We start from the raw sequence: 57671 nt of genomic DNA on the forward strand, positions 1-57671 counted from the left end.
CAACCAGCGTTGGTCGACAAGTCAATGGTATTGACCTGCTGAATCGTGAACTCAATGCCACCCAACGGCGTCAACCCGGAGGTGTCTACCGCAGTGCCGTTGTTCGGAAGGCCTGTGGGAGTGGCAGGGCGTTCGAATTTGTGGACTGTGATGGAACCGGTCTGGTCGCCATCCACCAAGGGTGCTGCCGAGGCCGGTGCGACGGAGAAGGACATGGCCAGCACCGCCCCGGCTATGACGGCGGCGGTCTTCCAAACATGCCGGGAGCTGCTGTGCCTCACTATTTTCCTCTTTCTGATGGTGTTGAGATGCTCGGGAGAACGTTGCGGGGATATGGATCCAGCCGGGGTGGGTGGGACCGGTTCGTGAGTTCGGAAAGACGCCTGCGCTGTTTCCTTGGCGGAGTGTCACGGCACTATCGGGGCGACCTCTTTCCGGGTCCTGGGCTATGTGCCGCCATTGCCGCGACCGGCAAGGATCGCCCGGGAGATGTGTTCGCCGGGAGGGGCTGGATATGTCTCGCGGGGGCACGCTGGGTCAGGTGTTTGGGGCTGATTCCCGACGTCGGATACGGTTCGGGTGCAGGAGCAGGTTCCGCTGCTGGGTTGAGGACTCCGGCGTCAACGCCCTGCAGGCGGGTCGCTTGACGTTTCCTCAATATCAGTTGCACCAGAGGCGCAAGGAGCACCAGCACTAGAAGCCCCAGAGCCATCATCACAATGGTTGTGAGCACGAGTGCGCCCATAAGGGCGATATGAATTCCGACCAGCTCTGAATTGACCAGTTCTGCCGGTTCTATGACACTGCGGAAGTGCGCAATCATCTTCGATCTCCAGGGGGGAGTGCTTGGTTTTTGAGTCATATCTATGTATGGGCAGGCCGCCTATCGTGTCGTGGTTATCCATAATTGACGTCCAGGTTCCGATGACTTTTTCGCGGCTCATGTCGGCCATCCGGGTGCAAATCAGCTCCGCACCGGCTTCGCGGAATTTTCCAGCAATGGTGTAGGTTGCAGGTCGAAGATCCAAAGAGCAGAGGAGAAAACAAACAAAGTGGCAGCTGATTACGACGAGGTACGCTCCGACGTCAAGGAATCCCAGGAGAGCTCGCTTGATGACCTGAAGTCAGCCAATGCGCCCGATGCCCGCAGTGTTGTCCTGGAACTCGACCAAGCTGATGGGCTCGACCAAGACGGCCCCGGCGGGGAGATCATCGCCGAAGAACTCGTGGTTCAGGTGATTCCGCCGGCGGCCGATGAGTTCACGTGCTTCTCGTGTTTCCTGGTCCGGCACCGGTCCCAAATCGCACGCGAGAAGGACGGCCACGCCTACTGCGTGGAGTGCGAGGGCTGAGTACGCGCTATACACCAGCAGATTTAGACGTCAAGTCGACACTCATTGCGGCGTGGCCAGCGCCGTGATCTTCTTAGGGAACGCCAGTGCTGCCAATGGCGCCGTCAGCAGGAAGACGCAGACGACGAGGCCGCCAGGATAATCAAGCCCAACAGGGCAAGGTGGATTCGGTTCGAAACCAGTATCGCCCACCACCGGGAACCCCGTTTGGGCTGATGGAGTCAGTCCAGGCGGGGTTTTCCCATTGCAGCACTCTTGTGTGGCGCATTGCGGCTTTTTGCGTCACGAACTTCTTGGACGCGACACACATCAGCATGCGCGAAAAAGAAGAGTCGGAATTGCCTCCGGCAAAGGCCACGGCCTCCACGGAACCTGCCGCACCCTTCGCGGACCTCGCGCTGACCGCCCCGATCCTCGCCGGCAAGCTCTCCAGGCTGCCCCCTGAGCAGCTGGCGTTGATCTTCCCGCGGATGAATTCTGTCGGCCCTCTATGACACAGTCTTTGTATGACTGCTCCACTGCTTGCCCACGCTACTGACTACGGCCGGATGTACGCCCGCTCCACTACTGAGCAATTTTCCGTCCCGTCCATTACTACGGTGATCGGACAACAGGCGCACGCCTTGGACGGATGGTTCAGTTACATGGGGGCGAGCAGCCTGGCGGCGGATCCGGAACTTCCTTCGATTCTCGGGAGCCCAGCCAAAATCCGTCAGGCAATCAACAAAGCTTCCAAAGCCGCGGAGGTTTACCGTGACGCGGCGGCCGCACGCGGAGACCGCGTCCATACTTACTGCGAACAAGTAGCGTTGCGGGCGATGGGTCGTCCGCACCGCGTGCAGGAATGCAGGGACGACCTCGCGGCCCATGGTGAACAGGCCTTTGCCGCCCGCTTTGACGAATGGTGGGAGCTCTACCGGGTGGAGCCATTGGCACCGGAGATCACTGTGTGGAACAAGACCGTGGGTTATGCCGGGACGCTGGACCTCGTTGCCCGGATCAACGGCCGCATCTGCCTGATTGACTACAAAACCAAGGGCACCACCCGGGACGGGACAGTCAAGGCCCTGGATGACAAAGTGGTCATGCAACTCGCGGCCGGGATGAAGGCCGAGGAAAGCCTGGTGGATCCTGTTGCAGGTGAATGGGAGCCGTGGAAATACGGAGAGAGCCCCATGCTGCTGGCGGTGGCCATCGGAGAGACCGAAGTCCGGCCGCAGCGGGCCAACCCGGACATCCTCAAGCACCATTGGTGGAAGTTCTGTGCCTTGCGGCGCGTTTGGGAGATGTCAGCGGACGTTGTCGCTGCAGGGCAGCCTTTGCTGCCTGTTGCTCCGCCGGTCTTTGCGTCGGCCGGAGCGGCACCGACACCGGCGTTGTCCTCAACTAAACTGGCTTAGGCTCCGCAACAACCGGAACCTGGTTTGACGATCGTGAGGACTGACAGCAGATGGCAATTTTGAGTATCCGAATCATCGGGGACCCGGTGCTGCGCACCGTAGCTGACCCCGTCACCGAATTCGGTCCGGAGCTCGCCAAGCTGGTAGCTGACATGACGGAAACCATGGAAGACGTTGAGGGTGCAGGCCTCGCCGCGCCGCAGGTGGGCGTCAGCCAGCGTGTGTTTACCTATCGCATCGGGGGAGTGGAAGGCCACATCATCAACCCGGTCTTGGAAAACAGTGAAGACTTCCAGCCGGACGAGGTAGAAGGTTGCCTTTCCATTCCCGGCCTGGGCTTCCCAGTGCGTCGGTATCGGGCCACCCGGGCAACCGGTGTGGACCTGAACGGCAATCCGGTCTCGGTAGAGGCTGAGGGCATGCTGGCACGCTGTTTCCAACATGAGACAGATCACCTTGATGGGGTCCTCTACACAGACAGGCTGGAAGGCGATGACCGCAAGGCCGCCCTCCGGGCCATCCGGAACGCCAACTACCACGCGATTACCGAGCAAACCACGTCCAAGCGCGCCAACTCCGTAGGGTCCAGTTTTGGCGGCGGCAGCTTCGGGGCGCCCGAGTGAGGGTACTTTTCGCCGGAACGCCGGCTGTGGCTGTGCCGTCGTTGGACGCGCTGATGAAGGCCGGCTTCAATATCGTGGCGGTTCTTACCCGGCCGGATGCGCCCGTGGGCCGCAAACGTGTCCTGACTCCTTCGCCTGTGGCTGCACGTGCGATGGAACTCGGTATCGAGGTCCTTCGCGCGGCAAAGGTTGACGACGATACGACGGCCAGAATCGCGGAGTTCGCTCCCGATGTCGCCGCCATCGTTGCTTACGGCGGCATCGTTCCCAAAGCTGCCTTGGGAGTGCCCACACACGGCTGGGTCAATCTGCACTTCTCCCTACTTCCGGCATGGCGCGGCGCTGCCCCCGTGCAGCGTTCCATCATCGCGGGCGACGACGTCACAGGGGCGGCTACCTTCCAACTTGAGGAAGGCCTCGATACCGGGCCTGTGTTCGGGACACTGACTGAAACAGTTCGTCCTGAAGATACCGCGGGTGATCTGCTCGAGCGACTGTCCATCAGCGGCGCGGTTCTGCTGAGCCAAACCCTTTCCGCTATTGATGCCGGTCAGGCTGCTCCGCAGCCTCAAAACGGGGAAGTTTCCCTTGCCCCCAAACTGACTCTCGACGACGGACGCCTGGACTGGCAGCAGCCGGCCCTTGCTTTGAACCGTCGTGCGCGCGGGGTCACCCCTGAACCCGGAGCATGGACAACCTTGGAAGGCCAGAGGGTCAAACTTGAACCAGTAGCTCTCCGTCCCGAGATCAAGGACCTTCCTCCGGGAAGCATCCGGGTGGAGGGCAAGTCGGTTCTGGTGGGTACAGGTTCCCATGCAGTGGAGCTGGGCCGGATCCAACCGGCTGGTAAGAAAATGATGTCGTCGGCCGATTGGGCCCGCGGCTTGGCGACACCCGAAAGAGTGGTATTCGAATGAGCGAGTCCGGCCGCCGAGGCCCCAACAACAGCGGGAGCCGGGACGGCGGTGGGGCGGGAAACCGCGACTCGCAGGGCAACCGTGGAGCCCGTGGCGAGAGCAAGCGCAACGCCCAGGGCCGGGAGCGAAACAGGGGACCGCAAAGGGGCTTCACAAATAACGCTCCGTCGCAGCGTACGCGCCGCGCAGATCCAGCCCGACTGGTGGCTTTTGAGGTGCTCCGCGCAGTTGCTTCCGAAGACGCCTACGCAAACCTTGTGCTTCCGGCGCGCATCCGGGAACACCGCCTGGACCGTCGGGATGCCGGCTTTGCCACTGAATTGAGCTATGGGGCTTTGCGCGGCCAGGGAACCTACGATGCCATTCTTGCCCGTTGTGTGGACCGCCCCTTGGAGCAACTGGATCCTGCAATACTGGATGCCCTGCGGATTGGTGCGCACCAGCTGCTCTCCATGCGCGTTCCCGCCCATGCCGCGCTGGACCAGACCGTCGGCTTGGCACGGGCGGTTATCGGCGCCGGCCCGTCGGCCCTTATCAACGCGGTACTTCGCAAGGTCACTGCCCACAGCATGGACGAGTGGCTGGACATCCTGCTGGATGACGAATCCGACGAAACCAAAATCGCTGCCCTGCGCCATGCGCACCCTGAATGGATTGTCCGGGCACTCCGCCAATCGCTGGTGAACCATGGTCGCCCCAAAAGCGAAATCGACGCCCTCTTGGAGGCAGACAACGCCGCGCCGGTGGTCAACTTGGTGGCCTTGCCAGGACTGGGGAACCTCGACGAGGCGTTCGACAATGGAGCCACCGCCGGTCAGCTGGTGGAAGATTCAGCTCTTTCCGCTGGGGGTGACCTCGGCCGTTTCGAATCGGTCCGGCGCGGAACAACGCGTGTTCAAGACGTCGGATCACAGCTTGTGGCGCGTGCGTTGGCCGGAGTCGAGCTGGGGAAGCCGCCTGCACGGGGTGAGCGATGGTTGGACTTGTGCGCCGGCCCCGGGGGTAAGGCGGCTCTTCTGGCTGCCTTGGCCTACCGCGACGGCGCAACTCTCCTGGCCAATGAGCCCGCACCGCACCGGGCCAAACTTGTACAGCAAGCGCTCTCGGCCGTTCCCAACGACGCTTGGACAGTGCGGACCGGTGATGGCCGCGAAGTGGGTGCGGAGCAGCCCGGGACTTTTGACCGTGTCCTCGTCGATGTACCTTGCAGTGGTCTTGGGGCACTGCGACGGCGGCCCGAATCGCGGTGGCGCCGCTCGCCCAAAGACATCGGAGACTTGGGTCCGTTGCAGCGTGACTTGCTGAAGTCCGCGCTTGACGCCGTCAGGCCTGGTGGCGTCGTAGCCTACGTGACATGTTCGCCACATCCGGCCGAAACCACAGCTGTTGTCACTGACGTGCTGGCCAAGCGTGGGGACCTTGAACTCCTCGACGCAGGACAAGCGTTGGACGATGTCAGCCTCACCGGTAGCCTCGGCGCTGGTCACGAGCTGACGGCCCAGTTGTGGCCGCACGTGCACCAGACGGATGCCATGTTCATGGCGATCATCCGCAAGAAACCGTAGCTACCAACCCATAAACCATCACCGAGCTTTCGACTATCACCCATTAGAGGGGGCTGCCTTGTCTCAGTGCTGTATCAACCCGAGCATCCTTTCAGCGGATTTCGTCAACCTTGAGGCGGAACTCCAACGGATCAGCAATGCGGATGCCGTCCACGTGGATGTCATGGACAATCACTTCGTGCCCAACCTGACGCTCGGACTGCCAGTGGTGCAGAGAATTCAAGCGGTCAGTCCGGTTCCGCTGGATGCACATTTGATGATGACCGACGCCGACCGCTGGGCACCTGCCTACGCGGATGCAGGTGTTGCTTCAGTGACGTTCCATGCCGAAGCTGCCATGGCGCCGGTCAAGCTCGCCCGCGAATTACGAGCCCGCGGATCCAAAGCAGGTATGGCCCTGCGCCCGGCCACGCCCGTGGAGCCGTACTTGGACATGCTTAGCGAGCTGGACATGCTGCTGATCATGACGGTGGAGCCCGGATTCGGGGGACAGTCATTCCTGGACATCACCTTGCCCAAGATCCGGCGTGCCCGGGCGGCAATCGAGGGTTCGGGCATCGGCGTTGCCATCCAGGTGGATGGCGGCATCACTGAGGAGACCATTGTCCGGGCTGCCGAGGCAGGGGCCAACGTGTTCGTTGCGGGCTCGGCTGTCTATGGGCATCAGGACCCTGCAGAAGCGATCGACCGGCTCCGCGCTGCGGGCCAGGCTGCTTCCGCGACGAAAGCCTGACGACCGTCACCGCATGTTACGAAGATGGCCCGGGAATAGCCCGGACATCTTGGTAGTTGTGGCAGAATAACAACACACATACGTGCTCCGGGGTCGGTGTAAGTCCGAACCGGCGGTTATAGTCCGCGACCCGCGAGCCATTGGCTTCCAAGAAATTGGGCATCCAGTGGCGGACGGTTGAACTGGTGAAATTCCAGTACCGACAGTTAAAGTCTGGATGGGAGAAGCACGTACAGTCATGCCTTGGGCGTTCCTTTTGCGAACGCCCGGCATTGCGCTGTCGTACACCCCCGGAGTCATCGCGGCTAACTGGGAAGGAACGGCATGGACTTTCTGCGATGGCTCTTCGAAGCACAGATCCCCGTTGGAGGATCTGCTCTTGTCTTACGCGAAGTGCTTGGAAACATCTTTGGGCTCCTCAGCGCCCTCGGCGGTATGCGCCGGAAAGTCTGGGCTTGGCCAATCGGCATTGTCGGTAACATCCTCCTGCTCACGGTCTTCCTGGGCAACGTCTTCGGCGCAGCAGCGCCGGCCACATTGTGGGGACAGGCTGCACGCCAAATCATGTTCATCGCCGTCGCCGTCTACGGCTGGTACCGGTGGCAGCAGGGCCGGCAATCAAGCACCCAAGGCCGAGCCATAGTCCCCGGCTGGGCCAGCAAAAGGGTCCGCATCGCCCTGATTGGTGCAATGGTGGCGGGCACGGCAGCCTTGACGCCCTTGTTCGATGCCCTTGGCTCCTACCCGCCCGTTTGGGCCGATGCGTGGACCTTCATGGGATCCTTGCTGGCAACCTACGGCATGGCACGCGGATGGACGGAATTTTGGCTGATCTGGGTGGCGGTCGACATCGTGGGCGTGCCGCTGCTGTTCAGCGCCGGCTATTACGCAAGCGCCGTCATGTACCTGTTCTACGGCTTCTTCACCCTCACCGGGTTCTTTGTATGGTGGCGGGCAGAAAAGCGTGAACGTGCCGTCGGCGCTGCCAGCCAGGCAGCTGCCGTTTCTGCGGGAGCGATCCTGTGAGCTTCGCCAACACGCCCTACACAGCTGCAGAAAGTGCCGCCATGGAGGTCGCTTTGACCGTGGCCTTGGCAGGTCCCCGCGGAGCCAACCCGTTGGTCGGGGCGGTAATCCTCAGTCCTGACGGTGAACAACTGGCAACTGGTTATCACCGAGGAGCCGGGACGGCCCATGCCGAAGCCGACGCGATTTCCGAAGCCCGCAGAAAGGGTATGGACACTGTCGGAACCACCATGGTTGTCACTCTGGAACCCTGCAACCATGTGGGTCGCACCGGACCCTGCGCCCAAGCGATCATTGCCGCGGGAATCGCTAAGGTGATTTACGCCGTCGACGATCCCCATGACCCCGCCGCAGGCGGTGCGCGTACGCTCACGGCCGCAGGTGTTGAGGTCAGTTCAGGGCTTGAAGGCCTGAAAGCGCTGGACCTGAACCGTGACTGGTTCGACGCCGTCGCGGCCAAGCGTCCGTTCGTCACCTTGCACATCGCCCAGACCCTGGACAGCCGCATTGCCGCGGTGGACGGCACCAGCCAGTGGATCTCCTGTCCGGAGTCCTTGGCCGACAACCACGGACTTCGCGGACTTATCGACGCGATCCTGGTGGGCACCGGAACCGTGCTGGTCGACAACCCGCGGCTCACGGCCCGAACCCCGGACGGCGAACTTTCACCTCATCAGCCGATACGAGCCGTCATGGGCCTGCGGGACGTCCCCGAAGATGCTGCAGTCCGGGGAACTGACGGTCGTTTCGTCCACTTGGCCACGCGGGATCCGGCAGAAGCCCTGGGCATGCTGTTCGAACAAGGGGTCCGCCACCTCATGGTGGAAGGCGGCTCATCGATTTTGAGTACGTTCCTCGCAGCAGACCTGGTGGACGAACTCATCGTCTACTTGGCCCCAACGCTGCTGGGATCCGGAACTCCGGCCCTGAACGACCTCGGCATCACCACGCTGGCCGACGCCCAGCGCTGGTCTTGGGACGAGGCCGGCGGGGGCGCGGTCCGCATCCTCGGCAATGACCTTCGGCTCCATCTGCGGTCCCCACGAGGGGCCGCCAGCACCATCAAGAATTCGGTTCCGCAGAAGAGTTTGGCTTCACACAGTGAAGCTGCGGAATATGTCACAGGAGGACACTGATGTTTACGGGAATCGTTGCTGAGCAAGGCACTGTGCTGGGCATTGAGCATGATGGCGATGCCAGCGCAACATTGCGGCTGAAAGCACCCACCACCGCCGAGGGATTGCCCTTGGGCGGTTCCATTGCCGTCAACGGGGTATGCCTGACGGCAACTCAAATCGACGGGCAGGCCTTCACTGTGGATGTCATGGGGGAGACCCTCGTCCGGACGACCATCGGCGAGCTGGCAGAAGGAGATGCCGTGAACCTTGAGCGTTGCGTTCCGGCTGGCGGTCGCCTGGATGGCCATGTTGTCCAGGGCCATGTGGACGGCGTGGGTGAACTGCTTGAACGCGAGCCGCTGGGCAATTGGGATCGGCTGCGGTTTGGAGTGCCGGCCCCGCTGGCACGCTACATCGCAGAAAAAGGTTCGATCGCCGTCGACGGTGTCTCGCTGACCGTGACAGCGGTCAGTCCTGCTGCCGAAGCGGCACCGTGGTTTGAAGTGGGACTGATCCCCACCACGTTGGAAGAAACAGGACTGGGGGCCAAAAGGGTGGGCGGCCGCGTGAACCTTGAGGTTGACGTGCTGGCCAAGTACACCGAACGCCTGCTGTCCTTCGCGCCCGTCCAGGGAGGCGCACGATGAGCGCCCCTGCCAAGACAACTCCCGCCGGGATGCGTCGTACCGGGCTTGATCCTGTTGAGTCCGCCATTGCTGCGATGGCGGCGGGCCAAGCCGTGATCGTGGTGGACAACGAAGACCGGGAGAACGAAGGCGACATCATCTTCGCTGCCGAGCACGCCACTCCCGCCCTCATGGGCTGGACCATCCGGTATTCCTCCGGCGTCATCTGTGTTCCGTTGGACGGAGAACGTGCGGACGCCCTGATCCTGCCGCCGATGGTGGAGATCAACGAGGACGCCAAAGGAACCGCGTATACCGTTTCCTGCGACGCCGCGATCGGAGTCAGCACCGGAATTTCAGCCACGGACCGCGCATTGACGGCCCGGATTCTGGCAGATCCGAGCAGCACTCCGGCATCGATCACACGACCCGGGCATATTTTCCCGTTGCGGGCAGTTAACGGGGGAGTGCGTGAACGTCCAGGTCACACGGAAGCTGCCGTGGACCTGTGTCGCCTTGCCGGGCTGGCTCCGGTGGGTGTGATCGCAGAGTTGGTACATGACGACGGTGAAATGATGCGGCTGGACAGCCTGCGCGACTTTGCCGCTGAACATGGGTGCCCCCTCATCTCCATCGAGGACCTGGTGTCATATGTTGAGGCGGTAGAGTCCCAGACGGCACATGTTTCACAGGAGGACGAGGAGAAGCGATGACCGCATCGACCACACGCAGCAGTGACCACACCGGCCCCGGGCCGCACCCCGTCAGCGGTGGGCCGATTGTGCAGTTACCTACGGCTTTTGGTGACTTTGTTGCACAGGCGTGGACGGATCTTGAGACCGGTCACGAGCACCTTGCCGTGAGTTCCCCCAACCCGCCCTCGGGTGGCAGGGCCCCCCTGGTACGCCTGCATTCCGAGTGCCTGACGGGCGACGTGTTTGGTTCCTACCGCTGCGACTGCGGAGAGCAACTGGCTTTTGCCCTCGAGCTCATCCACGCAGAGGGCGGTACCTTGCTCTACCTGCGCGGCCAGGAGGGGCGCGGCATCGGGCTGGCCAACAAAATCAAGGCTTACGCACTGCAGGAAGCCGGTTTCGACACGGTAGAAGCCAACGAACAGTTGGGCCTGCCGGTGGATGCGCGTTCCTACACCGCCGCAGGACAGATCCTGGCGGAGATGGGCCTCCACGAGGTCAGGTTGCTGAGCAACAACCCCGACAAGCAAAACCGCCTTGCCCAAGCTGGTGTAACAGTTGTGGAGATGGTTCCTACCGAGGTGCCTTCCCGCGAGCAAAACCTTCGTTACCTGCAGACCAAGAAGGACCGGATGGACCACCGGCTGGCGCTCGAAGTAGAGCCCGTCAGCAATGGCAAGACACCGGCAGCACACCCTTTCGACAACCAACACTGAACGGATTCATCACGAATATGAGCGGCCACGGCGCACCCACTATTGACCTCACCACCCTCAACCCCGAGGAAACCTCCCAGTTGAAGCTCGCCATTGTGGCGGCAAGCTGGCACACCCAGATCATGGATGGACTGGTTGACGGCGCCCTGCGGGCAGCCAAGGAAGCCGGGATCGCCGAACCCACGTTGCTGCGGGTTCCGGGTAGCTTCGAGCTTCCGGTTGCCGCGGCCAGGCTCGCGCCGCACTTCGACGCCGTCGTAGCACTTGGCGTTGTTATCCGCGGCGGAACGCCGCACTTCGATTACGTCTGCCAGGCCGCGACGTCGGGACTCACCGACGTCAGCGTCCGCACCGGCGTGCCGGTCGGCTTCGGCGTCCTCACCTGTGACACCGAGCAGCAGGGTATTGACCGTGCAGGCCTTCCCGGTTCCAAGGAGGACAAGGGCCATGAAGCTGTGACTGCTGCCTTGGCTACGGCTGTGACCCTTAAGCAGTTCAGCTAGAAGCACTGGTTGCCGAGGGGGTGTGGGTGTGTCCTCACTCACATCCCCTTCGTCATGCAACGCCCCAACAAGCGGTGGCCGCCCCCGAGCAAGTAGTCTGGAGGGCGTGAAGAATTTCGAGACGCTGTTCGCAGAACTGAGTGAGAAAGCAGCGACCCGCCCGGCAGGTTCGCGCACGGTTGCCGAACTGGACTCCGGAATCCATGGCATCGGGAAAAAGGTGGTCGAAGAGGCCGCTGAAGTCTGGATGGCCGCGGAGTACGAATCGGACGAAGCCGCTGCTGAGGAAATCTCCCAGTTGCTGTACCACCTGCAGGTCCTCATGCTCGCCAAGGGCCTCAGCCTGGAGGACGTTTACAAGCATCTCTAGCCACGCCACTCCGCCTGCCTGTTGCGGAGCCCCCTGCGTGGCCAAGGTGCCTGAAAACCTCCATTCCGAAAAGAAAGTCTCCCAATGCTCCGTGTAGCAGTCCCCAACAAGGGATCCCTGTCCGAAGCCGCCTCGGCAATGTTGTCCGAGGCTGGTTACCGCCAGCGCCGCGACACCCGCGAACTGGTCATGGTTGATCCCGACAATGACATTGAATTCTTCTTCCTGCGTCCCCGCGACATCGCGGTCTACGTAGGCCAGGGAACCCTGGACGTCGGCATCACCGGCCGCGACCTCTTGCTTGACGCAAAGGTGGAAGCCGAAGAACTGCTTCCCTTGGGCTTCGCCCCGTCCACGTTCCGGTTTGCCGGTCCCGTAGGTGACTTCACCGGCGTCGAGCAGCTTGAAGGCAAGCGCCTCGCCACCAGCTACGACGGATTGCTGCGCGACTACCTCGCCGAGCGCGGCGTCAACGCCAAGGTGGTCCGCTTGGACGGAGCTGTGGAATCTTCGGTGCGCCTCGGCGTAGCGGATGCGATCGCGGACGTCGTTGAAACAGGCAATACCCTCAAGGCTGCCGGCATGGAGATCTTTGGCGATCCCATCCTGAAATCCGAAGCCGTGCTGATTCGACGGTCCGGTTCGGGCGGCGCTGCCAATGGAACAGCCAAGGAAATCGAAATCCTCATCCGTCGCCTGCAGGGCGTCCTTGTGGCGCGCCAGTACGTGCTGATGGATTACGACATCCGCAAAGACCTGGTGGAAGACGCAGCAGCACTGACGCCGGGACTTGAGTCGCCCACCGTTTCGCCGCTTCGCGATTCCGAGTGGGTTGCCGTGCGGTCCATGGTTCCCAAGAAGGAAACCAACCGCATCATGGACGAACTGTATGACCTCGGCGCACGCGCCATCCTGGTCAGCAGCATCCACGCCTGCCGTATCTGATCCCGCGTATCGCTGAGCCGGGCATCAAACAGCCCGGCCGCGTAACAACAGCAGAGCACACAGAACTGAGGAGCAGCACATGGCTGTAGCCGTACGCGTCATACCCTGCCTGGATGTCGACGCCGGCCGCGTCGTCAAGGGCGTCAACTTCGAAGGACTTCGCGACGCCGGCGACCCGGTGGAACTTGCACACCGATACGACAATGGCGGGGCCGACGAACTCACGTTCCTTGACGTCACTGCGTCGTCCGGCAATCGCGAAACCACGTTCGACGTCGTCCGCCGCACCGCGGAGGAAGTGTTCATTCCCTTGACCGTGGGCGGGGGCGTCCGTGGTGTTGCCGAGGTGGACAAGCTCCTGCGCTTTGGTGCGGACAAGGCGTCCATCAACACCGCTGCCGTTGCCAGGCCCGACGTCATTGACGAAATCACCCGCCACTTCGGTTCGCAGGTACTGGTGCTCTCCGTGGATGCGCGCCGTACCCGCGAAGGCGACGAACCGACGTCGTCCGGTTTCGAAGTGACCACCCACGGTGGCCGCACCGGTACCGGAATCGACGCCGTTGCCTGGGCCAAGGAAGCAGCCGACCGGGGCGTGGGGGAAATCCTGCTGAACTCGATCGACGCGGACGGCACCAAAGACGGCTTCGATCTTGAATTGATTCGCTTGGTCAGGGCCGCAGTGAACATTCCGATCATCGCTTCGGGTGGGGCAGGAGTGCCTGCCCATTTCCCGCCTGCGGTGGAGGCAGGCGCTGACGCCGTCCTTGCAGCATCGGTGTTCCACTTTGGCCCGGACGACATGATTGCCCAGGTTAAGGCCGCTATTCGCGACGCCGGGTTCGAAGTCCGCTAGCTTTCAGGCGTAAACAGCACTGGAGAGTCACCTTGAAGGTGACTCTCCAGTGCTGGTTTAAGCCTGTTGGTGGTCACAGACCGATATCGGCGGACTGCAGGAGCGCGACGGCGTCCGGCTGGCCCTCGAAGGTGACGAGGGCCTGGCTGGTGCGGCCATGCGCGTGCATGAGCAGTTCGCCCGGCTCCCCAACTATCGCCACGGACACGGGGGCGCGTTTGGCCACGTGGCGGGGGCCGGTGGGGCGTACGAGCACGATGCCCAGGTCAACGCCGCGGTACAGGAACGCGGCACGCTTGATCAGCTCGTCCCACAGGGCGTCCGAATAGGCTTCATCCAAGGCCCGGGGCGCCCAGCGGTCACCGGCGCGACGAATGTCCTCCGTGTGCACGAAGTACTCAATGAGGTTTGATGTCTCATCCAGCGCCTTGATCTTCAAGGGGGAAAGCGCCGGCGGACCTGCACGGAACGTCTTGACGAGGTCCGCGTAGGCGTCGGAACTCTTCAGCTTGGCAGCGAGTTTGGAGGTGGCTTTTTCGGATGCCTTGCCCAGGCTGGGGATCAGTAGCCCCAGACCCACGGCGATCTTCCGTTCGCGCAGGTATAAGTGCGCGGCAAGATCCCGGGTCAACCACCCTTCGCAGAGCGTGGGGGAGTCAGGCCCGGCCGCCAGCAGGGTTTCGGCCAGTACTTCTCGGGAAGGATCGACGAAATGCATCACTTGTGAAACTAGCACGATCGGAGCACTCTTGCGCAGAGGAACCGCCGCAGAATCAGGCTCCCGCCGAAGGCACTAGACTTGATCTGATGTCAGAGCAGTCCGCCCCCAGCCCAACTCCTGCCGCGGAGCTTTCCAGCGACCCCGCGAGCCCTTTGCCGCAGGAGATCGCCAGCGCCCTCAAAAGGGATTCTTCCGGCCTCGTCGCGGCCATCGTGCAGCAGCACGATACCAACGAGGTCCTCATGCTCGGCTGGATGGATGACGAGGCACTCAACCGCACCATGACGTCCGGCAGGGTGACGTTCTACTCCCGCTCCCGCCAGGAATACTGGCGCAAGGGCGACACCTCCGGACACGTACAGTTCGTGAAGTCTGTTGCCCTTGATTGCGACGGCGATGCCCTCCTGATCCGCGTGGACCAGATAGGCGCCGCCTGCCACACCGGAACCCGGACCTGTTTTGATGGTCGCGACTTCACTGTCGTTACGGGCCACCGCGAATAAGGCACCCACCACTTTCCACTGACGCACCACCTCAGACAATAAGGCGGAGAACATAGCCATGCAGGACCTTGGAATCATCAGCCCGGGCCTGGAAGAGTTCCGCGAACTCGCCGTCCACAGCCGTGTCATCCCTGTCCGGCTCAAGGTTTTGGCTGACGCCGAGACTCCCATCGGCTTGTACCGGAAACTTGCCAAGGGACAGCCGGGTACCTTCCTTCTGGAATCCGCGGCGGTTGGCGGCGCCTGGTCACGTTATTCCTTCATTGGCTCCAAGTCGCGTGCGACGCTGACCACCAAGGACGGGGAGGCCCACTGGATCGGTGAGCCGCCCGTCGGCGTGCCGGTCTCAGGCAATCCGGTGGAAGCTGTTCGCGACACCATTGCTGCGCTGCAGACTGACCGCTTCGACGGCCTGCCGCCGTTCACCTCCGGCTTGGTTGGCTTCCTTGGTTGGGAAGCCGTGCGTCACTGGGAACGGCTGACGTCCCCACCGGAGGATGACCTTCAGCTGCCGGAGATGGCTCTGAACCTGGTCACCGACATGGCAGTCCACGACAATGTGGACGGAACGGTCCTCCTGATCGCCAATGCCATCAACTTTGATGACAGTGCCGAGCGTGTGGATGACGCCTGGCACGACGCCGTAGCCCGGGTGAAGGGGCTGCTGGACCAGATCAGCACGCCAGTTGCCCAGCCGGTCTCCGTGCTGGAAACCGCAGCCTTGGACTTTGCCTCCAGCGTGCAGGAACGCTGGGATGAAGCCAAGTACTTGGATGCGATTGACCGCGGCAAGGAAGCCATTGTTGATGGGGAGGTTTTCCAGGTAGTGATCTCCCGGCGCTTCGAAATGGAGTGCGCCGCCGACCCCCTGGATGTCTACCGTGTCCTGCGCAATACCAACCCCAGCCCGTACATGTATCTCTTCAGCCTGGAGGACGCTGACGGCCGCGAGTACTCGATCGTTGGTTCGTCACCTGAAGCCCTGGTGACAGTGACCGGCGAGGAAGTCATTACGCACCCCATCGCCGGTTCCCGCCCCCGTGGCAAGACGGTTGAGGCCGATAAGGCCCTGGCGACAGAACTGCTGGCCGATCAGAAGGAGCGCGCCGAGCACCTGATGCTGGTTGATCTTTCGCGCAACGACCTCTCCAAGGTGTGCGTGGCCGGAACGGTTGACGTCACTCAGTTCATGGAAGTGGAGCGGTTCAGCCACATCATGCACCTCGTGTCCACGGTGGTTGGCGAGCTCGCCCCCCACGCCAAGGCCTACGACGTCCTCAAGGCGACCTTCCCGGCCGGTACGTTGTCCGGGGCTCCCAAACCACGGGCTTTGAGGCTGCTCGACGAACTCGAACCACACCGCCGCGGCATCTACGGTGGCGTGGTTGGCTACCTGGACTTCGCCGGCGACATGGATATGGCCATTGCGATCCGCTCCGCACTTCTCCGTGAAGGCCGCGCCTACGTGCAGGCCGGCGGTGGCATCGTGGCGGACTCCCACAAGCCTTCCGAAGCGTTGGAGACGGTGAACAAGGCTGCGGCACCGCTACGGGCAGTGCACACAGCCGGGTCGCTGCAAAACATCGCCGCGGACACCGTGCGGAACGCGAACGCATCCGACGACGGGACGCCCGCCTCATGAGTACCGCAGCATCAGCGGCTTCCGTGAGGCAGTCGCCGCGCTGGGCGCGGAAATCCACGGTGGTCCTTGCCACCACCATCCTTGCGTTGGCCGTTTTCGGAGCCACGACGCAGACCTGGATCGAGGTGCGCCTGGACCCCACCGGTGCTTCCAACAGCGACCTCCATGTCCAAGGAAGCAAGGCGGCCACAGCGGTCACGGCGCTGGCCGTCGTAGCCCTGGCCGGCGGTTTGGCGGCATCCATTGCCGGAAAAATTGCCCGATGGATCATCGCTGTCCTCATCGCCTTGTCTGCTGCGGGGATCATCCTCGCGGCAGTGACCGTGATACTGGATCCTCTCGGTGCCGCACAAGGATCAATTGCTGCAGCCACGGGAGTGTCGGGCGGGCAGGCCGACGCGGTGATCACGGCCTTCCCGGCCCTTGCCATCGTTGCCGGCTCCCTCTTGGCGGTGTGCGCTATCGCCCTGCCGCTGGCGGGTCGCTACTGGACCTCGCGGACCAAATATGACGCCGGGGCGAGGGGCAAGAAGAGCGCCAACGAACCGGTGGACGAGATTGACAGTTGGGACAGCCTCTCGCGCGGTGAAGACCCGACGTAGGTACTCATATAGGACTTTGGGCCGGTCCGGCGCAACAAAGCCGACACCCGCCTGGGCTGACGTCCGGCGATGTCCCGGCCGTCGTCAATAAATGGCAGAATGTAAGCAGTATTCATCCTGAGGAGATTTCACATGAGCAAAACCACAGTGTCCAACAACCAAGCGGAATCCACCATGGCCAGCCACGCTGACGCCATCGGTCACGGAAACAGCCCGGCTGCCTGGACGTGCGTACTTGTGATGCTGGTCGGTGCCCTGATTTCCTCCATCGCTTTCGTCATCGCCAGCACCCCGATCTTCGTCGGCGGACTGGTTGTCATGGTTATCGGACTGATCGTGGGCTTCGTGATGCGTAAGGCAGGCTACGGAGTTGGCGGCAGCAAGCTGCAGAACAACGGCCACTAATCGTGACCGTACTCGATGACATCATTGGTGGAGTCAAGGAGGACATGGAGGCCCGACGCGGCCTCGTGTCCCTCGCGGAGCTGAAGGAGCGCGCCGCAAATGCTGCCCCCGCTCGTGACGCGTGGGCGGCCCTCGGTGGTCCGTCGTCCATCCGCGACGACCTCAAAGTCATCGCTGAAATCAAGCGCCGCAGTCCCTCCAAGGGTGACCTCGCCTCCATCGCCGATCCCGCGTCGCTCGCAGTGCAGTATTCCGATGGCGGAGCTTCCGTCATCAGCGTGCTCACGGAACAGCGCCGGTTCGGCGGCTCGCTGGCGGACCTCGACGCGGTGCGAGCCGCCGTCGAAACTCCGTTGTTGCGCAAGGACTTCACCGTTGACGAGTACCAGATTTGGGAAGCCCGTGCCCACGGAGCCGACCTCATCCTGCTCATCGTCGCGGCGTTGTCCGACTCGGAGCTTGCCGACTTCAGTGCGCTAAGCCACGAGCTCGGGATGAACGTGCTGGTGGAAACGCACACCGAGGAAGAGATCGAGCGCGCAGTTGCGGCGCAGGCCAAAATTATTGGCGTCAATGTCCGCAACCTCAAAACGCTCGACGTCGACCGCTCAGTTTTCGGATCCTTGGCCGGCTTGATTCCGGCCGAGTCCGTCATCGTGGCGGAATCCGGCGTCAGGGGCCCCGAGGACGTCTCTCATTATGCCGCGGCGGGCGCCAACGCCATTTTGGTGGGGGAAGCGCTGGTGAGCGACTCCACGCCGCGCGAACGCATCACTGAATTCAAGGCAGCTGGAGCTGCCGCCATCGCCGTCAGGAACTGAGGCAGTAACTGAATCACGGCGAATAGTTGCAAGGCAGCCCGGGCAGGAGCCTGCGGCTGCCTTGTGGCACGTGGAACTACCCAATGAACTAACTGGAACAGGACGGTGAGACTGATGGTCGACGCGCCAACAGCCGGCTCAGAAGAGAATGCGGCGGACGCATTCCTCCAAGGTGGCCCTTCGCTGCGGCACGCATCGGGGCCCTACTTTGGCAGCTATGGCGGACGCTGGATGCCCGAGTCGCTCATCGCCGCCCTTGACGAAGTCCAGGACACTTTTGAAAAGGCCAAAGCTGATCCCGAGTTCATCGCGCAGCTGAAGGACCTCAACAAGAACTACTCCGGCAGGCCTTCCCTCCTGACCGAAGCCAAGCGCTTCTCGGAGCACGCCGGGGGAGCACGAATTTTCCTCAAGCGCGAGGACCTCAACCACACTGGCTCCCACAAGATCAACAACGTCCTGGGCCAGGCACTCCTGGCGAAGCGCATGGGCAAGACCCGCGTTATTGCCGAGACCGGTGCCGGTCAGCACGGCGTTGCAAGTGCCACGGCCGCAGCCCTGCTGGGCCTCGAGTGCGTGGTGTATATGGGGGCGGAGGATTGCCGTCGGCAGGCCTTGAACGTGGCCCGCATGCAGCTGCTGGGCGCCACGGTGGTTCCGGTGACCAATGGTTCCCAGACGCTCAAGGACGCCATCAACGATGCCCTCCGGGATTGGGTTTCCAACGTGGATCACACCCACTACCTTCTGGGCACTGCAGCTGGTGCGCACCCGTTCCCTGCCATGGTCCGCTACTTCCACGAAGTCATCGGTGAAGAAGCACGCAGCCAGATCCTGGAGCAAACGGGCAAGCTTCCCGACGCCATCGCTGCGTGCATCGGTGGTGGCTCGAACGCGATCGGTTTGTTCCACGCCTTCCTCGACGACGCCTCCGTGAAGATCTACGGCTTTGAAGCCGGCGGCGAAGGTGTAGAGACCGGCCGCCACGCTGCAGCCATTTCCCTGGGCCGTCCAGGCGTACTTCACGGGGCCCGTTCGTACCTCATGCAGGACGAAGACGGCCAGACCATCGAATCCCACTCCATTTCGGCCGGCTTGGATTACCCGAGCGTCGGACCGGAGCACTCCTACTTGGCCGACATCGGGCGTGTGACCTATGAGGCCGTGACTGACACCGAAGCCATGGATGCGTTCAGCCTGCTGTGCCGGACTGAAGGCATCATCCCCGCCATTGAGTCCTCCCACGCCCTGGCCGGCGCCATCAAGATCGGCAAGCGGCTCACCGAAGGCAAGGACACGCCGTCGGACGTGACGGTGATCGTCAACCTGTCCGGACGTGGCGACAAGGACGTGGAAACTGCAGCTGCCTGGTTCAACATGTTGGATGAGGAAGGGCACGTCAAGGGCACTACGCTGTCCACGCGCAAGCCCAAGGGACCCACCGAGCGCACGTCCGAAGCAGCCGTGGATGTCAACGAGGACCAGAACTGATGACTGAAGAATTCGCCAGCAAATCCGCTGTCGCCATTGACCGCGCCAAAGCAGAAGGACGCGCCGCCTTGGTGGGCTACCTTCCCGCGGGTTACCCCACGGTTCAGGAAAGCATTGAGGCCGGCATAGCCCTGGCCCGCAACGGTGCCGACCTGATCGAAATCGGGATCCCGTACTCCGATCCCGTGATGGACGGACCAGTCATCCAGGCCGCTACCACGGAAGCGATCTCCAACGGATTCCGGGTTGCGAATGTCTTTGACGTGGTTGCCGGAATTACGGCCGCTACTGATGCGGCAGTTCTGGTGATGACCTACTGGAACCCCGTGATGCGCATGGGTGTGGACGAGTTCGCCCGAAGGTTGGCCGAAGCCGGGGGAGCAGGGCTCATCACGCCGGACCTGGTACCCGACGAGGCTCATGAATGGTTCGAAGCCTCGGACAAGTACGGTTTGGACCGGGTGTTCCTTGTGGCACCCTCGTCCACCCCGGAGCGGCTGGACATGACCGTCAAGGCAAGCCGTGGTTTCGTCTACGCCGTCTCCATCATGGGTGTCACTGGAACACGCACCTCTGTCAGCAGCAGTGCTCAAGACGTGGTGGCCCGTGCCCATGCGGCCGGTGCCGAGCGCGTCTGCGTAGGCTTGGGCGTCTCCAACCCGGATCACGTCCGCGAGATCGCCGCCTACGCGGACGGCGTGATCGTGGGCACCGCTTTGGTGGCGGCCCTCCGCGATGGCGGCGTGGACGCCGTCGGACAACTCACCAAGAACCTCAGCGCCGGCTTGGGCCGCGCAGCTGCAGAAGCCTAGGAAAAGGAAACAGCGAAGCGAATGCAGACCGTCCTCCACGCTGCGGCAATGGTCCCCTTGAGTATCCCGAGCCCGTCGTGGTCCGGTTTCGACATTCCGCTACCGTGGGGGACATTGCGCATCCACGCTTACGCCCTCTGCATCCTGGCGGGCATCATCGTTGGCTTGTGGCTGACATCCACCCGTTGGAAGCGCCGTGGGACCCCGGAGGGCAGCCTGTGGGACATTGCCATCTGGGCTATTCCGTTCGGCATCATCGGCGGCCGCCTCTACCACGTGTTCTCTTCACCGGATGCGTACTTCGGCCCGGGTTTTGACGGCACGGGAGACCTTTCCCTGATCCCGCAAATCCAACGTGGTGGTTTGGGCATTTGGGGCGCCGTGATCCTTGGTGCGGTAGGTGCCTGGATCGGCTGCCGGCGGGCCGGCGTCAAGTTGACCGCTTTCCTCGACGCCGCTGCTCCTGGATTGTTGCTGGCACAGGCCATTGGCCGCTTGGGGAACTGGTTCAACCAGGAACTCTTCGGTGCGCCCACCACCTTGCCCTGGGGACTCGAAATCGATCCCGCCAATGCCAACTTCCCGCCGGATATGGCTGCGGGCACGCTCTTCCACCCAACGTTCCTTTACGAGATGGTGTGGAACCTCGTTGGCGTGGCCATCCTGCTGCTCCTGGACAAGAAGTTCAACTTCCGTAGGGGCCGGTTGTTCTGGCTGTACGCGGTGTACTACACGCTTGGCCGTGTGTGGATTGAAGCGCTGCGCATTGATGATGCCGAACAGATCGGTCTTTTTGGCATCACCACCAGGCTCAATGTGTGGACCAGCATCTTCGTCTTTATTGCCGCGCTGGCGATCTTCTTCATCCTCGGGAGGCGGGGCCGTCCGGTGCCGGACACTCCTTATTTGCCGGGCCGGGAGCCGGAAAAGAAAGCGGAAAAAGACCCCGCAGCGGTGACCAGCGTCACCAGTCATGATGTGGACGCATCTGTCTCAGATGCTGGTTCGCGTGGTAATCTCCCAGATAACCAAAGCGATCCGGGCCACGTTGACGAGCCGCAGGAATCAGCAGAGAACAGGGATAAGGACAGCACGTCCGGCACCGGTTCCACATCTGCTGCTACTGCCGCGAGGAAGGCCCCCGGATCCACGCCGAAGGCAGACGACACCAAGTAGTCGCGTTCGGTAAAGGGGCAACAGAGTCACCGCTCGTAGGGCCCAGTCCACAGCGTCGTGGCACCCCGGAAACCGGATCGCAGCATACCGATGTTCACTGGTCAAGCCGGGGCCAGAGGTCTGCGTAACTGTTCGTTGCGCTGGATCGGCTGGCCTACAATTCCAATTACTAGCGCTTTGTTGTGCCCGTCACAGGGCAGGCAAGGTGGGGCCAACGTTGTCCCTTCCATACGCACGATCTCGAGGAAGGACGTCTCCCATGACCCATCTTCATAACCCCGGTTGGTCCGAAAATATCGAACCTCAGGGTGCCATGTCTCCATTCAAGCGCTTTGCCGCGCTCCCGGAGGCTCAGGGTCTTTACAACCCTGACAAGGAGAAGGACGCCTGCGGCCTGGCTATTATTGCCACGCTCCGCGGGGAACCGGGATACGACATCGTGGAAGCGGCATTGACTGCCCTCCGCAATCTCGAACACCGCGGCGCCGTGGGCGCCGACGAAGGTACCGGTGACGGTGCGGGCCTGCTCATGCAGGTTCCGGACGAGTTCTTCCGGGCCGTCACCGAATTCGAACTGCCTGCCCCGGGCCAGTACGTGGTGGGCACTGCCTTCCTTCCCGCTGAATCCCGCGAAGCAGAAACTGCGAAGGCCGGCATTGAAGCACTTGCTGCTGACGAGGGCCTGACGGTTCTCGGATGGCGTGAGGTTCCCGTGGTCGCCGACCTCGTAGGCGCCATGGCACGGGCTTGTATGCCTTACTTCTCGCAGCCGTTCTTTGCCTCCGCCACCGGTGAGCAGCTTGAGCACAACGAGCTGGACTCACGAGCCTGGCGTATCCGCAAGCGTGCCCAGAATAAGTTCGGCGTGTACTTCCCGTCCCTGTCCTCGCGCACCATTGTGTACAAGGGCATGCTGACCACCGCCCAGCTGGAGCCGTTCTACCCGGACCTTTCGGACAAGCGCTTCAAGACGAAGCTCGCAATCGTCCACTCACGCTTCTCCACCAACACGTTCCCGTCATGGCCGTTGGCTCAGCCTTTCCGCACCATTGCCCACAACGGTGAGATCAACACGGTCAAGGGCAACCGTAACTGGATGCGTGCCCGCCAGTCCCAGTTGGCCAGCCCGCTTCTGGGCTCCGTCCCCGAAGAGCTGTACCCGATCTGCACCCCTGGTGCCTCGGACTCCGCTTCCTTCGACGAGGTAGCCGAGCTCCTCTGGCTGTCCGGCCGCCCCATCACGCACTCCATCATGATGATGATTCCGGAAGCGTGGGAAAACCACGCCACCATGGATCCCGCCCGCCGTGCATTTTACGAGTACCACTCACTGCTCATGGAGCCGTGGGACGGTCCTGCCGCTGTCTCCTTCACCGATGGCAACCTCGTTGGAGCAACATTGGACCGCAATGGCCTGCGCCCGGGACGCTACTGGATCACCGAAGACGGCCTCATCATCTTTGCCTCTGAAGTTGGCGTGATCGAGGTGGAGCCTTCCAACGTGGTCAAGAAGGGCCGCGTTGCTCCCGGCAAGATGTTCCTGGTGGACACCGAGGCCGGACGCATCATCGACGACGCCGAGGTCAAGGCCGAGGTCGCTGCAGCAAACCCGTGGGCCGAGTGGCTCAAGGACAACCTGATCGATATCAACGAGCTCCCCGAGCGCGAGCACGTTGTTCACACGGCTGCGTCCGTCAACATCCGCCAGCGCACCTTCGGTTACACCACCGAAGAGCTGAAGATCCTGCTCGGGCCCATGTCCCGCACCGGCGCTGAGCCCTTGGGCGCCATGGGTTCGGACACTCCAGTAGCTGTGCTCTCCAAGCGTCCGCGCTTGTTGTTCGATTACTTCGTGCAGTCTTTCGCCCAGGTCACCAACCCTCCGCTGGACGCTATCCGCGAAGAGTTGGTCACCTCACTGAAGTGCGCCATCGGTCCCAACGGCAACCTGTTGGATGGCAAGCAGGTCCGCCAGCCGCAGATCTCCCTGCCGTTCCCCGTGATCAACAATGATCAGCTCGCCAAGATCGCGAACATCGAAAGTCCCGACGGCGACCGCATCGCCATGAAGGTCCGCGGGCTTTACCGCCCCGAGGGTGGAGAAGCGGCACTCCGTGCACGCCTGACCGAGATCTGCGAGCAGGTTTCCGGTGCCATCAACCGCGGTGTGCAGTATGTTGTGCTGTCCGACCGCGACTCCAACGCGCAGTGGGCACCGATTCCTTCGCTCCTGTTGGTCAGCGCAGTGCACCACCACCTGCTCCGCAGCGCCAACCGCACCAAGACCGCGCTCGTGGTGGAGGCCGGCGATGTCCGCGAGACGCACCACGTCGCAGTCCTCATCGGTTACGGTGCATCTGCTGTCAACCCATACCTGGCCATGGAATCGGTGGAACAGCTGATCTCCAACGGCGACGTTGTGGGCGTAACGGCGGAAGACGGTGTCTACAACCTCATCAAGGGCCTCGGCAAGGGTGTCCTGAAGATCATGTCCAAAATGGGCATTTCCACTGTGGCTTCCTACACGGGTGCCCAGACATTCGAAGCACTAGGTTTGTCGCAGGAGCTCGTGGACGAATTCTTCTCCGGCACGCACTCCCAGCTGGGCGGCGTCGGCTTGGACGTCATTGCCGCGGAAGTTTCGGCACGCCACCAGATGGCGTACCCGGAAGGCGGCATCGAGCACCCGCACCAGCCGTTGCTCGGAGGCGGCGAGTACCAGTGGCGTCGCGACGGCGAACCGCATCTCTTCAACCCGGAGACGGTGTTCCGCCTGCAGCATGCCACCCGTGAACGCCGTTACGACATCTTCAAGTCCTACACCAAGGGCATTGACGATCAGTCCGAGAACCTGATGACCCTCCGCGGTCTCCTCAAGTTCAAGGACGGCGTCCGTCCGGCTGTTCCGCTCGAGGAAGTGGAGCCCGTTTCCAGCATCGTCAAGCGTTTCTCCACGGGCGCCATGAGCTACGGCTCCATCTCCAAGGAAGCCCACGAGACCCTGGCAATTGCCATGAACCGGTTGGGCGCCAAGTCCAACACCGGGGAGGGTGGCGAGGACGTTGACCGCCTGCTGGACCCGGAGCGCCGCTCCGCCATCAAGCAGATCGCTTCCGGCCGTTTCGGTGTCACCAGCCTGTACCTGACCAACGCCGATGACATCCAGATCAAGATGGCGCAGGGTGCCAAGCCCGGCGAGGGTGGCCAGTTGATGGCCCAGAAGGTTTACCCCTGGGTAGCCCGGACACGTCACTCAACCCCCGGCGTCGGACTTATCTCCCCGCCCCCGCACCACGACATCTACTCGATCGAAGACCTCGCGCAGCTCATCTACGATGCCAAGCGCGCCAACCCTTCGGCCCGTGTTCACGTGAAGCTGGTTTCGGAAGTCGGGATCGGCACGGTGGCGTCCGGCGTCACCAAGGCGAAGGCCGACGTCGTGCTTGTTTCAGGTCACGACGGCGGTACCGGCGCCTCGCCGCTGAATTCGCTGAAGCACGCGGGCGTGCCCTGGGAACTTGGCCTTGCCGAGACCCAGCAGACGCTCATGCTCAATGGTCTCCGCGACCGCGTGGTGGTCCAGGTTGATGGCCAGCTTAAGACCGGCCGCGACGTTGTCATTGCTGCCCTGCTGGGCGGCGAGGAATACGGCTTCGCGACTGCACCGCTGGTTGTCTCAGGCTGCATCATGATGCGTGTTTGCCACTTGGACACCTGCCCTGTGGGTGTCGCCACGCAGAACCCCGAGCTCCGCTCCCGGTTCAACGGCAAGCCCGAATTCGTGGTTAACTTCTTCGAGTTCCTCGCAGAAGAAGTCCGCGAGATCCTGGCCGAGCTCGGTTTCCGTAGCCTCGAAGAGGCAATCGGCCACGCCGAAGTCCTGGACACCCGCGAAGCCATCAACCACTGGAAAGCCGAAGGCCTGGACCTCGACCCCATCCTGCACGGGCTTGAGTTCGACGACGACGTGCCGCTGCGCAACATGACCGGCCAGAACCACGAGCTGGACAAGCACTTTGACCAGCGGCTGATCACCATGGCGCAGGAAGCACTCAGCGACCGCATGCCCGTCAAGATCACCCTGGACGTCATCAACACGGACCGTTCCGTGGGGACGATGCTCGGCCACGTGGTGACCAAGACGTTCAGCACAGATGTGCTGGCGACCGACACGATCGATGTGACGCTGAACGGTACCGCGGGCCAGTCCCTCGGGGCTTTCCTGCCTGCAGGTATCACGCTGCGCATGTTCGGCGACTCCAACGACTACGTCGGCAAGGGCCTCTCCGGTGGACGCATCATCGTTCGGCCGGACCGCACCAATGTGTTCCAGGCGGAGCGCAACGTCATTGCCGGCAACGTCATCGGTTATGGCGCCACCAGCGGTGAAATGTTCCTGCGAGGCCAGGTTGGCGAACGCTTCCTGGTCCGTAACTCCGGTGCGACTGCCGTCGTCGAAGGTATTGGCGATCACGGTTGCGAGTACATGACCGGTGGCCAGACGCTGATCATCGGCCGTACCGGCCGCAACTTCGGTGCAGGCATGTCCGGTGGTACCGCCTATGTACTGGACCTGCAGCCTGAGCGCGTCAACAAGTTGGCCCTCGATACCGGTGAACTCCAGCTCTTGGAGCTCGACGCCGAGGACCGCGACATTGTCCACGGCCTGCTCACCAAGCACGTTGAGGAAACCGAATCCGTCCTGGCCGGCCGTCTGCTCGAGAACTTCGACGACACCGCCGCCCGCATCACCAAAGTACTGCCGCGAGACTACGCCGCAGTCCTGCAAACCCGTCTCGACGCAATCGAAGAGGGCCTTGACCCCGATGGCGAAGAAGTATGGTCTCGAATCCTGGAGGTAACCGGTGGCTGATCCACGCGGATTTCTGAAAGTCCGGCAGCGCGAGACGCAGCCACGCCGTCCCGTTCCCGTCCGCATCATGGACTGGAAGGAAGTGTACGAAGCCCAGGAAAAGGGCGTCCTGAAGAGCCAGGCGGGACGCTGCATGGACTGTGGCGTACCGTTCTGCCACCAGGGCTGCCCGCTGGGTAACCTCATTCCCGAGTGGAACGACCTCGTGTGGCGGGACAAGGGTGAAGAAGCTATTGAGCGCCTTCACGCGACGAACAACTTCCCGGAGTTCACGGGCCGTCTTTGCCCTGCACCCTGTGAAGCGTCCTGCGTGCTGGGTATCAACCAGCCCGCTGTGACCATCAAGCAGGTTGAGGTTTCGATCATCGACCAGGCCTTCGACAACGACTGGGTCCAGCCCCTGCCTCCGACTCGCCTCACCGGCAAGACGGTTGCTGTGGTTGGCTCCGGTCCCGCCGGCCTGGCTGTGGCACAGCAGTTGACCCGAGTGGGCCACACTGTTGCTGTGTACGAGCGCGACGATAAGATCGGCGGCCTGCTCCGCTACGGCATCCCCGACTTCAAGATGGAGAAGGAACAGGTTGACCGCCGCCTGGAGCAGATGAAGGCCGAAGGTACTCGCTTCCGGACCGGCGTCGCTGTGGGAACCGATGTGACCTGGGAGCAACTGCGACGCCGTTACGACGCCGTTGTTGTCGCCACCGGTGCCACTGTCCCGCGAGACCTGCCGATCCCTGGCCGCGACCTCGACGGTGTGCATTTCGCCATGGATTACCTTGTCCCGTCCAACCGCAAGGTGGCGGGGGAGAACCCTGAGAACCACATTGATGCGCGCGGCAAGCATGTTGTCATCCTTGGTGGTGGCGATACCGGTGCTGACTGCATCGGCACCGCCCACCGCCATCAGGCTGCCTCGGTGACCACGCTCGCGATCGGCAAGCAGCCCCCCGCCGAACGTGCAGCGCACCAGCCGTGGCCGACGTTCCCCACCCTTTTCGAGGTCGCCAGCGCCCACGAAGAAGGCGGCGAGCGTACGTACCTTGCATCAACCGTTGAGTTTGTTGGAGAAAACGGCAAGCTCACCGGCGTCAAAGTTGCTGAAACCGAGTTCGTGGACGGCAAACGCCTGCCCAAGGCCGGCACAGAACGAATCATTCCAGCTGACCTCGTGTTCTTGAGCCTTGGCTTTACCGGTGCTGAGCCGGCAGGGATCACGGAGCAGGTCAGTGCAGAATTCGACGGTCGGGGCAACGTTGCCCGCGACGGCTACTACATGACGAACACCGAGGGTGTGTTCGTCGCCGGTGATGCCGGACGTGGCCAGTCACTGATTGTGTGGGCCATTGCGGAAGGCCGTGCGTGCGCGGCTGCAGTGGACAGGTTCCTGATGGGAAGCACCATCCTCCCGGCACCGGTCGCCCCCACCGACCGGGCGATAGCGGTCTTATAGCGCCGGCAGGAACACTTCTTTTACTCAATCAGCATGACTACTTAGGGTAGGTATATGAGACGCGCGAAAATTGTGGCAACTTTCGGTCCGGCTATCTCCAGCTTCGACAACACCCTCGCGGTGCTGGAGGCCGGCGTCGACGTTGCTCGCATGAACATGAGCCACGGCGACTACTCCGTGCATGACAACACCTACGAAAACGTCCGCAAGGCTGCCTCCCAACTGGGCAAGCCCGTGGCCATCATGGCCGACCTTCAGGGACCCAAGATCCGCTTGGGTCGATTCGTTGACGGCCCGCACGAGCTGGCCGTGGGCGACACGTTCACCATCACCACCGAAGACGTCCCGGGTACCAAGGACATCTGCTCCACCACGCTGAAGAGCCTCACCGAAGACGTCAACGTGGGCGACGCCCTGCTCATTGACGACGGCAAAGTGGCGCTGCGCGCCATCGAAGTTGACGACGTCAAAGTTGTTGCCACCGTGACCGTTGGCGGCAAGGTCTCCAACAACAAGGGCATCAACCTGCCCGGTGTTGCCGTCAACGTCCCCGCATTGAGCGAAAAGGACGAGGACGACCTCCGTTGGGCCCTCAAGCGCGGCGCCGACCTCATTGCCCTCTCGTTCGTGCGTGATGCCTCTGACATCAAGCGTGTCCACGAGATCATGGATGAAGAAGGCCGCCGAGTTCCGGTGATCGCCAAGATCGAAAAGCCGCAGGCCGTGGAGCAGCTCCACGAAATCATCGACGCCTTTGATGCCATCATGGTTGCCCGTGGCGACCTCGGTGTTGAACTGCCGCTCGAAGAGGTGCCGATCGTCCAGAAGCGTGCCATTGAACTGGCACGCCGTTGGGCCAAGCCGGTCATCGTGGCAACCCAGGTCCTGGAATCCATGATCGACAACCCGCGTCCGACGCGCGCCGAGGCATCCGACTGCGCCAACGCAGTCCTCGACGGCGCCGACGCGGTGATGCTCTCCGGCGAAACCTCCGTGGGCCAGTACCCCATCGAAACCGTTAAGGTCATGGCCCGGATCATCGAGTCCACCGAAGTACACGGCCTTGAGCGCGTCCCCCCGCTGGGAACCAAGCCCAAGACCCGTGGTGGCGCCATCACCCGTGCCGCCGTCGAGATCGCCGACCAGCTGGACGCCAAGTACATCTGTACTTTCACCCAGTCCGGTGACTCGGCACGACGCCTCTCGCGCCTGCGCCCGGTCAAGCCGGTCTTCGCGTTCACTCCGGTGGAGCACGTCTGGAACCAGCTCGCCCTCACCTGGGGCATCCAGCCGGTTTTGGTTCCCTCCGTGGGCCACACCGACGAGATGACTGCACAGGTGGACAAGAGCCTTCTGGAAATGGATCTTGTGGACGAAGGCGACCTGGTTGTCATCGCCGCCGGTTCCCCTCCCGGACAGGCTGGTTCCACGAACTCGCTGAAGGTCCACAAGGTAGGCGACCTCGCCGACACCTCCAAGACCGACGACGGTTCACGCAAGGAACCCGTTGGCCCTTGGCCGGAAAAGAAGTCCAAGGCCAAGAGCTAAGTTCTTCGCTTTCTTGAATGCGGGCCCCGCCATTGGCGGGGCCCGCATTTTTTGGTTTCTTAGTGATGACGACGACGGCCGCCCACCTCGCGTGAGGTGAGCGGCCGTCGTCGTGCGTTTACTGCTGGGGACGTTAGTTGACCTGGTTGATGATGGTCTCGGCAACCTCACGCATGCTGAGGCGACGGTCCATAGAGGTCTTCTGGATCCAGCGGAAAGCTTCCGGCTCCGTCAGGCCCATCTTGGTGGTCAGGAGGCTCTTGGCGCGCTCTACAAGCTTGCGCGTGGCGAACTGCTCCTGGAGGTCCGAAACCTCGTTCTCGAGGGCCTTGATCTCCTCGTGGCGGGAGAGGGCAATCTCGATGGCCGGGATGAGGTCCGCGGGGGAGAAAGGCTTGACGACGTAAGCCATGGCACCCGCGTCGCGTGCTCGCTCCACCAGTTCCTTCTGGCTGAAAGCGGTCAGCAGTACAACAGGTGCAATGCGTGCCTTGACGATCTTCTCAGCAGCCGAAATGCCGTCCATGACGGGCATCTTCACATCCATGAGGACAAGGTCAGGCTTGAGTTCCTCGGCCAGCTGCACGGCCTTCTCGCCGTTGTCTGCCTCGCCTACGACGTCGTACCCCTCGCCCTTCAGAATCTCGATAATGTCCAGGCGGATGAGGGTCTCATCCTCGGCTACGACAACGCGTCGGGCCGGCTGGGCTGTGGACGTGGACTCCGTCTGTTCGGTCACGGGATCTCCTTGAAAAGGTTCGGCGGGTTCATGTCCATCTTAGTGTGGACTCTTTGATGGCTGGTTTTTGTTGCATCAGCGCGCCCGGTTCTTTGATTCAGCCTATCTGCATGTATAGTAATTTCGCGTGCTGGGAAAGGATCGCGTTGCTCACAGACACGAGCAGTCAGCGAAAATTAACTTCCCGGTAATCCGCGCCCGAGTGGCGGAATTGGCAGACGCGCTGCACTCAAAATGCAGTATCGAAAGGTGTGTGGGTTCGAGTCCCACCTCGGGCACTGTGTTGTCGCAGGTCAGGGGCCTATATGGCCCCTGACTGTTGACAAAACCCCCAAATCTGTTGACACGGAACTAGCATTTTTATGTGGCTAGTATCCGGAAACGCGTCAAAAAGGACGGCTCTTCGTCCTTCATGGTGGTCTGGCGCGACCCCAAGATCCGGAAGCAGCAGGGCATCACTGTCGACTCCGCGCATGAGGCTGAAACGCTCAAGCGGTTGCTCGATGCGAACGGTCAATCCTTCGAGATCGCCCAGCAGGCAATTCTGGACAACAGGGCGAAGATACCCACAGTTGGCGAAGTCATCCAGGAGCACATCGACCTCCTGATCAGGCCGTCGAGCGGGACCGTCAAGACGTATCAGACGATGCTTGATCTCCATGTGCAAAAGGTCATCGGCCACGTCCCCGTCGACAAGCTGGACTACCGGATGATCGCCTACTGGGTGAAGTCCATGATGGCCAAGGGACGCTCACCGAAGACGATCAAGAATGTGCACGGGCTGATCTCTGCGTCGATGAACACCGCGGAGATGCTGGGGTACATCACACGCAATCCCTGCCGCGGCGTGCAACTGCCGAGCGTTGAGAAGGCCGAGGACGAAATGATGTTCCTCACGCACGCGGAGTTCGGCTTGATCATGGAGAACATGGGGGAGCGGTACCGGGACTTCACGAACTTCCTGGTGATGACGGGGACGCGGTTTGGGGAGGCGACGGCGCTGACCGTGGCTGACATCGATTTGTTAGGGAAGCCGGCTACTGCGCGCATCAACAAAGCCTGGAAGCGGGATGGTCAGAACCAGTTCTACATCGGGCCGACGAAGACGGGCGCTGGGAAGCGGTCGATTGGGCTGAACCCTGCCCTAGTGGACCTCTTGATTCCTTTGGTGGCTGGACGGCCGAGCAGTGATCTGCTGTTCACGACGCCTAAGGGGGAGAGAATCGTGCACAAGCTGTTCTGGCACCACTACTGGATGCCGGCGGTCAAGGTTGCCCAAGAGCGCGGCCTGAGGAAGAACCCGCGGATTCACGATCTACGGCACACGCATGCTTCTTGGCTAATTCAGGACGTGCCGGAAGCCTTGCAGGCCGGGGCGGATGCCACGGAGCGGTCAGTTTCGGCGTTTATGCGGTGAGTCCTGTTGGGGATTGTCTCCTCAGGAGATGAGGCGATTGCGGGCACGTGTACCGATGAGATGCATATCTCAAGAGATGTGTCGATCCATTTGGCCACGAAAGTATTCTCCACCTTCTCGTCACGAATCGATGGGAGCCGGTATCTCTCCTCCGGAGAGGCTCTGCTTCGCTTTCGGGCAGGCAATGCAAGAATGGGTGATTCGCCTCCAAGAAGGTGGTACGCCCAGAATCCCTCGTTCTGCCTGCTAGAACGGGATGACTTCTATCTCGTCCTTGAGGTACACGCGGCCGCCAGACTCACCGTTGAAATGAGCCACAACGTACTGCAAATTGCCGTCTCGTTCCCCAAAATCGATGACTTGACCAACTTCAGAGTCCGACTTCCTATACATGTTTAGGGATCCGTACTTCTTCGTGAAATAGTCCAGGCGCTCCTTTAGCCGGCCATCAGACAGTGATGGGTGGTCGAACTCCGAAGAGAGGGCCCGAACCAGGTTCAGGATCTCATCGATCTTTTGTTCTACTGGCCGGATAGCGGAATTGGGGTGTTGGGTTTGCGACACGTTGGAAACGGCTTCCTCAACGCTTTCCACAAGTGACGACCAGAAAGTATCAAACATCTTCCGCAGCACGTCAGCTTTGAGCGGACTGTTGCACCGATCATTGATCGTGCTCAGTAGACCTCGCATGTCGGCTTCAGATTCAAACTCAGTGAGCTGAAGGTTGCTGAGCGGACCAACATAATCGGCCTTCTTCAGCTTCACTAGCACCGGGCAGACACCGGACTTTCCAAACTTGTTGAGCAATGCGCCCGCCTCAAAGTTGAGCCATGGCTCGTGCTGGTTTTCAGCCGTAATGAAGACGATGCCTAGTTCGCATGTTGTGAGGTTCGTAGTAATCCTTTCGAACCAAGGCTCCCCCTTGCTGATCTCATGCGAGAGAAAGACTTCATGGCATTCTTGGATGACGGTGGGAAGCCAGGCCGCGAAGCATTTGGCGGTCTCTCGGCTTATATCCTTTGACCAACTAAGGAACGGTTTCACAAACCGAGCATACGGGCACAGGCTTGAACAGGGCGAACACCGGCCGTCCCTAGCTGACAGGTTCAAATAGTCAGCCGACGTCCATGTGGGTCCGCGGACCTCGATCGGATGCGAACTGTCCCAATTGGGTCGTTCCAGTTCCTTGGTTCTATTGGGTCCGATTGCCTGTAGTGGACTGTGGCAAAGGGTTGATTCCCTGCTTGGTGGACAATGGGTTCTCTCCGTGTGTCGGTCAGGTGTTCGGCGGGCCCTTCGGCGATGTCGACCGTCTGCATCGCCGCATCACCGAACCCCCGAGAGGCTCTTGGAACGGAACGCCATTGATGGGGCACCAGCCGCGGGTTAGGGCAGATGTCCCCATGGCGCGTGATAAGGAGGTGCCGGAGAATGATGGAGGCGCCTCCGGTGGGCACCCGGATGATAAGTCCGCGAACAAAAATGACTGGGGAACTTCATGAAACTCGCGATGCGTAAGACGGCTACTGCAGGCGCTGTGCTGGCTTTGGGTGCCGGTGCATTCCTGGCGGGCGCGCCCGCTGCCAATGCTTCAGGCTCAGGGACAGCGTGTCCGTCAGGACGGGCGTGTTTCTACTTCAATTCCGATTTCCAAGGTGCTCGGGCCGACTACGCCAACAGCGACGCCGGCATGGGAAACGAACTGTTCACCGACGGTCCGGCTGGACGGAACGGATGGGGCGTCCAAGTCAACAACAACTCAGCATCCCTTATCAACAACACGCACGCGTACATCACCATCTACGACAGCCCCGACTGCGTCGGCTACGCCTGGTACATCCAACCCGGGGACCGTCTCAACCTGGGCGAGATGAAAAACAGGGTCAGCTCAATCTACGTAGCCTACAACGGCGGGGCCTGCATCTCTCGGGACCAGTCCTGGGCTTAGCCCTGCAGTAAGCGGGTGGTGGCCCTGCCACGCTCTTGGGGCAAGGCCACTCCCGTTGATCCACCCAGCACGGGGTATTCGCTTGGATGCAAGGGTCCCCCTGAAGAAGCGCAACTGAGCTTCTAGCCAAAGGCAACCGCGTCATCGTGAGGTGCGATGGAAAGGAAGCCGGAGCACACACGACGCCCACACCTGTTGGCCACGCCAAAGCGGCGTCCGACGGCGCCTGACATGGGCAAACGACGTCGTTCCGCGCGGAGTCTCGGCGGACCCATATAGAACCTTGGAAATGAGACGCCTCATACCCGGCAGGTCTGTGTACCTGGTAGGTTCCATTTGTCGGCACGGGCCGGGGAGGCTGCAGCATGGTGTCCTCAAGGAAGTTCAAGGCGCGGACAGCACGGTCAGCGGCCCGCAGCACATCAGGCTTGTATAGCTTATTCCGACCCGGCGACAGAACTTTGGACCCCGCGTGCGCCGGAAGCGCATGCAACATCCGAGGCCTCGCTGGACTGTTGACTCCCCGTCATGATGATTACTTATGACCCGGACATCCTGATCTCCGATATGAAGGCCGCTGAGGGTCAGGGCAGCTTCCTGACCCAAGTCCTGCTCCAGAGCGGCTACCTGGCTACAGTTCGACAGCAGGGTGTTAGTGAGCTCTTCGAGGCGGACCTGACCCACCTGCCCACCTCCGGGATTGTGATGGAACCCGAGACCTACTCGCCGGAAGAGGTAATCCAGAAGCTGCGTGAGTGGGAGGCGCTCCCGGTCGAGGAACCGTCCGAGTAATTACCGCTCGTGATGCCTTAGCTCGGACATCGACGAGGCCCCTTCCGTAGCCCGGAGGTGGCCTCGTCATGTTCTGAAGCACCGGGTGGGGGCTGTCAGACTGACAGTGTGGATGGACTGAGTAAAGAGAAACCCCGGAATAGGCGGCCGAACACGCCAACGCAACTTTTTTGCGGCGGTTCTAAGCGTCGCAGTATCGGCAGCCGTGATCGGCGTGGGTGTCATTGCGCTGCCTTCTTTGACGCCCGAGTAGAAAGTTCGCGAACGGCCGGCTCCGTGGGCGGGGCTTCATGTCTGCACGGTTCGACTCAAGGTCGTTGACCAGACAGTCAGTAGCAGCAATTCATACACAGTGCCGGTCAGTGTCATGGCTAATTGCCCGCCGGCAGCGACCGCGCCGCCTGATCGATGCCAAATGGTCGGCTTCTATGCCTCGACTAGTCGGATCGTATACTGATGCCGCATCCGGCTTTGGCGATGGCTCTAGTCGGGCGCCGAGCGCTCGTACGGGCTGCAACCGCCGTCGTTCTCGTCATCGTGCTTTCCCTGGGCGTTGTCGTTAGCACCGTCGCTTTAGCCTTGGCCGGCGAGAAACCGGAATCGTCCGTCGGGTGTGTGTCAAGCAGCGGCGCTGTCACACAAAGCGTTTTGGAGAGCAGAGGATATCGGCCGGATGGTCAAGCCGTTGGACTCTCCGCAGGGCAGATTGCTGTGGCACAGGGGTACATTTCCGTAGGGAAGCAACTTGGCGTTCCTCGGGAGGCGATGGTGATCGCCATATGATGTCTCTCCAGGAGTCGACCCTCCGGATGCTCGCCAACGCGAATGTCCCTGCATCATTTCAGTTTCATCATGACGGGGTTGGGAGTGACCACGACTCAGTAGGTTCGGCACAGCAGCGGCCAGCGGCTGGATGGGGAACCGTTGCAGAGCTGATGGACGTTTCTTACAACGCACGGGCATTCTATGGCGGGCCTTCTGGACCGAATCAGGGTAGTCCTCGAGGTTTGCTGGATGTGCCAGGCTGGTCTGCTATAGGCAAAGGGCAAGCTGCCCAAGCAGTCCAGGTTTCAGCGTTTCCAGAGCTCTATGTTCGATGGGAGCCGCAGGCCGCGGCCATTGTTGACCTGCTCCAGGGCATAACCCCGGTCCCGACTTGCAGCGCGGGGGAGAGCGGCCGGCGAGATCTGGTCTCTGCAGAAGGATTGCCTCAAATCAGACAGGACATTTTGCGTTTCACGCAGACGGGCGTCGGAGGTGCTTACGTCTGGGGTGGTACTGCGTTCAAGGCATGGGACTGCTCGGGCTTCGTTCAGTGGATCTATCGCCAAGTTGGGATCGAATTGCCGCGTGTGGAGCAGTGGCGGGTCGGGCGAATGACGGATAACCCGCAGATCGGAGACCTTGTCGTTCAGAACCCACAAGGTCCATACAACTGGGGGCATGTGGGGATCTACGCTGGCGATGGCATGATGTACAGTGCTTTGAATCCCGCCGCGGGAACGTTGTTGCATCCAATAGATTGGAACGAAGGCACCGCATACTTCACTTTGCTTCTGTAGCCAATGCTGTATTCCGTTACTTGGAGGGCCAGTCTCGCGGGGCGATTAATGAATAGTGCAAACAGGGTCGATCGGGAGATGACGCGCCGAGCTGTGTCTGTGTGCTGAATAGCCACCAAAGCGAGTGAGCGTCCTCCGAGCGCGGAGTAGTTTCTTTGACGCTGGTGGGCAGACTCTGATGCTGGCGAAGTAGAAATAGACGGGTGCGAGATATGGCTAACCAGCTATTGTTGTCGGTGTCGAGGGCCGTGTTTCTGATGCAGAGGTGTGTCGGCCATTCTTAGGCTGCAACGCTTGATTGCACGACGACGCAGCAAGCCAGCCGAAACTGGCCATTCGTGTGGAGGACGTTAAGTATGGATGCCTATCTGGGTGAAGGGGTAGTACTCCAGCTCGATAGCAATGATTGTGCCGAGTTCTTTAACGACCTGAGGACTTCGCGGCGGGAAATCGTTCCCGTAATTGGGGCTGGACTCGGAGTGGAGCCCGGTGCTCCTTCAGCTGCAACTTTGGCTCGGCACCTACACAATGTTGGCGATCTCCGGACTCCCGCAGCAGATAACCTCTTTGCAGTGGCTCAACAGGCAGCCGAGAAGCACGGCGAGGCATGGCTGCAGAAGACGGTTGCTGAATACATCGCATCCCGTGAAGTGAAACCCAGTCCCGTCCTCCAGGCTTTGGCTAAGGTGCAGACGGGTCTGGTCCTAACCACAAACTATGATCTTGCGATCGAACACAGCGCCAGAGCAGTCGGCAAGGAAGTCGTTTCCCTTACCTTGGATGATCTTCCCTATGCTTTGCAGAATGATCCTGAAAAACTGCGAGTGCTGCACCTTCACGGCGTAGTTACAAAACCTGAAACCATAGTGCTTTCTGAAAAAACTTACCGTGCAGCTCTTGCGGATGAGCGGATGCAGATGGTCACTCGGGCGCTCGGAAGCGAATTCCGGTTACTTTTTCTCGGGCATAGTCTCAGCAAAGTTGAGGAGCACCTGCGTAGGGATTTTGCTTGGGCCGCGCGTGTCAGGTCAACGTCCGGAATCGGTCGAAAACACTTGCTGCTCAGCCACGTCAGCGGCGACCAAAAAGATGTACCGCTAGATCAGGCGGAACTGTTTCGAGCAGCCGGTGTTCAGGCAGTAGTAGTACAGGATACGGATCTGAGGCGCCGGTCTGTTGATATCGCGGCAAGTATCCTGGCTGGATCTTCCCGAGAGATACGGAGTTTTCCTGCTGCTACCGTTCGGGAAGCGCGGGATCCAAACTATATGCCGCTGCCAGTAGCGGAGGTCCCGAAGGACGTAGAGAGTTTTAGCGGCGTAGATGAGGGCCGGTACCTCTGGAAAATTTATTCATCGGGCCATACCCTTGCGCCGGAATTGGACGCGACTGTACCGCGTCTGCTCATAGTGGCCGGTGGTGGCCATGGCAAAACGCAGGAACTCCATCAGATTGGGTTTCGAAGTGGTAATGCACTCTACAAAAGGCTGCGGAGCTTCTCATTGTTTCGAAATGAACGCGATCCTGGAGTTCATTTTGTACGTGAAATGGACGATGCCGAGTCGTATCAGCCAGTGGAAAAGCTCGACATTTCCGGCCTTGAAGCCAAGAGCTATGTTTTCTTGTTGGACGGGCTGGACGAAGTGCCTGCCGCCGAACGACCGGCTCTAGTCTCTTTGCTGGAGGCAGTCTCGCGTGAATATCCCCAACACCGGTACGTTGTTACCACGAGGTTAATGGCTTCGATGCCGAGCCGCATTGAGGGTTTTTCGACTTACCTACTAAAACCAGACAACGAGTGGTTGGAACGCTACGCTGAATCAAGATCAGTTCGGCGCGATGAGTTGCACAACTTTCTCAGCCTCGCCCCTGGTATGAGTGAGCTCGCAAGCATTCCCATCTATGCATCGGCGATAGTTGACAGGGTTCATAACCCAAACGACGCAAAGATCGGCCCACTATCCCTGATCCTTTCAACGACGGCACGAGACGTTGATGCCCGAATAATGCTCAGACAAAACTCCCTGAACCTTTGGCTAAACCGAATTGCGCTCTTCTTGGAGGCCCAGAATGAAGTCTCGATCCCACTAGGAAAGTTGACCGAATCACGACTTCACGATGGAATTCCTAGTCTATATCCTAGCCTGGAATTTCTTAACGAACTTGCGGAACGGGCGTTGCTGCTGCTCAAACCTGATTCGGTGAGCTTTGTGGCAAACATCATTCAGGAAGCCCGCTCTGCCGAGGCGCTGCGCTGCATGGACGATGGTGGGCTGGAGTTCCTGTCAAAGTATGTCGTGATGTCCGATAACAAAGGCGCAGGAGCGATCCGTGACTCTTGGACGCATACGCTTTGGTTGCTCTTTCCGATGGCTAGCCCTGCCGTTAGGAGGCTAATTGCGGAGGCCGATCCATTACTAGCCGCGCGTGCCGCTGTGATCTCCACCGATCGTGAGGAGTGGGACCGTGCGATGTGGACGATCTGGAAGGCATATTCGGAACGCCAAATTTGGCTCGACCGAAACCACGGCGCACGCTACCAAGATGATGAAGGCGCCCTGGAGAAACTGGCCGAGTTTGGGCTATCCGAGGACTTTAAGTCAGAGCTGCTTTCCTCCCTTGAGTCTGACAGTAGGATTCAAAGGGGTAATGCACTCGTAGTCCTAAGTGCCGCGTCCGTCTCCGACTTGCCACAACTTCTCGCCCGTTTCATTCACGATGAGGACCCAGTGGTCAGGCGTCGCGCGGCACTGGCGGCATTTAGTGCCAACCTCGAGGCCATGTCAGCGCCTTTAGCTAAGCAAGCCTATATAGACAGTGACGATATGGCTCAGGAAACTCTGATCGGATGTGCCATAGATCTGGCCTCTACGGATGAGGAAGCTGTGGCCCATGCTGTCGGCGCGCCAGACCCTCTTCGCCGAAAGGCTTTGGGGCAGTTGTTTTCGCGCATTGGTAGGTCGAGATCGCTGGAGCTAGTAGAGGCTGATACGCCAAATCTGCGTCCATTATTGAAGTCTATAGTTGATAGTTCTTCGAGTGGTTCTGAGAATATTTGGACTGTCAGCCAATCAGCGTGCTTAGCTAGAATTTTCGCTTCCATGCGTCATGAATCATCGTTAGACAGCAAGATTACCGCCATTCTAAGACAGCGCCCGCTTGCAACGATATGGGAATGGTTGAAGTTCCCGATTACGCCCCGAATCGACTTTGAGTTCTTTTGGCTTCTGGAACAACTAACGACTTTGCAAGTCGAGCAACTGTCACAGAACTTGGAAAGCAACGCTGGAGACGGCCTCGACCCCGACTCGAGACGCCATGTGCTGGATCTGTCTGCTCAGCTTCTTCAAGGGCGGAAAGAGGGACCGAAAGAAACTAGACGTCACCAACCCGAGCAGCACGAGGTCCCGACTGTCCAAGAACTAATTCTTGGTGGTTATAAAGAGCGCGTGCTGAGACTTAGCGCCTCTACTGATGTCGATTTAACTCCCGCGCAGAAATCTACCGTCAAGGGATGGGTCGAGGCGGAATTCCTGCGCCTTAGTGGAACGCAAGCTTTCGCACCAGCGCCTTCACAGGGCAGATTTGACTTGAAGTGGTCCCTGCTTGCGCAATGGGCTGCTTTGTTGGATGTTGCATTGCTCCCTAAAGACTGGCCATCAGTCACCCGCTTCGAACTCGAACGAGGCGAAAGTGCAGGCATAGCTTGGATTACTGGACAGGCTACGCCTGAGTCTTGGCACGCACTTGAAGAGCAGATAGAGGATTGGCCAAATCTGAGCGTGGCGATGCTTGCGCAAGTGGCGCAGGGGATAAGTCGATCTCTAGCCCAAAAGGTATTCCAAGCTATCTCCGCTTCAGAAGAATCGGAAGACTGGAAAGATGGCTTGCTTCAGAAGTTGGCAGACGAGTGCGAGCCTTCCGTCCTCGACAGCCTCCTCAATGATGAGGAGAACGCGGCCTGGGTTCTCCCCACCCGGGTGAAGCTGGGTAGTTGCCAGGCGGAGACGCGGCTTCTTAGGACTCACACCTTTTCTACGGATGCCTTTCTCGCGGCGGTGGGTGCCAGGCGATGGCAACCGTGGATTGAGAACCTTCGCTGCACCACGTCGGCGCCCACCCTCTTCGCAGCGATCCGAACGGCCCTAATTGATGGAACGGAATTCCATGATATGGAAACAGCCATGAGGGCCCTCGATAGGTGCGCTGGATCAGAAGCCGAGAAGTATTACGATCTACTTATCTCCGATCACGAGATTCCGGGTGCCGCGTTTCTGTATTACCAAAAACGGATAGCACTCGATGCGCTCACCGAAAATAAGGCCAGAGAAGTTGCATCCGATACTCATGATCTAGCAACGCGCATCGTGACCTTCGTCCAGGCAGGCTGCCTCCCGTGACACAGGACTAGGTTGAAGCTAACCCCAACAGCATCGAACCGCACCGCTGAACTGTCACATAGAGACAGATCTACAGCCAGTTATCAGGTTTGCGAGCATCATGTCGTTCCCCGGCACCCTCACCATGAAGTCGTGAGCCCAATCAGCTCATTCCATTGGAAGACGACTGGATGGAGCACCAGATGGTACTGGCAGCGGTGGATCCTGGGATCACACCAAACGCGAACTTTCCTTTTCTTGAGTCACTCAAGCAGATCGGCGGCGGCATCCTCGTCGGCGCCTTCATCGTCATTGCGATCGTGGCGATCATCGGGGCCGCGATGCTGTTGGCCGGCAAGCTGAGCCAATCGTCGCGCTTGGCCTCAGGTGGAGGAGTAATCCTCCTGTGGACCGGCCCGGTCGCCGCAATCCTGGGCGGGATCAACGGCTACATTCTCTGGTCCCAGACAGCCTTTCCGTTGGGCTTTTAGCCGCTTGCGATCATGCCTATCGATTGTGACCTCAACGGTTGGTGGCCGCCGGGTTGTGGGCTGGTTTCCCAAGCAAACGACGGCGTCCAAGGTTCAATCACTTCAATCTTCGCCAACGTCCTTCAGAACATCGCGTCGTGGATGTGGGGGTTCATTACCGGGGCCTTCAGCGTTTCCGAAGTCGATGAATCACAATGGGCGGCGATCGGCGGACTAACCAACTGGTGGGTCATCGTGATGATGACTCCGCTGGTGGTTGTGATGATCCTTCAACTCCTCTCCGGACTGATCAGTCAGCAGCCTCGCTGACTGATTAGAGCGCTGGTCGGGGGAGCAGCCGCGGTGCCTTTGGTTGCCGCGGCGGTCTACCTTGTCCAGCAGCTCACCCGAGTGACTGACTCTGCTTCGACCGCTCTCCTGGAGTCGATCGGCACAGATCCGTATGTCGTGTTCCGTCGGGCACCCGTGCCGAATCCCCTGCCGATCAAGCCAACCAAGCACACCGCCGGCATCGATGGAATCGAGCTGGGCGGGATCCCCCACCAAGAGGATCTTGGCTCCGGAGACCTTGGCCTGCCCGACCAAGGCTGCCAGCTGAAATGTTGAGACCATGGAGGCCTCATCGACAATTACGAGCTGATTGGGTTGAAACCGCCATTGGGCTTGCTCGGCGGCCAGCCGAGCAACCTCTTGTTGAAGTCGTCTAACGATAGGGCCGTGGGGAACGGAAGCCCCACGGAGTCGATCGTCCGCCTGGAAGAATCGTGCTGCCCGTTCGGCCGCACCAGACCCAACGGATTCATGCAGCCACTTAGCGACGTTCTCAGTAACCATCCGTAGCTCCGAACCGAGAACTTCGGCGCTCGCAGCAGCCGGCGCCAGACCAACAACGCTGCCCACCCCGTACGCCACCTCCCACGCAGCTTTCACGGCGCCAAGGGTCGTCGTCTTTCCGGTCCCGGCCGGTCCAACGATGGCGTCGAGCCTGCTGCAGCTCAGCAGGACATCCGACGCTGCCGTCAGTTGGTCATCGTGCAGAGGTGACCCTTCGTCGTTTCTGTATGAGGTGACCGCCCCGAAGGCGAGGTCGACCGGAACGGCCGGGCCGCCGTCGTCGTTCTTCGCCGCAAGGATTTGGTCCTAAAACGCGAGTGTCGACTCGTCCGTGTAGAGGCGCGACCCGTGGAAATCGAAGACGCTTCGCCCGGCGAATCGCAGATCATCGGCCGCATCCGCAGGGACGGTGTACCGATACTGGTTGAGTGGCACGGATTGACGCTCTGCCGCGGTGGCCACGGCATCGATCAGCGCGTTGCGGTCGGCGGGGGAGGCGCAACGGATCTCAGCGCACACACGCTCACCCTCGGCGATCAGGTTCCAGCGATTCCAGGTTGAGCGCTTTGCCGCCACACGTTGCCGGGTGACAAGCCCGACGGCGTCAATCCAGTCGGGTGCGAAGTCGCCAACGTGGAACGAATGTGAGCGGGAGCGCCTAATGGTGGACGCTACGACGGATTCCGGGTCGAAGGCTTGGGCCTTTGCTCTGTCGCGCCACTGTGCGGAAAGCAGCCGCAGAGGTAACGAAGAAGCGTTCTTAGGCGTTCGAGTTGAAAGGGTGGCTTGCTGGCGCAATCTCACGGTGGTAGTTGCCGTCGGGCGAGTTCCATGACCAGCGGTCCACTGTTTCACCAGGCGATCGGTCTCGATGTCGATAAGCCTTGAACGGTTTGAAAATTCACGGATAAGGGCTTCGGCGACGCCAGTGAGTTGCTGGCTTGGGTTATGAGTGTTCTGCGCCGGGGCACGGATGTCAGTGTCTGTGCCGAGGCTGGTGTGCAGCGCATCGAAGAGCAGCCCGTTGTAATGTTCGCTGGCGGCCACGACGGCTTTGTATAAGGAACGGGAGTCCACGGTGACCCACGCGCCGTCCGTGACGCGCTGGACTCGGTTCGCGATGACAAGATGCGTATGGAGCTGAGGATCGCCGGCGCGTGATTCCCAATGATCGAAGGCTGCCGCGATGACCCCTAGGGTGCCGACGTGAGCAACGCCGTTCCGCCCGGATCTAGTGGTGATGACGTGCTCTTCCATCCAGGCAAGCGTTGCTTCGACGGCGTCGTGATGGGTCTGCAGGATTTGTTCTTGCAGAAGGCGGGGGCTTAGTGCCCACAGCGTGGAGACGGACTTCGGGACACTGAACGTGAGGTCGAAGCCGGCGACGGCGTGCTTCGTCGCTTCCTTGTTGCTGGCCTCTTGGTTGATCTGCGGCTGCTCATGGGGCCTCCCCAGTTGTTCATTACTGTCGGGGTGGGCCGCGTCCTGGAAGATGGCGCGCGCATCGGATTCAGTGACTTTGTCTCCGGATGTGCGGGCAACGCCGCTGAGCCCACTGCCCATCCAACGACCCTGAGGCGTTCCCGCCGCGACGTAGTAGCTGATTGTGTCTTGGGGAGTAGGGGAGAAGTCGTCCAGCATCGTGGATTTGAAGAGGTACTTGAGTCCTGATCGGACTGAGAGCCTGGCGATGGACATGGTCATGGCCGTGCTCCCGTGCGAGGCCTGGTGGGCAGCCAGCCTCGCCGACGGAGAATGTCGAGCGTCGCTGGGTCGAGGGCGATGCCCTTGACGCGCGAAATCTGGAGCAAAACTGCCGCTACTCTGGCGAGGTCCTGGACGTTTGTCCGCTGGGCACGTTTTAGGCGGAGGACTTCGTTGTGGAGAAGACCGTTTCTGGTTTCCAGTTCTTCGTAGAGGGCCCGGAGCCGCTCTAGGTCGGAGGATTGCGATCGTAGTTCGGTCAGTAGCCGGTCCGTATCGCCCTCGCCACCGCCGTGAGGTTGTTGTCCGGAGCTCTGCTTGTTCACACCAGTTCATGTAGCGTGCACGCACGCGCCTCATGATTTCCGAACCACCACGCCTTGGATGCCAGAGGTGTGAACGAAGTGGTGACGGAGCCACTGCCCCCGGCGGCTCCGTCACCACTTGTTTGATGGCAATGTATACGGGTGGCTCTCGGTAGCACGGCCTGCGGACAGGAATGCAAGTCAAGAAATCGGCAACAGATGCATTCCGTTTTGGCGGCACAGTTGGCTGAGGTCAGGTACGGGCCAAATGGGCCACAGGCTGCGGCTCATTTGGGTGTCGGACATTACTTCCAAGGTCTCGATGGTGAACTGCTTTCTATGCCGATCGTCCAGACGCGCTCTGGATGATCGGGCAACAAAGAGAGCCGTTCGTAATAGGCGCCGTGGCCGGGATCCAGTCTGGACGGTTAGCCCATCAGATGGTGGCGCAAGGGTTCGAGGGTCGGCGTCAGAGGACGTTCGCGGCGAATGAGCTCCTGAGCCGATTGCGCAACAAGTTGTTGCGCAATCGCTTACATGCCAACAGCTTCGATAGGGCGGAAGCGTGCCAGCCAGTTGAAACCATAAGCGAACTAGAGCAAACGCCGATAAGCACCCATAAGTCTTGTACGTCCTATGACCTGGCGTTTGCTTAGAATCAAGCCATGGCAGAAAACAACGAAGTGCCCCGCCTACCCGGCATACGAGCGATCAGCGCATTCTTTCAAAACTTCGGTGGGGAAGACGTCGTAGTACGTCCGGCAACTCGAGAAGGCAACTCATTCAAAATTGAAGTCTTACTCAGCGAAGGCAAAGCCGTCTTTCCTCCTGCCGCGCCGGTTCACGAGGGAGACACTGTAGAGCGTGCAGATCCGCGTGGTGGCGTGATTGAGTATACGATCTCTCGCTATGAGTTCAGTAAAGACCCATTTGAGCACGGCAACGATCACTGGAACGCAACCTTGACGGAGAAGGGTCACGTTCACCGTTCGTTCGCACAACCAAACATCGTCGTGCATGGTGGAACCAACCAGATATCAGTTGGTAACGCCAACCAGCTGCAACAGTCAAACGTCACCGCGGACGCGCAACGCCTGGTTGCTGCTCTCGAAGAGATTGCCAGGGCTGCGCCGCGGGACGACTTCACTGCTGACCACGCCGAGGCACTCGACGATGCAATCTCAGACGTCAAGAAAACGGTCTCAACTACTGAAAAACCAAACGCCCTAAAACGATCTCTCTATGGGCTCAGGGGCGTAGTGGATGAGATAGGGACGTCGGCTGGAGCGGGGACAAAGGATGCAGTCAAGGCGTGGGTTGCAGCGGCGACGACAACGATCATCACGCACTTGACGGGCCTATGACCCTAACGTACTCCGCTACCACCGAAGAGTCGTAGAAAATACCCACCAGCATCGTGAAGAGCACATTCCCAACACGAAGAGCAGGCACCCGGGACAGATGCCTCAAGCGGACTGGCGGGCCTAGGGTCGAGCACGGCAACTGCATCCATCTGTCGAGGATCGCCAAGTTCCGAGACTGGCGACCCAACGACAACTCGGGCGCAGCTTTGTAGCCGTTCTTCATCTTGGTCTCGTTGACCTTCAGCCAACGCACCACGCCCGGTCGCTACAGTCCCAGCAAAGGATCCTTTACCGCGTTGTCTTTGAACCTCTGTCGATTCGCCCGAAAGGCTCCACAATGACCTACTGGCAGACCATGCCGTCCACGTACAGCGACCGCCTCGAGGAGTTGGCGCAGACGCTATCGGCTTGCCGCGAGGCCTTCCACGAGACCGCCGCCGAGTTTCACTGGGAACCGGCAGCAGGATCTGGCGCTGCTCAAGCGGCCATAATCCTGCCATCGCCTGATCCGGTAATCGACAAGCCGATTGGCGAAACCGGCCACCGCCTCATCACAGAGGCGATCCAGATTTTTCTCTTCAACGTCGCGGCGCATTTGGGTAGTTGGGCTGCTCTTCTGAGGGCTGCAGAGGTGGTTGGCACTCCGCCATTGCTTCTGCGCGCCGTAATCGAGAATTGCGCACACGCGGTGTGGGTGACGGGCGACGACCCCACGGAGGCTCCGGAAGACCGTCTTGCTCGCGCCTACCTAGAGGAGTTGAAGAGCGCCGAGGAAGCCAAGAAGAACGCCGGCCGTCTTCGCGGCAAGAGCGACCCCACTCATACGCGCACGGCGGACGCCTACAAGAAGGTCAAGGCGGACATTGCCGCCCGCTTCCCCGACTCGACTCCCGAGGAGTTGGGCAAGTACAGGCTTCACGGTCAACAGCTGCCGGGCCTTGAAGACTCCGTCAAGTGGATGTACGACCTCACCGCCAGCTTCGGTGGCACTATCGATGCGACTGTGGCCTCGGGCTTATATGGGCTGCTCTCGAACCTCACCCACCCGACCCTCTACACGGTGAGAGAGATGCGTGTCTGGACCAAGGACGAGAAGACAGGCCGAGGCGTTGCGAACGTTCGCGTCACTGTCGAGTCGGTTGAGAAGGACGTTCGTGCAGCGCTGGCGGCCTTCTACAACGCTATGACCTACGTGACCAGCTACTACGGTTGGACCGAGACGGCACTGAGGACTCTTGAGAGCAAGATCGAAGCGGTGATCCCAGACTTCTTCAATGCCGCCCTGGAAGTCGAGTGACAAGGTCTCGCAATCGCGAGGTCCGCTTAGCGTGATTCCTGGCGAGCAGGAAGGCGTGAGGACATGTACATGTCCTTGCGTTGGCCGCCAATCTCTAGCCAGCTCCTCATCGTCCCTTCACGTATGAACCCGCTGCGCTCGGCTGCGAGCCAGGAGCCCTCATTCCAAGGCTCGACGTAGAGTTTCAGTCGATGAATCCCGGGTTGCGTAAGACCCCAGGCGGCGAGGGCACCTAAAGCAGAGGAGCTGCTCCCTTCCCCTGATGAATTGGCGCGACCCAATAGCCAATGCTCGCCCGGCCTTGGCTGAGGTTCTTTAGCCACAGCCCGATTTGGCCAACCGCCTGATCAGAGGAGGAATCAGCAATAGCGAAGGAGACCCGGTGCCATCAACTAAGCGTTGGTGCTGTCTTTCGATGGAGGCCAGAGCTGCCTGGCGTGAACCGCTGGCGGGAACTGTCGTGATGGTGGGAATTAGTGGATCGCTCGAGGCTTCCTGGACCACAGGAACATCGGCTGCCGTAAATGGGCGGAGCCTGTAAGGGGGCGCAACGAGTACAGGCTGCTCCAGAGGATTCATTCTCAGACTCTACGCTGAGCCCCCGCGCAGCGGGGGAGATACCGAAACTGCCACCATCCCACTCCCAAGGAAGTGGGATAGCGACCAGGGACGACCATCCACATCGATCGACCGGGGTTTCTTATGCGAAAGTAAATGCACCACCTACCTGGGGGAGACTGATCATGCCGGCCGTGCCCGATGACCTGCAAAGAAAATTCCAGAACTGGGACGCGAAGGGGCGTCCACCACAGGAGGCCTTCGAGTGGGAGAAGCGGAACTGGCAAAGATACCTCGGCGGCAAGAGAATCTTGGAATCACTTCCAAATCCCATTGACCGCGCTGGCGTTCTGGCGGCATTCAAGCAAGTCGCTGACCCTGACTCGGCTCTCGACGCCTACGTCGCCAGCTACCTCTGGGGTTATGCCCAGGCCAACTTTGGCCCTTACCGGGCAGAACGCGTCATTCGCTTGAATACCGACCTGGAAAACGGTCAGAACTTCGCCGCCGACCTACACGAGCTCGCCGAGAAGGCCATGACTAGTGGCGGGAATGCAGCTTTCGAGAACGTCGTGAAAAGACGGCAGGCCAACAGGAAGTTCTTCGACCAGTGGGGACCCGCCTTCGCGACAAAGTACATCAGCTTCGCTACTAAGGCCTCCTTCCGCGTCGCCACCACCCCGATTCTGGACAGCATCGTCGCGAAATGGTTCAGTGAAAACTGCAAGGAGATCGGGCCTCTGTGGCTCAACTGGAACAGTGCCGTTAGTTATCGCCGGTACACGGCGTGTATGGCCCAATGGGCAGCCGAGCTCGGCATTGAAGCCGAGCAGATAGAACAACTGATCTTCAGAAGGGACTGAGTGACAATGGGCTTTCACGTTTCTACTGGTGCCCATTCTGGCTGCGGCCGTCACATATCGAGCCGGACGTCGTCATCGCCGGCCTTCGAGCCTAGGCCAACACCGTTCCAGCAAGTGAGCTCGACTGAGGACCATAGGGCTGAATGGTAGATCGCTTGGTTGGGCATCAGGAGAGATTGCTGGACGGACGTGGGGGCCTGACGCTTGCCAATTTGTGGCCTGCTGGCCACATTGTTGCTGCCGTTGTCGGTCTAAACCCCGCGCCTAAGAGTGTCGAGGCGGGCCACTATTATCAGGGCCCGGCAGGGCAACGTCAGTTGGTGCGGTTGGCTGACGTCGGCCTGTTCGATCCGGCTGACGCGCCATTTCTGGATGACGCTGCATTGCAGCGTGGAATAGCTTTCACGGACATTGTGAAGGTTCCGACCCTGGGGGAGAAGCAGGTCAAAGCCGAGCGGATTCGTGAGGGGCTGCCTTTGCTTGAGGCCTCGTTGGCGGCTCGAGATGTTCTCTTGGTCATTGGGGTGTTCCGACATCCGGTCCATGCACTACTCGGCTTGAGAAAATCGAAGCCGGGCTTGCAGGAGAAAACGACGAGTTGGGGTGCACGCGTGTTTCGGATGCCTGGGCCGTACGCAAAGGCTGATGAAGCAAGAAGGGTCTTGACCGAATTGGGAAACGTGTTAAGGGAGGGTACGAAGTAGTCGACCGCTCCTTCGCTAACCATATGCGTCCGTCCACAGGTTACGGCGGGCATTTTCCTAAGGCCCTTAGGGCGCCCGGAAGCGACTGAGGACCGGGCCTAGACCGAAGCCGCCTTGCGTGTCAGATACACGTCCTAGTATCTGAATCATGACCTTTACGTACACCTCCACCGATCTGGCAGATATCGCTGAGAGCATTCCGGCCCGCGCCCACGACGCCGGCATTTTTTTCGTGCCTGGCGTAAAGGCTGAGGGTGAGAGCCACATAGCCCTCAGTGGCAGCGACCTCAATGTCGATGAAGCCGTCCGGGTGGCAGCCAAGGTCGGGGCGGTGTTCATCAGTTCTAGTGCTTCCACCTTCGAAGTGCAGAACTACCTAGACGAGCTTGCCGATGACCAGGAAAATTTGTCCGTTCGGGCCAAGAAGCTGATTGAAGCCGCTCGGCAGTACAACGGACAGCACCAAAGTGTGACGGTAGTCTGGGCCGCCCAGGGGCTGCTTTATGAGTGGCACGCTGGTGCTGATTGGCTGGTTCCCTTCCTCGATGAGCTACACGAAGCGGTTGAAGAGTCAGGGGAAGAATCCAATGAAGCTCAGCGGGAACGCCTGACCGAGTACTACACGAACATCCAAACGGCGGCGGCAGTTCTGGCTGAATCCCGCAAATACCGCGGCGAACAAGTGGGTAAGCGTCGGCACCTGATGGCAACTATCATCGCCGAAGCTGGAATGGACGAGATCGACGACATCACTTTGTCCCACCGCGTCATGCCCGAAGCTAACAGGATCATAAATGCCAAGGTTTACGAGTTTGAGCAGGACTTCCGAGCTCGCAAGGAGGAGATAACCGACGAACTTAGGAACTTCCCCGCATGGCAGGTGGTCTACTCCAAAGCTGAGCGAAAGGCTGCGGCCATGAAATTCCTGACCAAGAAAGCCGACGGCTATCGGCTAAGCACGGATTTGGCCGTCGAGATCAGCGAGGCTGCAGCGAACCCTGTGTACGTATCGCGCTACTGATTGCGTGCGGCCTGCAGCTGCACGCCGGCCGTAAAAGAGGCCGGCCAAAAAGGATGGCTCCGTACCGCCTGGCACACATGACGGCTGAGGAAATGTCCTACTGCCGCCGAATTAGTGTGCTGAGAGCACTCGAATGGAAGATCTTGGCCCGAGCGCTCCCCCTTCTGATACTTCAGCTGGACGGTATCGGTCGAAAGAAAGAACTTCCCGCCGGGGAGGAAACGGCAGGGCTTTCTGACGCCTGCTTAGCCTTATCCGCAACGTTCACTTCATGAGCCGACAAAACCCGATTCAAGGTTGTCGTGATCTCTTCCTTGTCGAAGGCTACGTAGGAATATTGAATATCCACCACCACCGCTGAACTCGCCTGGTAGGAAACCCCCGGGCTAGACAGAAGGTCCTTATCTGCCTCCAGAGTTCCATCTTCGACTTCAACTCTGTAAACAACGCCACCTCCAGCTGGCGACGAGGCGGAGGCAGGGTCTGTCCACATCCCGGCGTAAGCTCTGGCTAGCTTTACGTCCGTGGTCATGTAGACCTTGTCGAGTTGTTGAGCTATCTTTCCGAAACCTAGCTCCAAACTAGCGGCCAATGCCTGGGACTTCACCCTGGTCTCGGTTGGAGGCAGGACTCTGTCTCCGACTTTGAGGCCAGGGGCGCCGCCGTGGAAAAGATACAAAGTCGTCATGGAGTTCCCTAACCCAGTTGGAGAAAAGTTTAGATCCACCTTCGCACAGGCCAATCAAGACTGGCGCAGGAAGGGCCGCAGAATGCGCGTCACGCCTCGCATCGAGTAGAGAGGGTGTTCCATCGGAAGTTTCCCGGTCCCAAGGAAGTGGGACTGGCCTCAGGGTCTGGCAGTGTGGGGTTCGTGGGTTTTCCTTTTGCGGGGGCAGGATGGTGGCATGTTTGAGGGTTTCGAGGAACGCCACATCGACGTCGGGTCGTGCAGTCTGTTTGTCCGTTATGGTGGCGAAGGTCCACCGGTTCTGTTGCTTCACGGGCATCCGCGCACGTCCGCTACATGGCATCGGGTCGCTCCTCAACTGTTGAACGCGGGATTCAGTGTCGTTTGCCCCGACCTCCCGGGTTACGGGCAGTCGAGCAAGCCGGCCCCGACAGTGGACCATGCAGCCCATTCAAAGCGCGCGACCGCCCGGCACATGGTCGCACTTATGGTGGAACTGGGTCACGAGCAATTTAGGCTCGTGGGACATGACCGGGGCAGCTACACTGCGCTGCGACTGGTCTTGGATTATCCCGGAACGGTCTCCAAGGTCGCCCTGCTCGATTGCATCCCCATCAGCGAGCATCTAGCCAGGGCCGATGCGAGGTTCGCTACAAAGTGGTGGCATTGGTTCTTCTACGCCCAACCAGATATCCCGGAACGGGTGATCATGGCAGATCCGGACAGCTGGTATGGCGGGAGCGCGGCGGCAATGGGGCAGGAAAACTACGATGAGTGGCGCAGGGCGATCCATAACCCGGACACGGTGCGGGCCATGCTTGAAGATTACCGGGCGGGCGTGACCATCGACCGGCAGCATGAGGAAGCCGACAGGCAGGCGGGAAGGGCAGTTACCGTGCCCCTGTTGCTGCTCTGGTCGCTCCGGGACGACCTTGTAGATCTCTACGGCGATCCGCTCAGGGTCTGGGAGCGGTGGGCGACCGATGTTCGCGGCCACGGCATCGAGTCAGGGCACCACATGGCCGAGGAAGCCCCGGACGAGTTATCCTCCGCCCTGCTGGGATTCCTCTAACTGCACCATTCCGTTCTGCAACTGAAAAGAAAGCTGGAACGAAATGGCACGTCCTTTGACTACGGGGGAGAACCTCACCGCGCAACGAACTCGGAGATGCGTCCGTACCCTTCCGATTCGACGTACATGCTCTCTTTTACTCCGACGATGCCCTCGCCACCGAGGCAATGCTGCACCGGACGTTCGCTGAGCAGCGCGTCAACAAGGTCAACCTCCGCCGCGAATTCTTCCGTGTCACCCCGCACCAGGTCCTGGAAGTACTGAAGGAACACCACGTCGAACTCGTCGAATTCACCGAACAACCCACCGCCGATGAATTCCGCCTCAGCACACCGGAGGCAGAGGCCCTGCCCGTATAACGCCCAACTACCAAGACCTGGGAACGCATCCGCAGGGCCGGCGTACGTCGCGGTTCGTTCGGTACGTGTCATAGGCGCCGTTATCGTCGCCGAGGCTGTGATGGGACTTGCGGTGCCTGCTGTTCATAAACTTCAAGGACCGCCTCGTAGGCAACATCAGTGCGCTCGTAGACTGTGACGGGTGGATGAATGTCCCGTACCAGCGCACGCCCAGCCTCAATCGAAGCAGTCACCGGCGCCGACGCGATTAGGTGCCAGCGCTTTGCGCTCGGAAATCGGGATTCAGCCATCGCTAGCGCGGCCCGCCAACGGTCCGCGAAGTTGGCTAAGGACTGCTCATGCGAGAGCAGATTTGGTCCGGGTGAATGTTCGATTGGCCGTACTTCGATGACCGGAGCACCATCGACGGCGGACGGAAAGGCCGAGTGAGTCACCTCGCTCGTTAGTGCGCAAACTAGCACTACATCCTCGGCGGAGGCGTCATCCTCGGGAGCAACGATCTCGAAGTCGACGGGGTTGCCCTGGTCATTCCATGACCAACCGACGAACTGATCTCGATGTTTCTGAAAAAGCCTTGTAGGTGTCTTGTCGTCAAGATGCCATCCTAGATAGACCAGCAGAGGCACGGACGCGATGGCGAAGACGGAGATGTGGTCGACATCGCCGCTTTCGACTGCTTGGCGGACCTGAGCGATTGTGTCGTCAATCGACTGCTGTGCCGCCTCCCAGAAGCCACGGCCACCAGGCGAGCCGTTTATTCGACAGGCGAAGTCACCGCTGCGCTGTGTTTCAACGAGCCCGAGGTAGTTAACCGCCAAGAGTGTCTCGGCGACTTCCCTCCGAGATGCCATTGCGAGCGAGCCGCGAATCAAGCAGCCAATACGGAGGGCAGCGGTACGTGTGAGGCCACCGTTCTCTGTGACCATCTCCACGCGTCGCTCGAAGGACTCCTTGATCTCGCGCAGTTTCTCAGGCGGGAAGAAGTCGATGTGGTCGGGGTTATCGATGATCTTGTGGCAATCATGGCATAAGAGCAGCAGGTTTTCTTCAGCCTCGGTGTCATCGACGCCGTCATTTTGCTTGCTCCGGGGTGATCCGTCTCCATCGGTTGCCCCTATGTTGTGCGCCAGCTCCGCCAATAATACTGAATGCAGGTACGTTCGCTGGTCACCGAGCAGGCGCCGGTTACAGATAGTGCACCGGCCTGCAGTGCGTGCCCACAGCGCGTTTCGGACTGCATCCTTAATGCGCCCGCGATTGACAGCGGTGTCGCGGACGTCAGAGGAGCTCATCTGTCTCACCTTCAGGCCTATCCTGATTTGAAGCCTCAGATCGGTCTTCTGCCTCGTCCGTTGACAAGTGTGTCATCACACTCGGCGCATCCGTGCGGGCCGCCGCTAGAAACGTTCGCAGCGGTCCTGCCTCACCATGCGGCAGCGAGATCAGGTGCGTTCCAGAGACGGGTTCGCTCGAACCGAGATGAGAGCCGAGGAGGCTGGTCAGGCTCGCAGCAAGTCCACTCAAATCGGCAGCAGAGCCGTGGAACGTGGGTGCGGAGCAGCCTCTAGTTGGGACGATTTCTTCGGCGCCAGTCTCGGCTCCCCACAACTCATGAAATGGCTCCAATGCACCTTTGGCCTTCACTGCTTTTCCAGCCTGCTGGTCAATCGTCAAGCAACCCGAGGTCTCTGGTGGCATAGAGACAGTGAGGATACCGAGTGTCCCAGTTCTCACGTCGCATGCCATCTGTGCCAAGACTGGGCGCTCGGCGGTTGCCGCGGCCGCGTCGAGCATTCGGCTAATGGCGACGCTGACGGTCGCATCGACAATGACGTCGGCAGCTATGAAGTCTGAAGCTTCGGGTATGTGCGCTTTTCTAGGAATGACTTCTACTGCGTCGCTGATTGCGCTTAGGCGTGCAGCCAGAGCTCCTACCTTTGACTCGCCTACGTCCATTTCAACGAAATTCTGCCGGACCAAAAGGCCTCCCGTGATCCGGCCCGGATCGCACAGCACGACCTTCGCGGCCCCCGCTCGGACGACAAACTCCGCGACCCAGGAGCCCAAACCCCCGCAGCCCCAGACTTGGACCGTCTTCCCCGCGAAAGAGGAGACTGGACGGGTCGAGTCTCGGCGGATCGTTACCTCAGGACGTTCATCGGAGACTGGGAGCCATTCGACCTCAACACTGTGGTCAACTTTGGCTGGGTCGACCATGTTAACCACGGAGGTCCTCTTTCTGTTGTCGCGGGCCAAAGCCCGGATTTGGTCTGCGCCTGCTGCCGGGATGCTCGCGGCCAGTAGGTGCGGTGGGCCCCCGGTGGGGTGAGGGACCGAGATGATGAGTCGCTGGGGCGTGCCGACCGGCTTGCGAATTGCGCTCGCTGCGAGAGTAGCTAGCAGCGGGGTTGCAAGGCCAGTCATGATGCGTTCGGTGGTGAATGCATCACCTGGTGACCGTTGTCCAACATAAGGATCCTCGACGACACTCAGCAGGGAGAGTAGGGTGCTGCCGGCGCCCAGAGGCAGAGCGGCATTAAGGCGGAAGATTGGTACGTGCTGGGCGAAGTCACTAACAGTATCGTCTTGGGCGTGATCTCGATCGAGCGCCAGGTCAAACCGCTTTGTTGCCCGGTCGATGAGCCAGCCGTTCATTGCGAGTCGGTTCGCGGGAAGGGAGTCTCGCACGACGACTGTGGGCGCGCCGTCCGTTTCGTGTAGCACCCCACCGACTGCGTGGTACAGGGCAGTCTGAGCATTGAACCGTCCAGCAGCAGCGTCCCGGAGCCACTCCGTTAGCCTGTCGACTAGCCCACCAAACCCATCAGCAGGGTCCCATTCTCGAGACGGGTCGAGGTACAAGCACAGCCGCGTGCCCTGAAGCACGTGAGCGTGGTTGAGGAACCGGAGGTGATCAACTTCGACCCGCGGAGGGGCGACATCGGACGGTCCCACGATGACTCGAAAGTCCTCGTAGTCGTGGAGGAGAAGCCCGCCCTCCAAGTGCTCAAAACCAAGCGTGCGGACGCGCAGTCGCAGGCGCATCTCGCTGCTGCTGTGCCGAGGCTTGCCGATTAACCTGACCTCCCCAGGGAACGCCACAGCGAACGCAGTCAAGTCCGTGAGAACCCTAGCCTGCCACTCACTAGTGCGCCTTGTGCTCACCCGGCGCGACCCGCATGCTTTACAGTCGAAACTGACGCGGCTGCAGCGAGGCTGGAGACAGCGCTAAACTTGCCCGTCCCAGCTGACGCTGAGGACTTCGAACCTGCTGGTGCCTTGAAGCCATCACCGAACAGCGCCTGCCACTTCTTCACGCTCTCGTCGAAGTCACCCTCCTCATAGGCATCCTTGATTTCAGCGGCATGTACATTGATCCGCCTCCGGAAGTGCGAATAGGTCTCCTGACTCCAGCGATGGTCGAACGATGTGCCGGAGCCGGACGGGTCCATGATGACTGGTTTGACGGCATTGGCCTGGAGGTAGACGTCGAGGTCCGAGACGATGTGCAGCAATGCAGTCGGGAGGTCGCTGTAGTAGCCGCTGTCGAATACCTTGCGCCACTCTTCGACTCGTTCGCCCAGAAGCGTTGTCAGCAGGATCGATTTGGTGCCCGTCCATGAGTTCTTGTGGTCTCGGAGATGCTTCATGATTCGGATGACCTCGCGAAGGCGCTTGTTCGCTATGTCATCCTTATTTTTCATCCAGTCCGTGAAGCCGGCTGAGTCGGTGCGTTCCCACGTGTTGTCATCGCGGTTAATGATCCATTGCGAACCGTCTGCACGAAGTACGAAAGGGACGACATCGACGTGCATGGCATTTTCGGCGTAGTTGACATAGACGCAACGGCACTTACGACCGTGCGGCATGTTCTTGTATGGCGAGGTGTTGTGGAGGACGTTGTAGATGGCGTCGCCGTACTTCTTCAGATTATCGGCCCAGTCCGGTTCTTCAACCATCTGAACCATGAAGTCGGCATCGAACGCATTCCCGTTGACGGGCTTGATGATTGTGCGCTGAGGCCAGGACCCCTGCGGCACCTTCTTCTTGATCAGTGGCTTAAGGTCCGGGTCGGCCTTCAGGCAGTTGTAGATCGCGTCAACTCTCGTGCTGAGCAGGTCGACTTTCGACTCGGGCAGGTTTACGGTTTGGTCAAGAAAATTCTTGAAGTAATCGGTATGCTTCACGGTGCCCCTCCAGGCGTCGTTGGGATGCCGGGCTCTGCGGCGTGTTCGCTCGGCGCAGATATGGGCGTGTAAGTGCTTGCGACGTGATCGCCGAAGCGTTCGCTGAACAGCGGGCTCAATGACCGGCTCTCACCAGCTGCTAAGCCCGCTAGTGCTTTGGGGTTGGCTCGATCGAGTGCGAAGACTCTCCCAGACACCGATGCGTCAAAGCGGACGAAGTCGTCCTTGCCAATTAGGTGCATAGCGGTGCCTTGCACACCCCGGCTCGACGCGGTGATCATCAGGTTGGCTGCCGGTTTAGCCCAGTTGAGCCAGCCTCCGTTGTCAATTCGCTCGGCGTGGTTTGGCCGCTGGTCCACCGCGCCGACACTGAGTACCCGGATGGCGTCCAATGGCACGTTGAGCATGCTTACGGCTTCGCTGATCGCCACAACCGAGGGATTATTGGCCCAGACGCCGCCGTCAATGAGACGTTGCCCTTGGACATGCGCGGCGTTAAAGAAAGTGGGGGCAGCACTTGTCGCCATCGCGACGTCGACCATTTGAAGGCGACCGTCGCGGCGCAGCCGTGGATGGTGCGGCGTCTTGAAGATGTGCACAGCGCCCTGCTGGACATCCCACGAAGGGATGACTAACCGCTTGGTGCTGTCACTGAGCTGCCGGTGCCCGAGCAATTTTGCAAGTTCCATCCGCAGTACGTCGGAATCGTAGGTGGGCGCAGTCAGCCGGCGCGCAAGCCGCCAAAGGCGACGTTGTGCCGAGGGGAAGACCGCCTCGACCAGATCCTCGTAGTGCTCAGCAATATCCTTTGGGCGCATGCCTGCACCAAGCCCGAGGGCGATTATGCCACCAGCCGATGTGCCGGCTATCAAATCGAACGAGTCATTGATGCAGATGCCGAGGTCCTCTTCGAGGTGAGCAAGCACTAGGACGGTGAAGAGCGCCTTCGCTCCGCCACCGTCGAGTGCGAGAATCTGGAATCGACAAGGCGATTCGTCAGTGAATTCACTTCTTGATGTTAGATGCGCCGGCAAATTTGGCATGCGCGACTGCCCGGGTGGCTTTTTCCCTCCCGGCGTTGCTGGATTTCCAGAAACTACATCCATGTAACTATGCTACGCCCTACCGCGAGATGCCTCCGAGGCGTAGAACAGGTGTGCTCGCTTCCGGGGGGCTGATCGCCAACGACCTCCTGACTAGGCAAGTGTCTGCGCGTGAACAACGCGCCGGCCCGTTTGGACAGTGTTCGACCCGAGCCCCTCGCCGGCAGGTAGAAGGGTGATCTTCAGCCTCGTGTTGAGCCGCACCTCCGGCACGCCATACCCCCTCAACGGCAAGGTTTTGCTTTAACGGAGCGGGTCATCCTCAGGCTGCCAAATCCAAGAAGGGATCTCAGCGTCCACAATTAAATATTGCTTATGGAGAGTGCAGTGTGAGGGAGACTCAGGCGTTCGGATGATCGTTCCGAAACGAAATCGGCGTCTGGGTGGGAGCGCGAGACCAAGCCTTGCTCTCAGGCTGGAATCTCATCACTAGGCGGATGCGCCGTTCAACCCTGAGGAGGGTGCGGGTTAAAGCCTCCGAAGGTTTCCATCAAGGAGCGCGGTGCTTCACACGTCAAGTATCGACCTGATCGTTAGTAACCTAATTAAGAACACTGTTGACCTGCGCGCGGATGCTGAACCCTGGGGGAACCATGAGCACACCATTTACAATTCACTCCATTAACGCCTACACGCACGGGTTACTCGGATCGATGGTTGGCATGTTTGGTCTGGAGCCAAGCCAAATGCGTAAGCTGGTACTTGATATGCATGGTCAGGTGACGGAGCGCCTGCGCGACGAGGGCATTGAATACTCCGATCTTCGGAACGCACTAACGCCTACGACCAAGAAAA

General features: G+C 60.3%; 53 protein-coding genes, 1 tRNA gene, 2 pseudogenes and 1 riboswitch (1 of these 57 running past the window's edge). Of the genes and pseudogenes, 43 read left to right on the forward strand and 13 right to left on the reverse strand.

Annotated elements, in window-relative coordinates; translation table 11 throughout:
- Positions 1 to 281 (reverse strand): annotated as a pseudogene (locus A477_RS21895) (SpaH/EbpB family LPXTG-anchored major pilin); the annotation flags it as partial.
- A gap of 771 nt (positions 282 to 1052) precedes the next feature.
- Here A477_RS21895 and A477_RS0102095 point away from each other — a divergent pair.
- The 16 genes from A477_RS0102095 (at position 1053) to hisF (ending at position 13445) form a co-directional block, all read left to right on the forward strand.
- On the forward strand, positions 1053 to 1352 hold the full coding sequence (locus tag A477_RS0102095) for a DUF4193 domain-containing protein (protein ID WP_017197393.1): 300 nt from the start codon (positions 1053 to 1055) through the stop codon (positions 1350 to 1352).
- A 314-nt stretch (positions 1353 to 1666) separates the two neighbouring features.
- A complete protein-coding gene (locus A477_RS23230) occupies positions 1667 to 1846 on the forward strand; it encodes a hypothetical protein (RefSeq protein WP_157367022.1) in 180 nt (59 codons plus the stop codon).
- 12 nt (positions 1847 to 1858) lie between these two features.
- Positions 1859 to 2752 carry a hypothetical protein gene (locus A477_RS0102105; RefSeq protein WP_017197395.1) on the forward strand — a complete coding sequence of 298 codons (894 nt, stop codon included), beginning with the start codon at positions 1859 to 1861 and terminating at the stop codon, positions 2750 to 2752.
- Positions 2753 to 2802: 50 nt separating this feature from the next.
- Positions 2803 to 3375, forward strand: a complete 573-nt coding sequence (gene def / locus A477_RS0102110; protein ID WP_017197396.1) for a peptide deformylase — start codon at positions 2803 to 2805, stop codon at positions 3373 to 3375.
- Positions 3372 to 4292 (forward strand): methionyl-tRNA formyltransferase, encoded by a 921-nt coding sequence (fmt, locus tag A477_RS0102115; protein ID WP_017197397.1) that lies wholly within the window; start codon positions 3372 to 3374, stop codon positions 4290 to 4292. Before def ends, fmt begins: the two co-directional genes overlap by 4 nt.
- On the forward strand, positions 4289 to 5857 hold the full coding sequence (locus A477_RS0102120) for an RsmB/NOP family class I SAM-dependent RNA methyltransferase (protein ID WP_017197398.1): 1569 nt from the start codon (positions 4289 to 4291) through the stop codon (positions 5855 to 5857). Before fmt ends, A477_RS0102120 begins: the two co-directional genes overlap by 4 nt.
- A 58-nt stretch (positions 5858 to 5915) precedes the next feature.
- On the forward strand, positions 5916 to 6590 hold the full coding sequence (gene rpe, locus A477_RS0102125; protein ID WP_017197399.1) for a ribulose-phosphate 3-epimerase: 675 nt from the start codon (positions 5916 to 5918) through the stop codon (positions 6588 to 6590).
- Between the two features lie 78 nt (positions 6591 to 6668).
- A riboswitch (FMN riboswitch) is annotated at positions 6669 to 6824 on the forward strand.
- 90 nt (positions 6825 to 6914) lie between these two features.
- Positions 6915 to 7616 carry a nicotinamide riboside transporter PnuC gene (gene pnuC / locus A477_RS21900; RefSeq protein ID WP_044568113.1) on the forward strand — a complete coding sequence of 234 codons (702 nt, stop codon included), beginning with the start codon at positions 6915 to 6917 and terminating at the stop codon, positions 7614 to 7616.
- Positions 7613 to 8752, forward strand: coding sequence for a bifunctional diaminohydroxyphosphoribosylaminopyrimidine deaminase/5-amino-6-(5-phosphoribosylamino)uracil reductase RibD (gene ribD / locus A477_RS0102135; RefSeq protein WP_017197400.1), 1140 nt, complete (start codon positions 7613 to 7615; stop codon positions 8750 to 8752). Before pnuC ends, ribD begins: the two co-directional genes overlap by 4 nt.
- A complete protein-coding gene (locus A477_RS0102140) occupies positions 8752 to 9381 on the forward strand; it encodes a riboflavin synthase (protein WP_017197401.1) in 630 nt (209 codons plus the stop codon). The genes ribD and A477_RS0102140 overlap by 1 nt, the downstream gene beginning before the upstream one ends.
- Entirely contained in the window at positions 9378 to 10073 is a 696-nt protein-coding gene (gene ribB, locus A477_RS0102145; RefSeq protein ID WP_017197402.1) for a 3,4-dihydroxy-2-butanone-4-phosphate synthase, read from the forward strand. The genes A477_RS0102140 and ribB overlap by 4 nt, the downstream gene beginning before the upstream one ends.
- The gene (gene ribA / locus A477_RS0102150; RefSeq protein WP_017197403.1) at positions 10070 to 10771 is read left to right on the forward strand and encodes a GTP cyclohydrolase II; all 702 of its coding nucleotides are present in this window, start codon (positions 10070 to 10072) and stop codon (positions 10769 to 10771) included. Before ribB ends, ribA begins: the two co-directional genes overlap by 4 nt.
- A 17-nt stretch (positions 10772 to 10788) precedes the next feature.
- Positions 10789 to 11274 carry a 6,7-dimethyl-8-ribityllumazine synthase gene (gene ribH / locus A477_RS0102155; RefSeq protein ID WP_014921429.1) on the forward strand — a complete coding sequence of 162 codons (486 nt, stop codon included), beginning with the start codon at positions 10789 to 10791 and terminating at the stop codon, positions 11272 to 11274.
- Between the two features lie 106 nt (positions 11275 to 11380).
- Complete coding sequence (locus A477_RS0102160) at positions 11381 to 11644, forward strand: phosphoribosyl-ATP diphosphatase (RefSeq protein WP_018778638.1); 264 nt, start codon at positions 11381 to 11383, stop codon at positions 11642 to 11644.
- Between the two features lie 84 nt (positions 11645 to 11728).
- Entirely contained in the window at positions 11729 to 12589 is an 861-nt protein-coding gene (gene hisG / locus A477_RS0102165; RefSeq protein WP_017197405.1) for an ATP phosphoribosyltransferase, read from the forward strand.
- A gap of 79 nt (positions 12590 to 12668) precedes the next feature.
- Positions 12669 to 13445: an imidazole glycerol phosphate synthase subunit HisF gene (gene hisF, locus A477_RS0102170; RefSeq protein WP_017197406.1), complete on the forward strand. Its 777-nt coding sequence runs from the start codon at positions 12669 to 12671 to the stop codon at positions 13443 to 13445.
- Positions 13446 to 13518: 73 nt separating this feature from the next.
- On the opposite strand, the gene A477_RS0102175 is transcribed toward hisF, so the two are convergent.
- Positions 13519 to 14163 (reverse strand): TIGR03085 family metal-binding protein, encoded by a 645-nt coding sequence (locus A477_RS0102175; RefSeq protein ID WP_014921431.1) that lies wholly within the window; start codon positions 14161 to 14163, stop codon positions 13519 to 13521.
- A gap of 89 nt (positions 14164 to 14252) precedes the next feature.
- On the opposite strand from A477_RS0102175, the gene hisI reads away from it, so the two are divergent.
- From hisI to pyk, 11 genes are all read left to right on the forward strand, one after another.
- Positions 14253 to 14669, forward strand: coding sequence for a phosphoribosyl-AMP cyclohydrolase (gene hisI, locus A477_RS0102180; RefSeq protein WP_017197407.1), 417 nt, complete (start codon positions 14253 to 14255; stop codon positions 14667 to 14669).
- 58 nt (positions 14670 to 14727) lie between these two features.
- Complete coding sequence (locus A477_RS0102185; RefSeq protein WP_017197408.1) at positions 14728 to 16311, forward strand: anthranilate synthase component I; 1584 nt, start codon at positions 14728 to 14730, stop codon at positions 16309 to 16311.
- On the forward strand, positions 16308 to 16913 hold the full coding sequence (locus A477_RS0102190) for a Trp biosynthesis-associated membrane protein (RefSeq protein ID WP_017197409.1): 606 nt from the start codon (positions 16308 to 16310) through the stop codon (positions 16911 to 16913). The genes A477_RS0102185 and A477_RS0102190 overlap by 4 nt, the downstream gene beginning before the upstream one ends.
- Positions 16914 to 17045: 132 nt before the next feature.
- Complete coding sequence (locus tag A477_RS0102195; RefSeq protein ID WP_011774532.1) at positions 17046 to 17318, forward strand: HGxxPAAW family protein; 273 nt, start codon at positions 17046 to 17048, stop codon at positions 17316 to 17318.
- Between the two features lie 2 nt (positions 17319 to 17320).
- Positions 17321 to 18139, forward strand: coding sequence for an indole-3-glycerol phosphate synthase TrpC (gene trpC / locus A477_RS0102200; RefSeq protein ID WP_017197410.1), 819 nt, complete (start codon positions 17321 to 17323; stop codon positions 18137 to 18139).
- Positions 18140 to 18253: 114 nt separating this feature from the next.
- Entirely contained in the window at positions 18254 to 19630 is a 1377-nt protein-coding gene (gene trpB, locus A477_RS0102205; protein ID WP_017197411.1) for a tryptophan synthase subunit beta, read from the forward strand.
- Entirely contained in the window at positions 19630 to 20442 is an 813-nt protein-coding gene (gene trpA / locus A477_RS0102210; protein WP_017197412.1) for a tryptophan synthase subunit alpha, read from the forward strand. Before trpB ends, trpA begins: the two co-directional genes overlap by 1 nt.
- Before the next feature lie 21 nt (positions 20443 to 20463).
- A complete protein-coding gene (lgt, locus tag A477_RS0102215; protein WP_017197413.1) occupies positions 20464 to 21618 on the forward strand; it encodes a prolipoprotein diacylglyceryl transferase in 1155 nt (384 codons plus the stop codon).
- A gap of 259 nt (positions 21619 to 21877) precedes the next feature.
- Positions 21878 to 26491: a glutamate synthase large subunit gene (gene gltB / locus A477_RS0102220; RefSeq protein WP_017197414.1), complete on the forward strand. Its 4614-nt coding sequence runs from the start codon at positions 21878 to 21880 to the stop codon at positions 26489 to 26491.
- Positions 26484 to 27941, forward strand: a complete 1458-nt coding sequence (locus tag A477_RS0102225; protein ID WP_017197415.1) for a glutamate synthase subunit beta — start codon at positions 26484 to 26486, stop codon at positions 27939 to 27941. The genes gltB and A477_RS0102225 overlap by 8 nt, the downstream gene beginning before the upstream one ends.
- Before the next feature lie 54 nt (positions 27942 to 27995).
- The gene (gene pyk, locus A477_RS0102230; RefSeq protein WP_026005294.1) at positions 27996 to 29489 is read left to right on the forward strand and encodes a pyruvate kinase; all 1494 of its coding nucleotides are present in this window, start codon (positions 27996 to 27998) and stop codon (positions 29487 to 29489) included.
- 133 nt (positions 29490 to 29622) lie between these two features.
- On the opposite strand, the gene A477_RS0102235 is transcribed toward pyk, so the two are convergent.
- Positions 29623 to 30228: an ANTAR domain-containing response regulator gene (locus tag A477_RS0102235; RefSeq protein ID WP_011774540.1), complete on the reverse strand. Its 606-nt coding sequence runs from the start codon at positions 30226 to 30228 to the stop codon at positions 29623 to 29625.
- Between the two features lie 196 nt (positions 30229 to 30424).
- Between A477_RS0102235 and A477_RS0102240 the strand changes: the two genes are divergently transcribed.
- Together A477_RS0102240 and A477_RS0102245 are read left to right on the forward strand one after the other, a co-directional pair.
- A tRNA-Leu gene (locus tag A477_RS0102240) sits at positions 30425 to 30506 on the forward strand.
- A gap of 86 nt (positions 30507 to 30592) precedes the next feature.
- A complete protein-coding gene (locus A477_RS0102245; protein ID WP_017197417.1) occupies positions 30593 to 31645 on the forward strand; it encodes a tyrosine-type recombinase/integrase in 1053 nt (350 codons plus the stop codon).
- A 246-nt stretch (positions 31646 to 31891) separates the two neighbouring features.
- Here the strand turns inward: A477_RS0102245 and A477_RS0102250 are convergent, their stop codons facing one another.
- Positions 31892 to 32689 (reverse strand): TIR domain-containing protein, encoded by a 798-nt coding sequence (locus A477_RS0102250; protein ID WP_017197418.1) that lies wholly within the window; start codon positions 32687 to 32689, stop codon positions 31892 to 31894.
- A 454-nt stretch (positions 32690 to 33143) separates the two neighbouring features.
- Here A477_RS0102250 and A477_RS0102255 point away from each other — a divergent pair, with 454 nt between their 5' ends.
- The 6 genes from A477_RS0102255 (at position 33144) to A477_RS23235 (ending at position 41126) form a co-directional block, all read left to right on the forward strand.
- Positions 33144 to 33593: a peptidase inhibitor family I36 protein gene (locus A477_RS0102255; protein ID WP_017197419.1), complete on the forward strand. Its 450-nt coding sequence runs from the start codon at positions 33144 to 33146 to the stop codon at positions 33591 to 33593.
- A 528-nt stretch (positions 33594 to 34121) separates the two neighbouring features.
- Positions 34122 to 34385, forward strand: coding sequence for a hypothetical protein (locus A477_RS0102260; protein WP_017197420.1), 264 nt, complete (start codon positions 34122 to 34124; stop codon positions 34383 to 34385).
- Between the two features lie 809 nt (positions 34386 to 35194).
- Positions 35195 to 35947, forward strand: coding sequence for a C40 family peptidase (locus A477_RS0102270; RefSeq protein WP_237715698.1), 753 nt, complete (start codon positions 35195 to 35197; stop codon positions 35945 to 35947).
- A 356-nt stretch (positions 35948 to 36303) separates the two neighbouring features.
- On the forward strand, positions 36304 to 40347 hold the full coding sequence (locus A477_RS0102275) for an SIR2 family protein (protein ID WP_017197423.1): 4044 nt from the start codon (positions 36304 to 36306) through the stop codon (positions 40345 to 40347).
- Between the two features lie 170 nt (positions 40348 to 40517).
- The gene (locus A477_RS0102280; RefSeq protein WP_050684098.1) at positions 40518 to 40817 is read left to right on the forward strand and encodes a hypothetical protein; all 300 of its coding nucleotides are present in this window, start codon (positions 40518 to 40520) and stop codon (positions 40815 to 40817) included.
- A 12-nt stretch (positions 40818 to 40829) separates the two neighbouring features.
- Positions 40830 to 41126 carry a hypothetical protein gene (locus A477_RS23235; RefSeq protein WP_017197425.1) on the forward strand — a complete coding sequence of 99 codons (297 nt, stop codon included), beginning with the start codon at positions 40830 to 40832 and terminating at the stop codon, positions 41124 to 41126.
- Here A477_RS23235 and A477_RS22860 read toward each other — a convergent pair.
- From A477_RS22860 to A477_RS0102300, 3 genes are read right to left on the reverse strand one after another with little or no spacing between them, the layout of a single operon-like run.
- Positions 41031 to 41951 (reverse strand): AAA family ATPase, encoded by a 921-nt coding sequence (locus A477_RS22860; protein ID WP_083847995.1) that lies wholly within the window; start codon positions 41949 to 41951, stop codon positions 41031 to 41033. The genes A477_RS23235 and A477_RS22860 overlap by 96 nt on opposite strands.
- 6 nt (positions 41952 to 41957) lie before the next feature.
- A complete protein-coding gene (gene mobF, locus A477_RS0102295; RefSeq protein ID WP_017197427.1) occupies positions 41958 to 43355 on the reverse strand; it encodes a MobF family relaxase in 1398 nt (465 codons plus the stop codon).
- A complete protein-coding gene (locus tag A477_RS0102300) occupies positions 43352 to 43681 on the reverse strand; it encodes a hypothetical protein (protein WP_017197428.1) in 330 nt (109 codons plus the stop codon). Before A477_RS0102300 ends, mobF begins: the two co-directional genes overlap by 4 nt.
- A 644-nt stretch (positions 43682 to 44325) precedes the next feature.
- On the opposite strand from A477_RS0102300, the gene A477_RS0102310 reads away from it, so the two are divergent.
- Both A477_RS0102310 and A477_RS0102320 read left to right on the forward strand, forming a co-directional pair.
- Positions 44326 to 45024 (forward strand): hypothetical protein, encoded by a 699-nt coding sequence (locus tag A477_RS0102310; RefSeq protein WP_017197430.1) that lies wholly within the window; start codon positions 44326 to 44328, stop codon positions 45022 to 45024.
- Between the two features lie 337 nt (positions 45025 to 45361).
- Positions 45362 to 46321 (forward strand): hypothetical protein, encoded by a 960-nt coding sequence (locus A477_RS0102320; protein ID WP_017197432.1) that lies wholly within the window; start codon positions 45362 to 45364, stop codon positions 46319 to 46321.
- Positions 46322 to 46553: 232 nt separating this feature from the next.
- Here the strand turns inward: A477_RS0102320 and A477_RS23630 are convergent, their stop codons facing one another.
- Entirely contained in the window at positions 46554 to 46688 is a 135-nt protein-coding gene (locus A477_RS23630; RefSeq protein WP_353579758.1) for a GNAT family N-acetyltransferase, read from the reverse strand.
- Between the two features lie 376 nt (positions 46689 to 47064).
- Here A477_RS23630 and A477_RS0102325 point away from each other — a divergent pair, with 376 nt between their 5' ends.
- The 3 genes from A477_RS0102325 to A477_RS0102335 all read left to right on the forward strand — a co-directional run bounded on the left by A477_RS0102325 (position 47065) and on the right by A477_RS0102335 (position 49467).
- Positions 47065 to 47742, forward strand: a complete 678-nt coding sequence (locus A477_RS0102325) for an 8-oxoguanine DNA glycosylase OGG fold protein (protein ID WP_017197433.1) — start codon at positions 47065 to 47067, stop codon at positions 47740 to 47742.
- Between the two features lie 143 nt (positions 47743 to 47885).
- Entirely contained in the window at positions 47886 to 48446 is a 561-nt protein-coding gene (locus A477_RS0102330) for a uracil-DNA glycosylase family protein (protein ID WP_017197434.1), read from the forward strand.
- A gap of 148 nt (positions 48447 to 48594) precedes the next feature.
- Positions 48595 to 49467, forward strand: a complete 873-nt coding sequence (locus A477_RS0102335; RefSeq protein WP_017197435.1) for a hypothetical protein — start codon at positions 48595 to 48597, stop codon at positions 49465 to 49467.
- A 172-nt stretch (positions 49468 to 49639) separates the two neighbouring features.
- On the opposite strand, the gene A477_RS22675 is transcribed toward A477_RS0102335, so the two are convergent.
- The gene (locus tag A477_RS22675; RefSeq protein ID WP_017197436.1) at positions 49640 to 50155 is read right to left on the reverse strand and encodes a hypothetical protein; all 516 of its coding nucleotides are present in this window, start codon (positions 50153 to 50155) and stop codon (positions 49640 to 49642) included.
- Positions 50156 to 50372: 217 nt separating this feature from the next.
- Between A477_RS22675 and A477_RS0102345 the strand changes: the two genes are divergently transcribed.
- Both A477_RS0102345 and A477_RS0102350 read left to right on the forward strand, forming a co-directional pair.
- On the forward strand, positions 50373 to 51227 hold the full coding sequence (locus tag A477_RS0102345) for an alpha/beta fold hydrolase (protein WP_026005295.1): 855 nt from the start codon (positions 50373 to 50375) through the stop codon (positions 51225 to 51227).
- A gap of 146 nt (positions 51228 to 51373) precedes the next feature.
- Positions 51374 to 51586, forward strand: a pseudogene (locus A477_RS0102350) (GIY-YIG nuclease family protein); the annotation flags it as partial.
- 80 nt (positions 51587 to 51666) lie between these two features.
- On the opposite strand, the gene A477_RS0102355 reads toward A477_RS0102350, so the two are convergent.
- The 4 genes from A477_RS0102355 to A477_RS0102370 are packed head-to-tail and all read right to left on the reverse strand — an operon-like array spanning position 51667 to position 56879.
- Positions 51667 to 52878, reverse strand: coding sequence for an SAVED domain-containing protein (locus A477_RS0102355; protein WP_017197439.1), 1212 nt, complete (start codon positions 52876 to 52878; stop codon positions 51667 to 51669).
- Positions 52865 to 54703: a ThiF family adenylyltransferase gene (locus A477_RS0102360; protein ID WP_202801616.1), complete on the reverse strand. Its 1839-nt coding sequence runs from the start codon at positions 54701 to 54703 to the stop codon at positions 52865 to 52867. The genes A477_RS0102355 and A477_RS0102360 overlap by 14 nt, the downstream gene beginning before the upstream one ends.
- Before the next feature lie 44 nt (positions 54704 to 54747).
- Positions 54748 to 55773 (reverse strand): SMODS domain-containing nucleotidyltransferase, encoded by a 1026-nt coding sequence (locus A477_RS0102365; RefSeq protein ID WP_017197441.1) that lies wholly within the window; start codon positions 55771 to 55773, stop codon positions 54748 to 54750.
- Entirely contained in the window at positions 55770 to 56879 is a 1110-nt protein-coding gene (locus A477_RS0102370; protein ID WP_157367023.1) for a CBASS cGAMP-activated phospholipase, read from the reverse strand. Before A477_RS0102370 ends, A477_RS0102365 begins: the two co-directional genes overlap by 4 nt.
- A 590-nt stretch (positions 56880 to 57469) precedes the next feature.
- Here A477_RS0102370 and A477_RS0102375 point away from each other — a divergent pair.
- Positions 57470 to 57671: the start of a hypothetical protein gene (locus A477_RS0102375; protein WP_157367024.1), read on the forward strand. 911 nt of this gene lie beyond the right edge of the window; only the first 202 of its 1113 coding nucleotides appear in the window; the start codon lies at positions 57470 to 57472; the stop codon falls past the right edge of the window.

It is taken from the genome of Arthrobacter sp. M2012083, assembly GCF_000281065.1.
Classification (GTDB): Bacteria; Actinomycetota; Actinomycetes; order Actinomycetales; family Micrococcaceae; genus Arthrobacter.

What these genes read in the sequence shown, in the direction of transcription:
- A477_RS0102310 (WP_017197430.1), top strand. Translation starts at nt 44,326, where the DNA reads ATGGCAGAAAACAACGAAGTGCCCCGCCTACCCGGCATACGAGCGATC.
- hisI (WP_017197407.1), top strand. Translation starts at nt 14,253, where the DNA reads ATGTCAGAGCAGTCCGCCCCCAGCCCAACTCCTGCCGCGGAGCTTTCC.
- pyk (WP_026005294.1), top strand. Translation starts at nt 27,996, where the DNA reads ATGAGACGCGCGAAAATTGTGGCAACTTTCGGTCCGGCTATCTCCAGC.
- A477_RS0102255 (WP_017197419.1), top strand. Translation starts at nt 33,144, where the DNA reads ATGAAACTCGCGATGCGTAAGACGGCTACTGCAGGCGCTGTGCTGGCT.
- A477_RS0102185 (WP_017197408.1), top strand. Translation starts at nt 14,728, where the DNA reads ATGCAGGACCTTGGAATCATCAGCCCGGGCCTGGAAGAGTTCCGCGAA.
- A477_RS23230 (WP_157367022.1), top strand. Translation starts at nt 1,667, where the DNA reads ATGCGCGAAAAAGAAGAGTCGGAATTGCCTCCGGCAAAGGCCACGGCC.
- lgt (WP_017197413.1), top strand. Translation starts at nt 20,464, where the DNA reads ATGCAGACCGTCCTCCACGCTGCGGCAATGGTCCCCTTGAGTATCCCG.
- A477_RS0102325 (WP_017197433.1), top strand. Translation starts at nt 47,065, where the DNA reads ATGCCGGCCGTGCCCGATGACCTGCAAAGAAAATTCCAGAACTGGGAC.
- A477_RS0102275 (WP_017197423.1), top strand. Translation starts at nt 36,304, where the DNA reads ATGGATGCCTATCTGGGTGAAGGGGTAGTACTCCAGCTCGATAGCAAT.
- A477_RS0102330 (WP_017197434.1), top strand. Translation starts at nt 47,886, where the DNA reads ATGGTAGATCGCTTGGTTGGGCATCAGGAGAGATTGCTGGACGGACGT.
- A477_RS0102105 (WP_017197395.1), top strand. Translation starts at nt 1,859, where the DNA reads ATGACTGCTCCACTGCTTGCCCACGCTACTGACTACGGCCGGATGTAC.
- A477_RS0102270 (WP_237715698.1), top strand. Translation starts at nt 35,195, where the DNA reads ATGCTCGCCAACGCGAATGTCCCTGCATCATTTCAGTTTCATCATGAC.
- A477_RS22675 (WP_017197436.1), bottom strand. Translation starts at nt 50,155, where the DNA reads ATGACGACTTTGTATCTTTTCCACGGCGGCGCCCCTGGCCTCAAAGTC.
- A477_RS23235 (WP_017197425.1), top strand. Translation starts at nt 40,830, where the DNA reads ATGCCTATCGATTGTGACCTCAACGGTTGGTGGCCGCCGGGTTGTGGG.
- A477_RS0102260 (WP_017197420.1), top strand. Translation starts at nt 34,122, where the DNA reads ATGATGATTACTTATGACCCGGACATCCTGATCTCCGATATGAAGGCC.
- A477_RS0102190 (WP_017197409.1), top strand. Translation starts at nt 16,308, where the DNA reads ATGAGTACCGCAGCATCAGCGGCTTCCGTGAGGCAGTCGCCGCGCTGG.
- A477_RS0102355 (WP_017197439.1), bottom strand. Translation starts at nt 52,878, where the DNA reads ATGAGCTCCTCTGACGTCCGCGACACCGCTGTCAATCGCGGGCGCATT.
- A477_RS0102195 (WP_011774532.1), top strand. Translation starts at nt 17,046, where the DNA reads ATGAGCAAAACCACAGTGTCCAACAACCAAGCGGAATCCACCATGGCC.
- pnuC (WP_044568113.1), top strand. Translation starts at nt 6,915, where the DNA reads ATGGACTTTCTGCGATGGCTCTTCGAAGCACAGATCCCCGTTGGAGGA.
- A477_RS0102120 (WP_017197398.1), top strand. Translation starts at nt 4,289, where the DNA reads ATGAGCGAGTCCGGCCGCCGAGGCCCCAACAACAGCGGGAGCCGGGAC.
- mobF (WP_017197427.1), bottom strand. Translation starts at nt 43,355, where the DNA reads ATGACCATGTCCATCGCCAGGCTCTCAGTCCGATCAGGACTCAAGTAC.
- ribA (WP_017197403.1), top strand. Translation starts at nt 10,070, where the DNA reads ATGACCGCATCGACCACACGCAGCAGTGACCACACCGGCCCCGGGCCG.
- ribB (WP_017197402.1), top strand. Translation starts at nt 9,378, where the DNA reads ATGAGCGCCCCTGCCAAGACAACTCCCGCCGGGATGCGTCGTACCGGG.
- A477_RS0102175 (WP_014921431.1), bottom strand. Translation starts at nt 14,163, where the DNA reads ATGCATTTCGTCGATCCTTCCCGAGAAGTACTGGCCGAAACCCTGCTG.
- def (WP_017197396.1), top strand. Translation starts at nt 2,803, where the DNA reads ATGGCAATTTTGAGTATCCGAATCATCGGGGACCCGGTGCTGCGCACC.
- trpB (WP_017197411.1), top strand. Translation starts at nt 18,254, where the DNA reads ATGGTCGACGCGCCAACAGCCGGCTCAGAAGAGAATGCGGCGGACGCA.
- A477_RS0102370 (WP_157367023.1), bottom strand. Translation starts at nt 56,879, where the DNA reads ATGGATGTAGTTTCTGGAAATCCAGCAACGCCGGGAGGGAAAAAGCCA.
- A477_RS0102345 (WP_026005295.1), top strand. Translation starts at nt 50,373, where the DNA reads ATGTTTGAGGGTTTCGAGGAACGCCACATCGACGTCGGGTCGTGCAGT.
- hisF (WP_017197406.1), top strand. Translation starts at nt 12,669, where the DNA reads ATGGCTGTAGCCGTACGCGTCATACCCTGCCTGGATGTCGACGCCGGC.
- trpA (WP_017197412.1), top strand. Translation starts at nt 19,630, where the DNA reads ATGACTGAAGAATTCGCCAGCAAATCCGCTGTCGCCATTGACCGCGCC.
- A477_RS0102335 (WP_017197435.1), top strand. Translation starts at nt 48,595, where the DNA reads ATGACCTTTACGTACACCTCCACCGATCTGGCAGATATCGCTGAGAGC.
- ribH (WP_014921429.1), top strand. Translation starts at nt 10,789, where the DNA reads ATGAGCGGCCACGGCGCACCCACTATTGACCTCACCACCCTCAACCCC.
- A477_RS0102320 (WP_017197432.1), top strand. Translation starts at nt 45,362, where the DNA reads ATGACCTACTGGCAGACCATGCCGTCCACGTACAGCGACCGCCTCGAG.
- A477_RS0102280 (WP_050684098.1), top strand. Translation starts at nt 40,518, where the DNA reads ATGGAGCACCAGATGGTACTGGCAGCGGTGGATCCTGGGATCACACCA.
- A477_RS0102140 (WP_017197401.1), top strand. Translation starts at nt 8,752, where the DNA reads ATGTTTACGGGAATCGTTGCTGAGCAAGGCACTGTGCTGGGCATTGAG.
- gltB (WP_017197414.1), top strand. Translation starts at nt 21,878, where the DNA reads ATGACCCATCTTCATAACCCCGGTTGGTCCGAAAATATCGAACCTCAG.
- hisG (WP_017197405.1), top strand. Translation starts at nt 11,729, where the DNA reads ATGCTCCGTGTAGCAGTCCCCAACAAGGGATCCCTGTCCGAAGCCGCC.